The sequence below is a fragment of the Kytococcus sp. Marseille-QA3725 genome (assembly GCF_054950055.1).
Genome location: NZ_JBUCLA010000001.1, coordinates 1534778 through 1589564 on the forward strand (window position 1 = coordinate 1534778; position 54787 = coordinate 1589564).

Consider the following 54787-nt stretch of genomic DNA (forward strand, 5'->3'; position numbering starts at 1 on the left):
GCAGTCCGCCGACCAGCGGACGGCCGTCACCGCTGCCCGCACCGGTGAGGACGCACTGGGGCAGGCCAGCGACCTGCTCGACCAGGTGGACGACGCCCGGGTGACCCTGGAGAACTCGCAGCAGGAGCTCGCCACCGCCATCGGATCCATCTCCCAGGACATCTCCGACGCCCACCGGCTGCGCCCCGGCGACGCCGCCCTGGCCCCGCTCGTGCAGCGGGCCGAGCAGGCCGTCGCACACGCCGAGGCCAGCCGCCGGGGCGGGGACCCGCTGGCGGCCCTGTCCGAGCTGGCGGCGGCGGAGGACGCCATCGACGCCGCGCTCGAGCCGGCCCGCAGCGCCGACGAGCACCGGCAGAAGGTGGCCGGGAGCGTCGCCCAGCGCCTCACCCGGGTGAGGGCCGCGCACGCGAGCGTGGACGAGTTCATCCGCACCCGCCGCGGCAGCATGGGCAGCCGCGCGCGCACGGAGATCTCGGAGGCCGGGCGCCTCCTGGACGCCGCGGAGGCCCAGCTGTCCACGGACCCGCAGGGAGCGGCCCAGCTGCTCGACCAGGCCGAGCGACTCGTCGAGTCGGCCCGGGCGGAGGCGGAGAACGATCTCGGCCAGGGGCCCTTCGGCGGTCCCGGTGGCTTCGGTGGCGGGTACGGACCGCGTGGCGGTCACGGCGGGATCGACGTCGGGTCGCTGGTCCTCGGCGGCATCCTGTCAGGAGGCTTCGGGGGTGGTGGCATCGGCGGCAGCTCCGGTGGCGGATTCGGGGGCGGCGGGCGCTTCTGACCGGTCCCGGCCACGAGGTGGCGGTACCGACTCCCGCGGTCCAGACTGGCCGGGACGGAACGAACGCCGCACCCGCGGCAGGAGAGGACAGGGACCATGGCCCAGAAGCAGACGATCATCAGCCGCATCAGCACCCTCGCCCGCGCCAACATCAACGCCCTCCTCGACCGCGCCGAGGACCCCGAGAAGATGCTGGACCAGATGGTCCGGGACTACACCAACGCCATCGCCGACGCCGAGGAGGCCGTGGCCCAGACCATCGCCAGCCTGCGCATGGCCGAGCAGGACCTGGAGCAGGACCAGCAGGTGGCGCAGGACTGGGGCCGCAAGGCCGCTGCCGCCTCCACCGAGGCCGATCGCCTGCGCGAAACCGGTCAGTCCGCCGAGGCCGACAAGTTCGACAACCTGGCCAAGGCCGCGCTGGAGAAGCAGATCGGCTTCGAGAACGACGTGCAGGCCGCCGAGCCGATGGTCACCCAGCAGCGTCAGACCGTCGAGACGCTGAAGCAGGGTCTGGTGGAGATGCGTTCCAAGCTGGACGAGCTGAAGTCCCGCCGCGACTCCCTGGTGGCCCGGGCCCGCACCGCCGAGGCACAGCAGCAGGTGTCCGACGCGATGGGCTCCATCTCCATCCTCGACCCCTCCTCCGAGCTCGGTCGCTTCGACGAGAAGATCCGCCGTCAGGAGGCCATGGTGCAGGGCCGCCAGGAGGCCCAGGCCGCCACGCTCGAGGGCCAGTTCGAGCAGCTCGAGGACTCCTCGAAGTCCGCCGAGGTCGAGGCCCGGCTGGCCGCGCTGAAGAACCAGCAGGGCTGACCCACCGCAGACACGAGGAGGGCCCCACCGCAGGTGAACTGTCCCCCTGAAGTTGGACTGGTTTGAGCGTACGGGGTCTCACGCGGCAGCGAGGGTCTGGTTCCGGTACTGCACCGGGGCCAGGCCCTCGTTGCTGCTGTGGGGGCGGTCGTGGTTGAACCAGGCCAGGTAGTCCCGCAGGGCCGTCGTGAGCTGGGTGGGTGTGGTGAAGGACGTGTCGCAGTACAACTCGTCCTTGAGGTGACCGAAGAAGCTCTCGATGACGGCGTTGTCCAGGCAGTTGCCCTTGCGGGACATCGACGCGGTCGCACCGACCCGTGCGAGTAATTCCTGCCAGGTGGCGTGCTGGTACTGGAATCCCTGGTCGGAGTGCACGATCGGGTGCTGGCCCGGTTCCAAGGTGGTCAGGGCCTGCTGCAGGGAGGAGTTCGTCAGCGTCAGGGTCGGGGAAGGGCCGATGGTGGCGCCGATGACCTGTCGGTCGAACAGGTCCATCACCGCTGAGAGGAACACCTTGTCCGGGCCGATGTGGAACTCGGTGACGTCGGTGACCCACTTCTGGTTCGGCCCGGTGACGGTGAAGTCACGGTCCAGCACGTTGGGCGCGGTGCGACTGGTGGTACCCCGGTAGGACCGGAACCGGCGCCTGCGGATCGGGCAGCGCAGATCGAGCTCGCGCATCAGCTTCCACACCGTCTTGCGGGAAACGACCCACCCGTCGGCGCGTAGTTGCGCCCAGACCCGGCGGTGCCCGAAACGCTTGCGACTGGCCGTGAACACCTCGGTGATCGCGGTCTTCAGCTCGGCCTGCGGGTCCGGCTCCAAGAGGCGTGCCTGGTGGTAGAAGAACGTCGAGCGCGCCAGACCGGCCGCGGCCAGCAGGTCACCCAGACGGTGCTGCGCCTTGAGGGAAACGACGGCCTTCACCTTGGCCGACGTTGCTGCTCCATCAAGGCCTGCAATTTTCCCAGGTAGGCGTTCTGCGCCCGCAAGCGCTGGTTCTCCCGGCGCAACGCCTCGAGCTCCGAGACCGGCTCCGAAGGCCTGGCCGGGCGGCCCCTGGGTCTGGGGCGCAGCCCGTCAGGCCCCTCGGCTTTCAGGACTCTGGCCCAGGTCGCGATCAGGGGCGGTGAGGGCACCCCGAACTCGCCGGCCAGTGCCACCTTGGATTCACCGGCCAGGTAGCGCTGGGCGGCCTCAAGCTTGACCTCGAACGGGTAGGACTTCTTCGGTGGCTCCACCAACGCTCCTCGGCCTGACAGTTTCCAGCGTCGGTAGAGACTTCGCACCGCCCAGCGGCTCTTGCCCAGCCGCGTGGCCACGGCGCGAGAGCCCCAACCAGACTCGAAGAACTCTACGGCCGTCAACCGCTCCTGCGATGACAACGAACTCTTGGCCTCCATCACGAACTCCCCGGGAGTCGGAACTGATTTCTCAGTCCAACTCCCGGGGAGCAGTTCAAGGTGCGGTGGGGCCCTCCTCGTGTCTGCCGGCCGGAGCCGGCCGACACCGATCAGCCGAAGCGACCGGACACGTAGTCCTCGGTCTCCTGGTGGGTCGGGTTTTCGAAGATCTGCTTGGTCTCGCCGTACTCGATGAGGTGGCCGGGCTTGCCGGTGCCCTCGATGTTGAAGAAGGCGGTCTTGTCGGACACACGCGTGGCCTGCTGCATGTTGTGCGTCACGATGACGACCGTGTACTTCTCCTTGAGCTCGTGGATCAGGTCCTCCACGGCCAGGGTCGAGATCGGGTCGAGCGCCGAGCAGGGCTCGTCCATGAGGAGCACATCCGGCTGGACGGCGACCGCACGGGCGATGCACAGACGCTGCTGCTGACCACCGGACAGGCCGGCACCCGGCTTGTCCAGACGGTCCTTGACCTCGTTCCAGAGGTTGGCGCCGCGCAGGGAGGCCTCGACCAGGTCGTCGGAGGCCTTCTTACCGAGGCGCTTGGCGTTCAGCGTCACACCCGCGAGGACGTTCTCGCGGATGGACATCGTCGGGAACGGGTTGGGCTTCTGGAAGACCATGCCCACCTGACGGCGGACCTCGACCGGGTCGATGCTCTTGCCGTAGAGCGGCTGGTCGTCCATGAGGACGTTGCCCTCGACGCGGGCGCCGGGGATGACCTCGTGCATGCGGTTCAGGCACCGCAGCACGGTGGACTTGCCACAGCCGGACGAGCCGATGAAAGCCGTCACGGTCCGGGGCTCGATGACCATGTTGACGTCCTCGACGGCCTTGAAGTCACCGTAGAAGATGTTCAGGTCAGTCAGTTCGATGCGCTTGGACACTCGGGGAGCTCCTTACTCAGCTCTTCTTCGGCGCCAGTGCGGCGGCGACGGCTCGGGCAATCAGGTTCAGGGCAAGCACCAGGACGATCAGCAGGAACACTGCGATCCACGATCGCTCGAGGCTGGGGTCAGGGTACCCGCCGTTCAGAGGCTGGGAGAACAGCTGGTACGCGTAGAAGGCCAGCGAGTTCATCTCGCTCTCGATCGGGTTCCAGTTGGTGGCTGTGTTGGCACCGGCGGCCACCAGCAGCGGCGCCGTCTCACCGATGACACGGGCCACACCGAGGAACACGCTCGACGCCAGACCGGCGGCCGCGGTGGGCAGCACGATCTTGGTGATGACGCGCCACTTCGGCACGCCCAGGGCCAGCGCCGACTCGCGCAGGTCACGCGAGATGACGCGCAGCATCTCCTCCGAGTTGCGCACGACGATGGGGATCATCAGGACACACAGCGCGATGGCACCGGCGAGGCCCAGCTTGGTACCGGGCTCGAAGAGGATACCGAACAGCGCGAAGGCGAACAGACCGGCGACGATCGACGGGACACCGGTCATGACGTCCACCAGGAAGCGCAGCGACTTGCTGAGCCAGCCGTTGGTGCCGTATTCGACCAGGTAGATGGCGGCCAGGAAGCCGATTGGGATCGAGATGAGGGAGGCGATCAGCGTGATGATCAGGGTGCCGACGATGGCGTGCTTCATGCCACCGACGAGACCCGCCCCGCTCTCCACGCGCTCCTCGTCCACGCCGCCGGACACGGCGTACATGTCCGTCCACAGGACGTGCAGGTTGCCGGCCAAGGAGGGCACCGCGTTGCTGATCACGGACCACAGCAACCAGAGCAGCGGGATGACTGCCAGCGCGAAGGCGATGTAGACTAGGGCACGGACGACCTGGTCGAAGCCCTGGCGGTGCCCCGCGGTCACGCGGTACCCGACGTACAGGGCGACCAGGGCGAACACACCCGTGAGAACCACCCAGAGGGCGATGTTCCACCCGATGAGGGCCGTCACGGCAGCGGCGACGACGGCACCGACGGCCAGCATGGCCACCCACAGCACCGGCGAGGCCGGACGGATCGTGTTGTAGTCCAGAGCGGGCATGGCGGGGCCACGGTCGGCCTCGTGCTTCGGCTCCGGCTTCAGGTCGACAGGGGATGTGGTCATGTCAGTTCCTCCGCTCGACGATGGCGCGAGCAGCCAGGTTGACGACCAGGGTCAGTGCGAAGAGCACCAGACCCAGGGCGATGAGGGCGTTCACCTTGAGGTCCGTCGCGTCGGGGAAGTTCAGGGCGATGTACGCCGGGATGGGCTGGTTGCCGCTGCCGATGATGTTCCACTGGAACTCGTCACTCGGCGAGAGGATCATGGCAACGGCCATGGTCTCGCCGAGGGCACGGCCCAGCCCCAGCATGGCGCCACCGACGACGCCGGGCCAGCCGAAGGGCAGCACGGCCTGCTTGATCATCTCCCACTTCGTGGCCCCGAGGGCCAGCGAGGCCTCCTCGTTGCCACGGGGGGTCTGCTGGAAGACGTCGCGCGACACCGAGGTGATGATCGGCAGGATCATGATCGCCAGGACGATGGAGGCGGTCAGGAGCACACGCCCCGTGGACGAGGCATCCTCGAACAGCGGGATCCAGCCGAAGGTCTCCTCGAGCCACTTGAAGAGCGGCACCAGCAGCGGGGCGAAGGTGAGGAAGCCCCAGAGACCGAAGATGACCGACGGGATGGCCGCCAGCAGGTCGATGACGAAGCCCAGCGCCTTGGAGAGCTTGGGCGAGGCGTAGTGCGTGATGAACAGGGCGATGCCGACCGACACAGGGACGGCGATGAGCATGGCGATGAACGCGGCCAGCAGCGTGCCGCCGAGCAGGTTCATGGCCAGGCTCCAGAAGCCGTCGTCACCCACCTCGTCGGCCTTCTCGATGGCGGGCCACGCCTCCTTCAGGAGGAAGGCGGCGACGAGGGCGAGGACGAGGGCGATGAAGATGCCGGACCCGAGGGCCAGGCCGTAGAAAACCTTGTCGCCCATGCGTCCGGTGCTCACCCCACGCGTGGGGTCGGGCGTCGACCGCTCGTCATCGGTGTTCACCGAGAACTTGGTCGAACCGCCCTGGGAGGGGCTGTGCGGTTCAGCCACAGGAACTCCTTCAGATGAGAGGGATCACGAGACGGGGCCGCACCCGAGAGCGCGGCCCCGTCGTCGTGGAGGTGTGAGGCTCGATCAGCCCTTGGCCTTGATGGTCTCGACGGACTTGGCGAGCTCCGAGGCGGTCTTCGGCGAGATCGGTGCGGAACCGGCCTCGTCGGCGGCCTTCTGCTGGCCCTCCTCGGAGATGACGTAGGACAGGAAGTCCTTGACCTTGTCGGCGTCCTCGCCCTTCTCGTACTCCTTGCAGGCGACCTCGTAGGTCACCAGCACGATCGGGTAACCGCCCTCGACCTCACGGTTGAGCTCCAGGGCCATGTCGCCCTCCTCGCGGCCCTCGGCCGGCTTGGAGCCCTCGACGACCTTGGCGGCGGCCTCCGGGGTGTACTCGACGAACTCCTCGCCGACCTTCACCTTGGCGGCCTTCAGCTGGCCGATGGCCGAGGCGTCGGCGTAGCCGATGGTGCCCTCGGTCTTCTGGATGACGCCCACGACGCCCTGGGTACCCTTGGCGCCCTCGCCCTCGGCCGGCCACTCCTTGCCCGGCTCGTGCGGCCACGCGTCGCCGGCGGCCTCCTTCAGGTACTCCTGGAAGTTGGCGGTGGTGCCGGACTCGTCGGAGCGGGAGACGACGGTGATCTCGGTGTCGGGCAGGTCGGCGTCCGGGTTGTCGGCCTTGATGGCCTCGTCGTCCCACTTCTCGATGTCGCCGTTGAAGATCTTGGCCATGGTCTCCGGCGAGAGGTTCAGCTCGTCGACGCCCGGCAGGTTGTAGGCGATGGCGACCGGGGAGATGTAGGCCGGCAGGTTGATCGCACCCGCGTCACCGCAGGCGTCCTTGGCCTTGTCCATCTCCTCGTCGCTCAGGGCGACGTCGGAGCCGGCCCACGGGGTGTTGCCCGCGACGAACTGCTCGACACCGGCGCCCGAACCGTCCGGGGAGTAGTTCACCTTGACGCCGGGCTGCTTCTCGGAGTACCCGGAGATCCACGCCTTGACGGCGGACTCCTGGGCGGAGGAGCCGACGCCCTTGAGGTCGCCGGAGACACCGTCGGCCGGCTTGTACTCGGGGTAGGAACCTCCGGCAGCACCCTCGTCACCACCACCGGACTCGGCGGGGGACTCGCCGCCCTCGGACTCCTCGCCACCGGACTCGGCGGGGGACTCGCCACCCTCGGACTCCTCGCCGCCGGACTCCTCGCCACCACCGGACTCGGCGGGGGACTCCTCACCACCCTCGGCGGAGGACTCGGTGTTCTCGGAGGACTTGTCCTCGCCGGAGTCGTCGCCACCACAGGCGGCCAGGGTCAGGGAGGAGGCGGCCGCAAGGGCAACCACGGAACCAAAGCGGTTGAGCTTCACGAGAGGGACCTTTCACGAGGTGCTCGGGGTGATGATCCGCCGCGTCAGTAGTGCTGCAGACCACGGCGTGTTGCCGCATCCACAACGGTAGGGCTCGAAGGGGGCCACTCTGGCCAAAACGAGTTAACTCCCGGTGAACAGTTGTAGACCATCTCGTGCCCTGTGTGAGCCGCCTGACAAACCGCGCCGTTCCAGGCCTGAGCACCACTCGGGAGAACGTCCTTCCCCCGCTCCCTCTGCTCCCCTGCCCCCCCAAGGTGAACGCACCGACCCGTGGAGCGCCTCTCGGCGTGCGGCCGCTCGTGGCGGCGAAGGGTGGAGCCCGGGGCTACCGACGGGTCGGTGCGCTCGGTCGTCAACGGTACGCCCCCACCGAGCATTCCCGCAGCCTCGGAACGATCCCCTCGGGACGTCAGACGAGCGAGCCGCGGCGCCACAGGGAGGCACCCGCCGCCAGGTCCGCCGCGGTGTCCAGGAGGGCCAGACCCCGACGGTCGGCGCGGACGTCCGCCTCCCCCACCGGCTGCTGGCCGGCGACGGCCCCTCGCCCTGCACTCACGACGCGACAGAAGGCTGCCGCCCGCTCCAGGGCCGTGGCCAGGTCGCCCGTGTACACCCCGTGGAGCACCGCGTCCACGAGGTCGTGGACCTCGCGCGGACCGGGCGGGTCCACGACGCCTGCGACGGCGTGGGAGACCTCCGCCGACCGCATGCCCTCGGCGTACTCGCGCGCGGCGGCCTCGGGACTGGTCGCCACCCACTGCCGCAGCGCGTAGAGCCGCCAGAGGGCACCGGGAAGCGAGCGGGCCGGACGGTCGGCCCACAGCAGGGCCAGCGCGTCGAGCCCCAGGTCGTCCACGAGCTCGACCAGCCGGCGCGTCACCGTGGGGTCGGCGGCGGCCCGCCCACGGTGCACCAGCACCTGCGCGGTGCTGTGGCTGAGCTCGACGGCGTCCGCCGGGTCGTCGCCCCCGACCTGCTGATCCAGCTGCCAGCTGGTGCGGAAGGCCGGGCGGCGCAGACGCTCGCTCACCGGGCCGGCCCCATCGACACCGCGCGCACGACGGCCTCGCCCAGCTCGTCGCTCGCGTCGAGGTCCACCACCGCGGTGATGCGCCAGTCGTAGTCCCCCGCGGCGTCCTCGATGACCTGCTCGACGATCCAGGCCCGCTCGCCGTGCAGGACGCCCTCGGGGAGCTCGTCGATCCGGGAGGGGGCAGGATCGGCGTCCACCAGGAAGAAGTCACCCGAGCGCGCCGACGGACCGATGCCGACGTCCTCGTACTCGTCGTAGTACTCCCCCAGGGCGTCGTCCCAGGCGTCCGCGTCCATGACCACCCGCGCAGGCGGCTCCGAGAGCCGGGCCACCGCCTCCTCGAGCTCGCCGAGCTGCTGATAGCGGTCGTGGGCCACCAGCTCCACCCGGCGGAACATCGCGGTGCGCACCATCACGCGGAAGGCGCGCTCGTTGGCCGTCACGCCCTGGGCCCCGTGCGCCGGGCGCACCTCCTGCGCCTCGCGGTCCGGCACCTCCCCACCGGCCAGCAGGGTCCACTCGTCCACCAGCGAGGAGTCGGTCTGCCGGATGACCTCACCGAGCCACTCGATGATCTCTTCGACCGCCTCGGTGCGGGCGTGCTCGGGCACCGTGTGGCGCAGCGTCCGCCAGGCGTCCGAGAGGTAGCGCAGGAGCACCCCCTCGGCCCGGGCGAGGTCGTAGAAGCGGACGTACTCGCCGAAGGAGGCGCCCTTCTCGAACATGTCGCGGACGACGGACTTGGGCGACAGCGCCTCGAAGGTCACCCACGGGTGGGACTGGCGGTAGATCTCGAGCGTGCCGTCCAGCAGCTCCTCGAGCGGCTTCGGCCAGGTGATCTCCTCAAGCCGGTTCATGCGCTCGGTGTACTCGATGCCGTCGGCCTTCATCTCGGCGACCGCCTCGCCCCGGGCCTTGTACTGCTGCTGCACCAGCACGGGGCGGGGGTCGTCGAGCACCGCCTCGATGACGCTCACCACGTCCAGCGCGTGGGTGGGCGCCCCGGGGTCGAGCACCTCCGTGGCCGCCACGGCGAAGGGCGCCAGCGGCTGGTTGAGGGCGAAGTCGTCACTCACGCCCTCGGCCAGTCGGATGGACGTGGCACCGGTGTGCTCGTCGACCTGCTGGGAGACCACGCCCGCGTCACGGAGACCGCGGTAGAGCTCGATGGTGCGGCGGGCGAGCCGTCGGCGGCCGGCGGGCGTCTCGTGGTTCTCCTCCACCAGACGGCGCATGGTGCGCCACGCCTCACCGGGCTCCCCCGGGCGCTGGATGACGTTGAGCAGCGTGCCGTGGGTGACCCGCATGCGACTGGCCAGCGGCTCGGGGTCGGAGCCGACGAGCTTGGTGAACGTCTCCTCGGTCCAGCTCACGAAGCCCTCCGGGGGCTTCTTGCGGACCAGCTTGCGCCGCTTCTTCGGGTCGTCGCCCGCCTTCTCCTCGGCCCGGAGGTTCTCGATGACGTGCGGCGGCGCCTGGGCCACGACGTGCCCGGAGGTGTCGAACCCGGCCCGCCCGGCGCGCCCGGCGATCTGGTGGAACTCGCGGGCCTTGAGCACCCGCATGCGGGTCCCGTCGAACTTGGCCAGGCCCGTGAACAGCACCGTGCGGATGGGCACGTTGATGCCCACGCCCAGCGTGTCCGTACCGGCGATCACCTGCAGCAGGCCCGCCTGTGCCAGCTGCTCGACCAGGCGGCGGTAGCGCGGCAACATGCCGGCGTGGTGCACGCCGATGCCCTGGCGCAGCAGGCTCCGCAGCGTCTTGCCGAAGCCGGCCGAGAAGCGGACGTCGGCGAGGCGCTCGGCCAGGCGGTCCTTCTGATCGCGGGAGAGCTTCACCGTGCCGCTCAGGGCGAGCGCCCCCTCGACGGCCTGCTTCTGCGAGAAGTACACGACGTAGACGGGCGACTGGTGGGTGGAGAGCAGTTCCTCGAGCGTCTCCTCCAGCGGGGTGGTCCTCCACTCGAAGCTCAGCGGCACCGGTCGCTCGGCGTTGGCGACCACCGCGGTGGGACGGCCCGTGCGCCGGGTGAGGTCCTCCTCGAAGGTGCTGACGTCGCCCAGCGTGGCGCTCATGAGCAGGAACTGGGCCTGCGGCAGCTCCAGCAGCGGCACCTGCCAGGCCCAGCCGCGGTCCGGCTCGGAGTAGAAGTGGAACTCGTCCATGACCACGAGCCCGACGTCCGCGTCCTCGCCCTCCCGCAGGGCGAGATTGGCCAGGATCTCCGCCGTGCAGGCGATGATCGGGGCGTCCGGGTTGACCGAGGCGTCACCGGTCATCATGCCGACGTTCTCGGCCCCGAAGACGTCCACCAGGGCGAAGAACTTCTCGCTCACCAGCGCCTTGAGCGGGGCGGTGTAGAAGGACACCTTGTCCTGCGCGAGCGCCACGAAGTGCCCGGCCACACCCACCAGGGACTTCCCGGAGCCCGTCGGCGTGGCGAGGATGACATTGCTGCCGGCCGCCAGCTCCAGCGCCGCCTCGTCCTGGTGCGGGTAGAGCTCGATGCCCTGGTCGACGGCCCACCCGGCGAAGGCCTCGTGCACCTCGGACCCGTCCGGGCTGGTGCTGGCCGGCAGCCGGTCCACCAGGCGACGCGCCGCGGACCCGGCGGGAGGAGCGGACGAGGGCTGTGCGGCATCGGAAGTCATCCCGCCCATCATCGCACCGAGCGCCGACGCCCCGCACCGGATTAAGAACCGCTCGCAAACCGGCTAGGGTCCGCGCCCATGAGTTCACGTTGTCAGGTCACGGGGGCCACGGTCTCCTACGGCCACTCCGGCAGTCACTCACACCGCCGCTGGAGCCGCCGCTGGAGCCCCAACGTGCAGCGTCGCCGCTTCCACGTCCCGTCCCTGGGCGCACCAGCCGCATCGACGTGAGCGCCCGCGGGCTCAAGGTGATCGACCGCCGCGGCATCGACGCCGTGGTCGCCGACATGAAGGCACGGGGCGAGGTGATCCGATGGAGGTCCGCGCCTCCCTGCGCTCCCTCGCCCGCCAGCCGGGTGCCCAGGTCGTGAAGCGCCGCGGACGCCTGTACGTGGTGAACAAGAAGAACCCGCGCATGAAGGGTCACGCCGGCTGATCCGGCGGCACCGGTGAGGACCTGAGGAGGGGGGCGGCAAGCGCCGCCCCCCTCCTCAGACGTCGAGGAGCTCGGCGCTGGTCACCTGCGTGATCTGCGGGGCGAAGAGCGCCATCTGCCGCAGGGCGAGGTCGTGGTTCTCCGGCGAGGAGCCGGCACAGGCGTCGGTGACCACCTCGACGAAGGCCCCGTCGTCCGCCGCGGGCAGGGCGGTGGCCACGACGCAGCAGTCCGTCGCCACGCCGACCAGGCGCAGGTGCGGCTGCTCCCCCACCACGATCTGCAGCATGTCGTGCCACTTGCCGAAGGTCGGCTCGGTGACGACCAGGGCCTCCACGTCGGCGAGCTCCGGCACGATCTCGTAGAGCGGGTCGGAGTCCGGCACCTGCGCGAAGGGCCATTCCTCGTAGTAGGGCACCCAGGAGCCCGTCGGCTCCTCGTCGGCCACGAAGCGCGTGATGACGACCCGCCCCGGGTGGGCGGCGACGAGCTGCCGGACGGTGGGCAGCACGTCGGCGAACATCGGTGAGCCCCACGGGCTGGTGGCCGGGTCGGCGAAGATGCGCTGGGGATCGACGACCACCAGCCACGGGCTGGCGCCTGTCCCCTCCTCCGCCGGGGCCGGGGCGGTCCGCGGCACGGCACCCATCAGCGACCCTCCTGTCGACGGACCCGGCCGGAGCCGATGGCGAGGTACCCCAGGAGGCCCAGCAGCAGGGCCACGACGACCCCGAGGTTCGACCAGGCCCAGTCCCCCTCCCGACCGCCGAGGCCCAGTGGGCCGAGCAGGTAGCCCTGCCAGCCGAGCCAGTCCGCGTACGAGTTGGTGACCAGCCCCCAGCCGACGACGGCCGCGACCAGCATCAGCAGCACCGGGCCCCAGGCGACGGACCCGTAGCGTCCCCGCGGGTCGAAGAGCGCCGCCTCGTCGTAGTCGCGCCGGCGCAGCAGGATGTCGGCGATGAGGATGCCCGCCCAGGCGGCGATGGGCACGCCGAGGGTGATGAGGAAGCCCTGGAAGGGACCGAAGAAGTCCTCGGCGACGAGGACGACGTAGAGCGTGCCGGCCGTGAGGATGAGCCCGTCGATGCCGGCCGCGGCCGGGCGCGGGAGCCTCACACCCAGGCTGAGCAGGGTGAGACCCGAGGAGTAGATGCCCAGCACGGCGCCACTGACCAGGCTGATCACGGCGGCGACCAGGAAGGGCACGAGGAACCACGTGGGCAGGGCCGCCGCGAGCGCCCCGATGGGATCGGCCGCGATGGCCGCGCGCAGCCCCTCGTCCGAACCGGCGAGCAGCAGCCCGAACACGACGAGGACGGCCGGGGCGAGGGCACCACCGAGAGTGTTCCAGAAGACCACCTGCCCGCCGGGGGTGGAGCGCGGCAGGTAGCGGGACCAGTCGCTGGCGATGTTGATCCACCCCAGGCCGAAGCCGGTCATCGTCATGATGAACGCGCCGAGCATGGCCTGCGCCGAGCCGTCCGGGATGCCCTGCACGGCGGTCAGGTCGACCTCGTCGAGGGTGAGCAGCACGTAGAGCACGGTGATGGTGGCGGTGAGCCAGGTGAAGATCGCCTGCAACCGCATGATGACGCGGTAGCCCAGCACGGCCGCGACGATGATGAGCCCGGCGACCACGACGGCGGCCACGACCTTGGTGAGCGTGCCACCACCCCAGCCGAGGCGCTCGGCGACGGTGGCCGTCGCGAGCGTCGCGAGGATGGCCAGCACGGTCTCCCACCCGATCGAGAGCAGCCACGAGACCACCCCGGGCAGCTTGTTGCCCTGCACCCCGAAGGGAGCGCGGGAGAGCGCCATGGTCGGCGCGGAGCCCCGCTTGCCGGCGAGCGCCACCACACCGCAGAGCAGGAAGCTGACGACCACACCGAGGACGCCCACCACCAGCGCCTGCCGGAAGCTGATGCCGAAGTCGAGGATCCAGGTGCCGTAGGAGAGGCCGAAGACCGAGATGTTGGCCGCGAACCAGGGCCAGAACAGGTCCGAGGGGCGCCCGGTCCGCTCGGACTCGGCCACCACCTCGAAGCCGGTCGTCTCGATGAGGGAGGAGCTGGTGCCCGCGGTGGCCGGACCCGCGAGGACGTCCTCCGAGGTGGCTCCCGACACCTCGGAGGACGGTGTGATGTGGCTCATGCGGCGAAGAGTGTCACGAACCCTTCGCGAGGCGCATCCTCGACAGCGCCCACCAGGCGAGCAGTAATCCGCCCAGGGCGGCGACGCCCAGCACCATCACGCCACCGGTGGCGCTGAGGTCGGTGAGCTCGACGAGGGCGTCCCGGTCGCGGAAGTGCTGCGCGACCGCCAGCGCGCCGTGGTGCAGGCTGAGGAAGCGCGCGCGGGGGGCCAGGCCGATGAGCATGCCCTCCCACAGCACCAGATAGAGCGCACCGATGATCACCGCGTGTTTCACCCAAGTGCTCAGGGCCGTGAAGACCGCGCCGTAGGCCAGACCGGCCACGGCGCCGGCCACCAGCCAGGAGGTCAGCTCGTGGCTGCCCATGACGGCCGCCATGCCTCCGGCGGTCACGAGCCCCAGCAGCGCGCTGACGGCGCAGATGACCAGGACCTTCTGCAGCAGGATCTGCCAGCGCGGGGTGGGGGTGGCCAGCACGTGCAGCACCGAGGAGTCGTCCACCTCGTTGCCGATCCCGTTGACCGCCACCAGTAGCGCCGCCAGCGGGATGATGACGCTCGTGGCGAGGTCGCGGACGACCTGGTCGGCCACCACCTCGTCGGCCTCCCCGACGGCGAAGCGCAGCAGGACGGACAGGCCCAGCCCTGCCAGCGGCAGGAGGAGCAGCAGGAGCGGGCGCCAGCCCCGGGAGAGGGAGCGCCAGGTCATCGTCGCGATGGTCACCGCCATCACCGTCCTTCCACGAGGTAGCCGAAGACGCTCTCGAGCGACTCGTCGGTGGGGCGCACGCTCTCCAGCGCGATGCCGTGGCGTCGTGCCACCACCGGGAGCAGCCGGGAGAAGGCCTCGAAGTCGACCACCTGCACCTGCACGTGGTCCTGCAGCCCCTGCACCAGGCCCACCGAGGAGGCACCGTGCTCGGCGATGAGCGCCGAGGCCAGGGCACGGTCGTCGGAGGAGACGATCTCGTACTGGTGCGGCCGGTTGGTCATGAGCCGGCGCAGCGTCCGGAAGTCACCGGAGGCGAGGTGGCGGCCGGCCAGCATCACCTGGATGGTGCCGGCCATCTGCTGCACCTCCTCCAGGATGTGGCTGCTCACCAGCACGGTGGCCCCGCGGTCCGCGTACTCGTGCAGGGTGCTCATGAGCCGCACGCGCTGCCCCGGGTCCATGCCGTTGAACGGCTCGTCCAGCAGCAGCACCTCCGGCTCGTGCACGAGGGCCGAGGCCATCTTGATGCGCTGCTTCATGCCCTTGGAATACTTGCCGACGCGGCGGTCCGCGGCGTCCTCGAGGTCGACCAGGCGGATCGCGTGCTCCGCGGCCCCCCGGGCGTCCCGCAGCCGGTGCAGGCGGGCGATGGCGGTGACGAACTCACGGCCCGTCAGCTCGTCGTACATCGCCTCGGTCTCCGGCATCATGCCGAGCCGCTCGTAGATGGCGGGGTTGCCCCGCACCGGCTGCCCGTCGAGGGTGATGCTGCCGGCCGAGGTGGTCTCGAAGCCGGCGATCATCGCCATGAGGGTGGACTTGCCGGCCCCGTTGGGGCCCAGCAGGCCCGTGATTCCGGGCCCGAGGTCGAAGGAGACGTCATTGACGGCGACCACGTCGCCGAACCAGCGGGACGCCCCGTCGATGGAGACGACAGCCATCAGTTCACCCTCCGGTAGCGGCGGACCAGGGCCAGCAGCCCCAGCCCGCATCCGACGACGAGCAGCACGAGCATGAGGACGGCGCTCGCGTCGTCCTGCGGCGCCGTGAGCTCGGAGTTCCCGGTGGTCCACTCGACCACGCGCTCGACGGCGGAGTTGGGGCTGATCACCGGGGCCCAGCGGGCCAGGACGCCCTCCTGCGATCCCGTGGCCCGGGCGGATTCCATGACCACCGAGACGACGGAGCTGAGCACCAGGAGCACACCCAGGATCACGGCGGTGGCGACGCCCCGCTTGGGGGTCAGGGCCGCGGTGAGGGCGGCGACCACACCCACCGCGATGCTCAGCAGGAGAGCCCCGAGGGCCCCCACCCCGGCCGCACCCCAGACCGTCCGGAACGCGCCGCCGGCGAGCCACCACCCGAGGGTGCCGAGGAGGATGCCGACCGCCTGCAGCGTGAACAGCGCCAGCACGAGGGCACCCAAGCGGGACAGCACGTAGTCCGTCCGACTCAGCGGGCGCGAGAGGTAGTGGACGATCGCCCGCGAGCGCAGGTCCGCAGAGAAGAGCACGGGGGCCGAGACCGCGGCGAAGAGCGCCACCAGCGTGTAGAAGGCGTACGGGACGCGGGCCGGGTGGAACACGGGCCCCATCCCCTCGAACGGGACGAGGATCATGATGGCGCCGGAGATGAGCATCGGCGCCGCCATGAGCGCCAGGCAGACCCAGGGCATGACCTTGCCCTTCCAGGTGCGGCCGAACCCGAAGGCCGAGCCGTAGCCCTGGCGCACCAGGTAGCCGAGGATGCCGCCGCGACCGGCCCGCGGGCCGTCGTAGCCGCGGTACCCGAGGTCGTGGATGACGGACTGCGTGCCGGTGGGCGTTCCACCGGTCGGGATCCGCGTGCTCATGCCGCATCCTCCTCGTCCTCGCCCAGGAACAGCTCCGAGAGCTGGTGCCGGGCACCCGTCATGCGTGCCAGTCCCCAGCCGTGCTCGGCGCAGAGCTCCACCACGGTGGCCCGCACCTCGTCCGACGCGTCGGGGACGACCACGAGCCCGCCGCTGCGCCCGGCCTCGACGCCCCGGTGGTGCAGGGCCGCGATGAGGTGGGCGGGAGCCTCCTGGTCGCCGATGACCTCGATCTCGAGCGCACCGGTCCCGGCGGTCAGCTCCGCCACCGACGAGGACGTGGCCAGTCGGCCGGCGTCCAGCACGACGATGTGGTCGCAGATGCGCTCCAGCTCCCCGAGCAGGTGCGAGGTGACCAGGACGGAGATGCCGAACTCGTGACCGATCCGTCCGATGAGGTCGAGCATCTCGTCGCGCCCCGCCGGGTCCAGACCGTTGGTCGGCTCGTCGAGCATGACCAGGTCCGGGTCGTGGATGAGCGCCTGGGCCAGCTTGGCCCGCTGCTTCATGCCGGTGGAGTAGGTGCCGACCGGACGGTGGCGCGCCTCGTCGAGACCGACGTGCCGCAGGATGTCCGCGGCCCGCTCGCGGGCAACGTCTCGGGGCAGGCCCGAGACCCGGCCGAAGTGCATGATCGACTGCGCAGCGCTGACGTCCGGGGGCATGCAGTCGTACTCCGGCATGAAGCCGATGCGCGAACGCGCCTCCTGCGGGTTCTCGACGGCGTCGATGCCGAAGATGCTCGCGCTCCCCGAGGTGGGGGGCTCCAGCCCCAGCAGCATGCGGATCAGCGTGGACTTGCCGGCACCGTTGTGGCCGACCACCCCCGTGATCCCTTCTCCCACCGAGAGAGTCAGATCGCTGACCGCGGTGAAGTTGCCGAATCGCTTGGTCAGCGATTCCGTGCTCCAGACGTCCATGGAGCAACCGTAGAGCTCGCGGCGGCAACGGATCTCATCCCGTGGACCGAATCCCGGACTCCGCCCCCGACCAGCGTCCAATGCGGCACCGCACCGGCTCCGGTCGCCTCAGCCCTGCACGGCCAGTGCCAGCGGGAGCACCCCCGGTGCTCCCGCCCGACGCAGGGCACGACCGGCCACGGTGAGGGTCCAGCGCGAGTCGACAAGGTCGTCCACCAGCAGGACCGGGCCCGGGGCGGTGGAGAGCCTCTCCGCCAGCGCCGGGCCCACCGCGAGACGTTCCCACACGCCCGCCAGGCGGAAGGCACTGTTCCCGCCGGGCTCGCCGACAGGTCCACCGTCCACGGGGTCGAGCGTCCCCAGCAGGGGAAGGCGCCCGATGGCAGCGAGCTGCTCGGCGAGGGAGGACACGACCTGCGGGTGCCCACGGGAGGGCACGGCCACGACACCCACGGGGCGCTCGGCCCAGTCCCACTCAGCGAGCAGCAGGACGACCGCCCGAACCACCTCGGCCGGAACGGGCTGGTCCTCCGCCAGCAGCGACCGCAACCGCTGCCCCCACCCCAGGTCGCTCAGCCTCGCGAGGGCCCGTCCCGGCAGCAGCTGCTCCTCGGCCGGGATGCGCCCCTTGGCCGCGACGCCGAGCCGGTCCATCCCGGTCGGCCACTGCGCCCGCGGCTCGAGCACCACCCCGTGGGACCCCAGACGTTCCCGGGCCCCGGCCACCGCGGTCTCGGGGACCTCGGTGGGGAACCAGGGTCCGGCGCAGTTGTCGCACCGCCCGCAGGGCTCGGCGGTGGGGTCGTCCAGGGTGCGCTGCAGGAACTGCATGCGGCACCCGCCGGTGGTGCGGTACTCCCGCATCAGGTCCGCCTCGCGCTCCCGTGCCGCCGCGACCCGCTCGTAGCGCTCGGCGTCATAGGCCCACGGCCGCCCGGTGGTGGTCCACCCGCCGGGGACCTTCTGCACGGCTCCGTCCACGTCGAGCACCTTGAGCAGGAGCTCGAGCCGGGTGCGCCGGACGTCCACCCGGGTCTCCAGCACCGCCGTGGACAATGGCCTGCCGGCCTCCGCGAGCGCGGTGAGCACGGCATCCGCCTGGTCCTGCCTCGGCATGGAGACGGTGGCGAAGTAGCGCCAGATGTCCGGGTCCTCCGGACCCGGCAGCAGCAGCACGTCCGCTCGCTCGGTGGCACGCCCCGCACGGCCGACCTGCTGGTAGTAGGCCACCGGGGAGCTCGGGGCGCCCAGGTGGACGACGAATCCCAGGTCCGGCTTGTCGAAGCCCATGCCGAGGGCCGAGGTGGCCACCAGTGCCTTGACCTCGTTCCCCCGGAGCGCCTCCTCGAGCCGCTGTCGTTCCTCGGCGTCCGTCCGGCCCGTGTAGGCAGCCACCGGGTGGCCGGCCGCCGCCAGCGCCGCCGTGACGTCCTCGGCGGCGGAGACGGTCAGGCAGTAGACGATGCCGGAGCCGGGCAGCTCCTCCAGGTGGGAGGCCAGCCAGCCGAGCCGCTGCTCGGGCGCCAGGGGCACGCCACCCTCCCCCAGCAGCACCCCCAGCCTCAGGGAGTCCCGCGCGAGCCCCCCGCGCACCGTCCGGACGGAGTGCTGCTCGCCACCTGGCCCGACAGCGAGCTGCTCGACCACGTCGTCGACCACCCGGGCGTTGGCCGTGGCCGTCGTGGCGAGGACGGGCGTGTCCCCGGGCAGGTCACCCAGCAGGCTGCGGATGCGCCGGTAGTCCGGCCGGAAGTCGTGCCCCCAGTCGCTGATGCAGTGCGCCTCGTCCACCACCAGCAGCCCGCAGCGGCCGGCGAGGTCGGGCAGCTGCTCCTCCCGGAAGCGCGGGTTGTTGAGGCGCTCCGGGCTCACGAGGAGGACGTCGACCTCGTCGGCCTCCAGGGCGGCACGCACCTCGTCCCACTCGGTCGCGTTGGCCGAGTTCATGGTGACGGCCCGCACAGCCGCCCGGGCGGCGGCCCCGACCTGGTCGCGCATCAGGGCCAGCAGCGGCGAGACGATCACCGTCGGACCGGCGCCCTGCTCCCGACGCAGCGCGGTGGCCACGAAGTAGACGGCCGACTTGCCCCACCCGGTGCGCTGCACCACGAGCACCCGTGCCCGGTCCTCCACCAGGGCGCGCACGGCCTCGAGCTGCCCGTCGCGGAAGGCGACGTCCTCGCGTCCGACGAGCCGGCGGAGGGCCCCGAGGGCACGGTCCTCGAACGAGTTCGTCATGGCCTCCACCCTGTCACCCACCCCCGACGACCTCCGCCCGCCGTCCACAGGCACCGGGGTGCTCCTCGGTAGACTCCGGCCTCCCGGGCCGAGTCCCGAGGGCCTCTAGCTCAGCTGGCAGAGCAGCGGACTTTTAATCCGTAGGTCGTGGGTTCGATCCCCACGGGGCCCACCCACGACAGGACGCCCCCGCACCGGTCCGGTGCGGGGGCGTCCTGCGTGCCGTGGGCGCGGGGCCCGTGGCTCAGTGCTGCTCGTTGGGGTCGTTGTCCGCGTCGTCCTTGGTCGGGTGCAGCGTGCCCTTGACGTGGTCCGGCGGGCCGTACAGCGAGTACAGCTTCAGCGGCTCGTCACCGGTGTTGGTGAAGTTGTGCCACTGGCCGGCCGGGACGATCGCCACCCAGTCGTCGCCGATGGTCTCGTCGAAGGTCAGGTCGTCCTCCGCCGGCCCCATCTGGGCCCGGGCCTGACCCTGCTCGACGCGGATGAACTGGTCGTGGTCATCGTGCATCTCCAGGCCGACCTCACCCCCCCGGCGGGATGGTCATCACCGTCATCTGCAGGAACTCACCGGTCCACAGGGTGGCGCGGAAGTTCTCATTGGCGAGGGTGGCCTCCTCGATGTTCACCGTGTACGGCTTCGGGCCGTGGTCGCTCAGGTCAGCCATGGCTGTCTCCTCACTGCTCGGCGACGGGTCGTCCCACCCATCATGCCGACCCCTGTCCCTCCCGCGCCATCGGGGTGTGCTCGATGCCGTCCCAGTCGAAGTCGGGGCCGGTCCGCTCGAACCCGAAGCGGGAGTACCACCCCGCCAGGTGGGACTGCGCCTCGAGCTCGAGCCGTCGGTGGCCGTGCTCGGCCAGGACCCACTCCATGAGCCGGGCCGCCAGCCCCTCCCCGCGGTGCTCCGGTGCGGTCACCACGCGGCCGACGACCAGCGGACCGTGGGGACCCTCGGCATCCAGCAGGCGCAGGGTCGAGGCGACCTCCTGCCCACCCGACCAGACGTGCGTGGTGGTGGGCAGCAGGTCCAGCCCGTCCACCTCGGGGTAGGGACACTCCTGCTCCACGACGAAGACATCGACGCGCAGGCGCAGCAACCTGTGCAGCTGCTCCGTCGTGAGCTCGGGACCACGGACGCTGACGATCTGCTCCATGCCTCCATGATGACCCCGGGGCACCCCGGTGGCGCGCGTACACTGTGCGGCGTCCTGCGGCCGGCAGCCCCGGCGAGACAGGGCGGGTCCCCATCGTCTAGCGGCCTAGGACCCCGGCCTTTCACGCCGGTAACGCGGGTTCGAATCCCGTTGGGGATGCCACGAGCACGCCTTCTCCCACGTCGGGGTCAGCATCCACCCCGCATTCCCCCAAGGAGCCCGTTCTCCGCGGCACGACGCAGCACACTGGCAGGCGTCCCTCCCCCCCCCCCCCCCGTCGCCCCGAGGCGACACGCCCTCCAGGAGAACCTCGTGCACGCACGTCGCAGATCCGTGCTGGCCGGCGCGGGTGCGGCCCTGGCCGCCGCTGCCGTCCATCCCCTCACCCCGGCAACCGCCAGCGGGAGCCGCCGCATCGCCGTCGTCGGATCCGGTTACGGCGGGGCCGTGGCCGCGCTGGCCCTGACCTCACGGGGCATCCCCGTCGACCTCATCGAGATGGGGTGCGACTGGGACGCGCTCGGTCCGGGGCCCAAGGATCGCGTCTTCGACCCCATGACCGATCCCACCGCCCGGTCCATGTGGTTCGAGGAGCGCACGGACATGCCCATCTCACGGCTCTTCGGCATGGACGTGGTCAACCGCGACATCGAGCCCGGTGCCGGGGTCCTGGCCCTGGAGCGCTTCGCAGACATGAAGGTCTACGTGGGGCGCGGCGTCGGCGGTGGATCGCTGGCCAACGGGGGCATGGCCGTCACCCCGGACCGCAGCTTCTTCGAGCAGGTGCTGCCGCAGGTGGACGCCGAGGAGATGTACTCGACCTACTTCCCGCGCGCCAACGACCGGCTGGGGGTCACCGAGCCGGCGGCCGACATGGTCGCCTACTCCCCCTGGTACCAGTTCACCCGGGCCGGTGTGACCCTCGCCCGCAACGCGGGGCTCGAGGCGGTGCGCGTGCCGAACGTCTACGACTGGGAGCACATGCGGCGCGAGTCCTACCGGGAGGCCGAGCGCTCCGCCCTGGCCCAGGAGGTGATCTTCGGCAACAACCACGGCAAGAAGGCCCTGACCCGCACCTACCTCGAGAAGGCGCTGGCGACCGGCCTGGTGAACCTGACCCCGCTCACCGAGGTCACCCGCATCCGGCAGGAGACCGACGGGAGCTGGGGCCTGGACCTGCGGACCATCGACTTCGACGGCGTCGTGCAGTCCGAGCGGCAGGCGACCTACGACCGGGTGGTCCTCGCGGCCGGCTCCGTCGGCACCTCGAAGCTGCTGGTGCAGGCGCGCTCCCGTGGTGACGTGCCCGGGCTCAACGAGCACGTGGGCCGCTCCTGGGGGCCGAACGGCAACACGATGCTGGCCCTGCGGACCGAGGGAGCCGGCGCCCACCAGTCGGGCATCCCCACCATGGGCATCAAGCACTGGGACGACGGCCCCTCCTCGGTCTTCGCCGAGATCGCCCCGCTGCCGGCCGGCATCGAGATCGCACGGGCCCTCTTCCTGGCCATCACGAACAACCCGAACACCGCCTCCTTCACCGCGGGTGACGACGGGACGGTGGACCTGGACTGGACCCCCGCCAAGCACGAGCCGAGCGTGGCGGCCGCGCGGGCCGTGTTCGACCGCATCAACGAAGCCAACGGCACCAGCTACGCCACCGACATGTTCCTGGACGACAAGGCGTTCACCGACTACTTCACGTACCACCCGCTCGGCGGGATGGTCCTGGGCGAAGCCACCGACCTCAACGGCGAGGTCAAGGGCGCTCCGGGGCTGTTCGCGCTGGACGGCTCGCTGATCCCGGCCCGGATCGGCGTCAACCCCTTCGTCACGATCACCGCGCTGGCCGAGCGCTGCATGGACCGCCTGCTGGCGGCCGGGAGGTTCGCCTGATGACCGACTCCGCACGCCGACTCGCCACCCGCGCCCTGCTCTGGGGCGCACCGGCCGCCCTCCTCGGCGCAGCCACCCCGGTGCGGGCCAGCCGCCCCTACCCCGAGTGCCACGCGACCGGGGGTGCGACCGGCACCTCGGCTGCCGGAGGACTGACGGTCGAGCTCACCGGGCCCGACATGGACTGGGCGACCCTGGAGCCGCGACTGGACGAGACCATCTGGAAGAACACCCGCTTCACCGACCAGATGCGCCAGCCCGCCCCCGAGGACCTCAAGACCCCGGCGACCACCCGGGCCGCCCTGCCGACGGCGGCGACCGTGACCAACAACGGCGACGCCCCGGTCGACGCTCCCTCGGGGACCGCCGAGTTCGAGATGCGCGATGCCGGGACGGACCACTCCCCGCTCGGCTCCGACCAGGTGGGGGCGGTCACCTCGAACCCCCGGGTGATCTGGGAGCGCGCCAGCACCGGGCGCAACGGCAGGGAGGTGGGCCAGCGGTACTCCTGGCGCCTCGACGGCTCGCTGGAACCCGGTGAGAGCCTGGAGATGCCGCTGCTGCACTACTCGCCCTGGACCTTCGCGAACGTCGACTTCACGCTGCTCGTCCGCGTGACGGCCGGGGAGGCGGTGGCCGAGCGGGTCGGTCACGTGCCGGGGTACAGCACCGGCTGAGACCACCGCCAGCCGTTCGTGGCCCCGGCCGAACCGGGGCCACGAACGGCGCGATCCAGCCGATTTTGCACTGCCGCCGGATTCACGTATGGTTCTCCAGTCGCACGGCATAGCCGTGTGAGCGCAAGGCCTCGTGGCGCAGTTGGTTAGCGCGCCGCCCTGTCACGGCGGAGGTCGCGGGTTCGAGTCCCGTCGAGGTCGCTGGAACGATGATTTCGGTCATCGCCCTGGCCAGATAGCTCAGTTGGTAGAGCGTTCGACTGAAAATCGAAAGGTCGGCGGTTCGACCCCGCCTCTGGCCACTCCGAGAGCTCCTGGAACGCCATCCGATCATCGATCGGGTGGCGTTCCGTCGTTCCGGATCGATGACCACCCGCCACTCCTGCCCGAGGTCCGGCGGCCGCACAGGCCCCGCGTCTACCCTGACCGCATGCCTGACCTGAATGAGTGGATCACCCGTGTCATCGACGCCCTCGGTGGCCCCGGCCTCGCCCTGATGATGCTGCTGGAGACGGTGTTTCCCCCCATTCCCAGCGAGCTCGTGCTGCCGCTGGCCGGCTTCACCATCGGCCAGGGGCAGATGGGCTGGGTCGAGGTCATGCTCTGGACGACCGGTGGCGCCGTGCTGGGCGCCGTGATCCTCTACGGCGTCGCCCGCGCCTTCGGTCGGCAGCGGACGATCCGCTGGATGGCCAAGCTGCCGCTGGTCGACGAGGACGATGCTGACGCGGCCCACCGCTGGTTCGACCGCTACGGCAAGGTCGCGGTGCTGACCGGCCGCTGCGTGCCGGGGGTCCGCTCGCTCATCTCCATCCCGGCCGGGACCTCGCAGATGCCCTTCGGCACCTTCTTCGTCTACACGCTGCTCGGCACGATCGTCTGGAACGCGATGCTGGTGGGTCTGGGCTACGCGCTGGGCGCCAACTGGCACGCCGTCGAGGGCGTGGTGAGCATCATCAGCAAGGTGGTGCTGGTGCTGCTCGTGCTGGGCGTCATGTGGTTCCTGTGGAAGAAGGCCCAGAAGCGTCGCGCTGTCCGCTCGTGAGGGCGTGACGCACCATCTCCTGCAGCACCCACAGCCCGTCGGCCGAGAGCACGGACTCGGCGTGCCCCTGGATGCTGGCCACGCCCGGGCCGCACAGGCCCCGCACGGCGCCGGTGTCCGCGTCCGCCGAGACCTCCAGCGGTCGACCGGCCAACGTGGTGGCCCCCGCCTCGGGCACCCGTGCCACGAAGGTGTTGTAGAAGCCGACCCGGGCCGGGGTGCCGAACCAGTCGACCTCGAGCTGGACACCCTGCTGCGGTGAGTCGAGCCGTTCGATCGGCAGGCCCGCCCGGTGTGCGAGGACCTGGTGGCTCAGGCACACCGCCACCAGCGGCAGACCGGCCTCCAGCCGGGCACCGACGAGCTCGTGCAGGCGCGCGATGCGCGGCGAGGAGAGGTCCGTCGGGTCACCGGGCCCGGGGCCGCTCAGGAGCAGGTCGGGCGCGTCCGGTCCGGTGACGTCGGCCGGGCGGACGTCGTCCCAGCGCCGCACCTCGCCCCGCAACCCGAGGTGGCGCAGCTGGTGGACCAGCATCTGCGTCCAGGCGTCCTCGGCGTCGACGACCAGGGCGCTCGCCCCGCTGAGCTCCTCCAGGTGCGGGGGCTCCTGCGGCGCCAGCCAGAAGGGCGAGAGACGCTCGTTGCGCCCGGCCAGGGCGTCCGACACACCCGGGAGCCGGGCGAGGTCCGGGGCCGTGGCGACGGGCCGGCGCGGCCGCAGTCCCATGGCCGCGAGCATCCCGGTGGCCTTCACCGTCGTCTCGGCCACCTCCGCCTCCGGATCGCTGTGGCGCACCAGGGTGGCACCGGCGGAGACGCTCACCGTGCCGTCGTGGGGCAGCTGCGCGGTGCGGATGACGATGGGGGCGTCGAGCCGCTCCCGCCCACCGGCGTCACGCTCCAGCAGGGCCAGCACGCCCGAGTAGTACCCGCGGCCGGTCGGCTCGTGCCGGTGGATCACCCGGCAGGCGTTCTCCATCGGCGAGCCCGTCACCGTCGGGGCGAACATGGTCTCCCGCAGCACCTCGCGCGGGTCCATCGACGTCCGGCCGTCGAGCAGGTACTCGGTGTGGGTCAGGTGGGACATCTGCTTGAGGTGCGGCCCCGTCATGCGGCCGCCGTCGGAGCAGACGCGGGCCATCATCTTCATCTCCTCGTCCACCACCATGAAGAGCTCCTCGGTCTCCTTGGTGTCGGACAGGAAGCGCTCGAAGGCCCCCACCAGCTCCTGGGTCGAGGCGTGCCCCCCGTGCCGGAAGGTGCCGGAGATCGGGTTCATGATCGCGCGCCCGTCCCCCACCCCGACGTGCCGCTCCGGGGAGGCGCCGACCAGCGTGTGCCCGGGCGTGTGGACGACGAAGGTCCAGTGCGCCCCCGCCTCGGAGGCCATCAGCCGCTCGAACCACCCCAGCGCGGCACTGGCCGGGTCGCCGTCCACGTCCGCGACGACGTCGCGCCGCAGCACGAAGTTGGCCCCCTCCCCCCGACCGATCTCGTCCTCGATGACCCGGCGCACCATCGCGGCGTAGTCCTCGTCGGACACGCTCATGCGCTCGCCGTGCACCGCGGACGGCTCTGGCACGAGCTCCCGGACGGCCGCGGCCACCTCCTCCACCGGCAGCCGGGTGGAGGAGGTGGCCCGGAGGACCCTGAGCGGCGCGCCGTCGTCGTGCGCGACGAAACCGCGCTCGACCACCTGCCGGTAGGGCACCATCGCCAGCACCGGGTGCTCCCCGGCTGCCGGGACGTCCCCGAGCCCTGCCAGGTCCTCGACCGTGCCGCGCAGCAGCAGCACGTGGTCCGGGTCCACCGCGCGCCGCAGCAGCGCGAAGGGCGGGGCCGAGGGCCCGACGAGGTCGGCCAGGTGGTCGAGCGCGGCCCTCACCTCAGAAGGCGCGCTGCTGGAGGCTGCCGACGGTGCGCGGCGCGTGCTCGTCCATCGCCTGCAGGTCGGCGACGACGGCGTCCACGTCCTCGAGCACCTCGACCGCGGTCACGTGCTGCACCTTGTGGGCGTGGTCGACGAGGTCCTCGACATCCAGGTGCTCGGCCGCGCGCACCACGATGGTCATGTGCGAGAGACCGCGCTGGGTGGTGGGGCCAGCGGCCAGGTACTGGATGTTGGCCTCCCGGGTGGAGAAGAGGCCGCAGATCTTGGCCAGGACGCCCGGGTGGTTCTCGGCGGTGATGGACAGTGCGTGACGTTCCATGTCAACTCCCGTGGCTCGTGGGTGCCCGTGCGGGCCGGAGTCCCATCCAATCACCTCCTCGTGCGGACGTGGTGTGAGGAGGCTTGCAATACTGGGCCCATGGCCGATCACTTTGACGTCGTTGTCCTTGGCGCGGGCCCCGGTGGCTACGTCGCCGCCATCCGTGCATCCCAGCTCGGCAAGAAGGTCGCCGTGGTGGAGAAGAAGTACTGGGGTGGTGTCTGCCTGAACGTCGGCTGCATCCCCTCCAAGGCCCTGCTCCGCAACGCCGAGCTGGCCCACACACTGAACCACGAGAAGAAGACCTTCGGCATCGAGGGCGACGCCACGATGTCCTACGGACCCACCCACGCGCGCAGCCGCAAGGTGTCCGAGGGCATCGTCAAGGGCGTCCACTTCCTCATGAAGAAGAACAAGGTCACCGAGGTCGACGGCTGGGGCACCCTCACCGGCCCGAACTCGCTGTCCGTGGAGCTGAACGACGGCGGCACCCAGGAGATCACCTGCGACGACCTCATCGTCGCCACCGGTGCGACCACCCGCATGCTGCCGGGCGTGGAGCTGAGCGACAACGTCGTGACCTACGAGGAGCAGATCCTCAACTCCGAGCTGCCGGACTCCGTGATCATCGCCGGCTCCGGCGCCATCGGCGTCGAGTTCGCCTACGTCATGAGCAACTTCGGCGTGGACGTGACCATCGTCGAGTTCGCCGACCGCATGGTGCCCACCGAGGACGAGGAGATCTGCAAGGAGCTCGCCAAGCACTACAAGAAGCTGGGCGTCAAGGTCCTCACCAGCACCAAGGTGGAGGGTGTCGAGGACACCGGCTCCGGCGTGAAGGTGACCGTCTCCAAGGACGGCAAGGAGGACGTGCTCGAGGCCGACAAGATGCTCTCGGCCATCGGCTTCGCCCCGCGCCTGGAGGGCTACGGCCTCGAGGCCACCGGCGTGGAGACGACCGAGCGCGGCGCCATCAAGGTGGACGAGTACGGCCGCACCAACGTCGAGCACGTCTACGCCATCGGTGACGTCACCGGCAAGATGATGCTCGCCCACGTGGCCGAGGCCATGGGCGTCGTCGCCGCCGAGACCATCGCCGGCGCCGAGACCCAGACGATCGACTTCCAGAACATCCCCCGCGCCACCTACTGCCACCCGCAGATCGGCTCCATGGGCCTGTCGGAGGCGCAGGCGAAGGAGGCCGGCCACGAGGTGAAGACGGCGAAGTTCCCCTTCACCGCCAACGGCAAGGCGATGGGCATGGGCGACGCCACCGGCTTCGTGAAGGTCGTGGCCGACGCCGAGCACGACGAGATCATCGGCGTGCACATGATCGGCCCGCACGTCACCGAGCTGCTCCCGGCCGCCGTGACCGCCGCGACCTGGGACCTGACCGCCGCGGAGATGTCCCGCGTGGTCTGGGCCCACCCGACGCTGAGCGAGGCCCTCAAGGAGGCCATGCACGGCATCGAGGGGCACATGATCAACCTCTGACGAGGCCGCGTCCCCACGCCCCGTCCGGCGGTTCGCCGGGCGGGGCGTCGCCGTGCCCGGCCCCCGCCCCACCCACCGGACGGGCACCGAACGCATAGGATCGACCCGCCCCCGAGCCACAGGAGACCACGTGTCCGAGCACTCCCCCCAGCAGACCACCCCCGGGAGCACCCCGGCCTTCGACCTGGTGATGGTCGGCGGCGACATCGGCGTCTACGCCCTGGCCCGGGCGTTCCACGACCGCTACGGGACGGTCCCCACGGTGGTCTCCCGGGTCGAGACCGGCCCGGTGATGCGCTCGGACATCATCGACCACCACCTGATCGGCGAGGACAAGACCTCGCAGGACACGATCGACGAGCTCGTGCGCATCGGCCAGCAGCACCACGGCCGCCACCCGCTGCTGCTGCTCACCAACCAGGACACGATCGTCCGGATGGTGATGGAGCGTGTCGACGAGCTGGCGCCGTACTACACGATCCCGATGCCGGGTGTGGACCTGCTGGACCGCATCAGCGACAAGGTCGAGTTCGCCCAGGCCTGCAGCGAGCTCGGGATCCCCCACCCGGCCACCCAGGTGGTCGACTTCGCCGGCTCCGGCGCCGCCGACTGGCGAGCCCCGGCCGTGGAGCAGGCCTTCCCGGTGGTGGCCAAGCCCGCGACGACCAGCCAGTACGAGACGCTGAAGTTCGCCGGCAAGAAGAAGGTCTACTTCCTGGACGACCAGGCCGACTACGACGAGATGGTCCGCGTGCTGCGGGCCGCGGGCTTCACCGGCCAGTTCCTGGTGCAGCAGCTCGTCGGCGGCGACGACACCTACATGCGCTCGGTGACCGCCTACCGCGACCAGTTCGGCGAGACCACCCTGCTGTGCAGCGCCCACGTGCTGCTGGAGGAGCACTCCCCCACCGCGCTGGGCAACCCGGCCGCGATGTTCACCACGGCGCTGCCGGACCTGTGGGACTCCGCGGTGCGCTTCCTGGACCACATGGACTACCGCGGCTTCGCGAACTTCGACGTCAAGGTGGACCCGAAGGACGGCACCGGCTACTTCCTGGAGATGAACTCCCGCATCGGCCGCAACAACTACTACGTGACCGCCGCCGGCGCGAACGTGGCCGAGTTCGTGGTGGCCGACGCCGTGGAGAACCAGCACCACGCCCCGGTCCGGGTGGAGAACGAGATCCTCTACACCGTGCTGTTCAAGCCCTTCCTCATGCGCTACGTGCTGGACCCGGAGCTGCGCCGCCGCGTCAACCGCGCCGCCCGCAACGGCATCCACCACCCTCTGTGGAACAGCAAGGACTCGCTGTGGCGCCGCGGCTACACGCTGGTGGCGATGGCCAACCACATCCGCAAGTTCCTGAAGTTCTACCCGAAGCCGAGCTCGCACGGCTTCTGATCCGACGCGGTGGGCGGTCCGCCCCTCCGGGGATCAGGACCCGTCCACCCACTCCTCGCGACCCGGGACCAGGACGCCCTCGCCCGCGGTGGCCGACGCCACCAGCGTGGTGAGGGCGTCCGTCTGGTCCGGGGGCGTGGCCACGTGCAGGGTGGCCCGCGCCGCGTAGTCGGTGCCCGTCACCACGAAGCCGCCGGCGCGAAGGTCGTTCTCGACGCGGCCGGCCTGGGCGTGGTCCACCTCGAGCGAGTGGATGCGCACGAGGTGGCGGTCCCGCGGTCGGGCGTCCTCGAGCGCCGCCCGCACCGCGTCGCCGTAGGCCCGCACCAGGCCACCGGCCCCGAGCAGGGTCCCCCCGAACCACCGGGTGACGACCGCGGTCACGTCGCGGTAGCCCGAGCCACGGAGCACGTCCAGCATCGGCGTCCCCGCGGTCCCGGCCGGCTCCCCGTCGTCGTTCGAGCGCTCCACCCGCCCCTCGGGGCCGAGGATGAAGGCGCTGCAGTGGTGCCGCGCGTCGTGGTGGGCCCTCCGCTCGGCCTCGATGACGGCACGGGCGGCCGCCTCGTCGGAGGTGGGGGCGAGGCGGCAGAGGAAGCGGGAGTGCTTCTCCTCGATCTCACCGGTCGCCTCGGCGGCCAGCGTGCGGTAGGACGTCACGGACATGCGCACAGGCTAGATGCCCCCTCGAACTACTACGACGCATAGCAATTACGATGTCGCCCATGTTGAAGCGTGTGTCCGGCCTGCCGCGCAGCCTCGCCGCGGGCGCCGCAGTCCTGAGCCTGTCCCTGTCCGCCGCCTCCCCCGCCCTGGCGCACGACGTGCTGGAGGAGTCCGACCCCGCGGCCGGCGCCACGCTGGACGAGGCCCCGGAGAGCCTGACGTTCACCTACAGCGACAACATCCAGCGGGTCGGCAACAAGATCTCCGTGAGTGACGCCTCCGGCGAGGTGGTGGCCGAGGGCGAGCCCGAGGTGGACGGCCCCGAGGTCTCCCTGCCGCTGCCCGAGGACCTGCCCGACGGCACCTACACGACCACCTGGCGGGTGACCTCCTCCGACGGCCACCCGATCTCCGGCACCAGCGACTTCACCGTCGGCAGCGGCGGGGAGGGCTCCGAGGACGCCTCGGCCGGCGGCTCCCCCTCGGCAGGTGACGAGGGTTCGGCGCCGGCATCGCCGTCGGATTCGGCCGACTCGTCGGACGGGGCGTCGCCTTCTTCGGTGGAAGACACCGCATCGCCCGAGGAGGGTGACGAGGAGTCCTCGTCGGGCGGCGGTCTCGGTACGGGCGGTTGGCTGGGCCTGGGTGCCCTCGCGCTGGTCCTGGTCGGTGGCGGCGCCCTGCTCCTGCGGCGCTGAACGCGCGACGCACCTGCTCCACGTGGCGCAGGGCACCCGCCGCCGGGAAAAGGTCTGTTGTAAACTCGGCGGCACGACATACACGAATCCCGGGGCCGCTACGCCTCGCACGTGATCGCGTGACGCCACAGCTTCCAGGCCATGACGCCACGCGATCGCGTGTTGGTGGCGATGCCGCTCCGCCAGACCGGTTAGGGGGTCTCGCCATGGGGCGCGGCCGAGCCAAGGCAAAGCAGACCAAGGTTGCTCGGGAGCTGAAGTACTACTCCCCCGACACCGACCTGAGCGCGCTCGAGAGGGAGCTGCGCGCCGCGTCGGATCGCGAGTCGGCGGGAGACGGGTACTCCGCCGTCTCCGACGACGAGGACGACGAGGACAGCTGGTCGGACACCGACCGCTGAACCACCCTTTCCCAGATGTGCGAACGCCCCCGGTCACCGGGGGCGTTCGCACATCCAGGGCCCGTCCGGGCCGCGGCGTCAGGCGTGGTCACCCACGAGCGCCGCGGCACCACCCGTGACGCCCTTGGCCTCGGTGACCCACTCCCCGGCGGGCACCTCGGCTCCCAGACCCTCCACGGCGGAGCCGTGCACCTGCCCGGCCACCCAGGCGTCGATGCCGTGACCGGCCAGGACGCGCACGGCCTCATCGACGGACTCCTGCGGCAGCACGGCCACGAAGCCGACCCCCTGGTTCAGGGTCTTCTCCACGTCCGCGCGCTCCACACCACCCCAGGCGCGCACGGCCTCGAAGACCGGCGCCGGGGCCCAGGTGGAGCGGTCCAGCGCCACGAAGACCTCCGGCGGCAGCACGCGCGCCAGATTGGCGGCCAGACCGCCGCCGGTGATGTGGCTGAGCGCGTGCACCTCGGTGGAACGGAGGACCTCCAGCAGCGGGCGCGTGTAGATGCGGGTGGGCTCGAGCAGCTCCTCCCCCAGCGTGCGGCCGAACTGCGGCACCTCCGCCTCCAAGGACAGACCGGCGTGCTCGACCACCCGACGCACCAGCGAGAAGCCGTTGGAGTGCAGCCCCGAGGAGGCCAGGCAGAGCACGGCGTCGCCGACGCGCACCCGCTCCGGGCCCAGCACGTCAGGGGCGTCCACCACACCGGTGGCCGCGCCGGCCAGGTCGTACTCGTCCGGGTCCATGAGGCCCGGGTGCTCGGCGGTCTCGCCGCCCACGAGGGCGACCCCGGCCAGCTCGCAGCCGTGCGCGATGCCGGCCACGATGGCCGCGATGCGCTCGGGCTCGACCGACCCGGTCGCGACGTAGTCGGTCATGAACAGCGGCTCGGCGCCGCAGACGACGATGTCGTCCACCACCATCGCGACCAGGTCCTGGCCGATCGTGTCGTGGACGTCGAGCGCCCGGGCGATGGCGATCTTGGTGCCCACGCCGTCGGTGGAGGTGGTGAGCAGCGGGCGCTCCATGCCCTGCAGGGCGGAGGCGTCGAAGAGCCCGGCGAAGCCACCGAGGCCACCCACGACCTCGGGGCGGGTGGCGCGGGCGACGGACGCCTTCATCAGCTCGACGGCACGGTCGCCGGCCTCGGTGTCCACACCTGCGGAGGCGTAGGTGATGCCGGTGGACGGCTGCGGGGTGACGGGCTGGTCGGTCATCAGGGCCTCCCGGGGTTCTGGGCGAAGTCGCGCACCTGCTGCGTGCCGACATCGGTGGGGTCGGTGGCGCGGGCGGCCCGCTCGAGCTCGAGCCACTGCTTGCCGGTGCGGCCGTCCGTGGGCAGCGGGATCGGGTAGTCACCGGTGAAGCACGCGGTGCACAGACGGTCGGCCGGCTGCTCGGAGGCCGCGACGATGTCCTCGGTCTCCACGTAGCCGAGCGAGTCGGCACCGATGGAGCCGCAGATCTCCTCCACGGTCATGTTCGCCGCGGCCAGCTCCGCCCGGGTCGCGAAGTCGATGCCGTAGAAGCACGGCCACTCCACCGGCGGGGAGCTGATGCGCACGTGCACCTCTGCCGCACCGGCCTCGCGGAGCATCTTCACCAGCGCGCGCTGGGTGTTGCCGCGGACGATCGAGTCGTCGACGACCACGAGCCGCTTGCCGGCGATGACGTGCTTGAGCGGGTTGAGCTTGAGCCGGATGCCCAGCTGGCGGATGGTCTGGGTGGGGGCGATGAAGGTGCGCCCCACGTAGGAGTTCTTCACCAGGCCCATGCCGTAGGGGATGCCGGACTCCTCGGCGTAGCCGATGGCCGAGGGCACGCCGGACTCCGGCACGGGCATGACCATGTCCGCCTCGACCTGGTGGCGGCGCGCGAGGGCGCGCCCCATCTCGAAGCGGGCGTCGTAGACCTCGCGGCCGGCGATGCGGGTGTCCGGGCGGGCCAGGTAGACGTACTCGAAGACGCACCCTTTGGGCGCCGGCTCGGCGAAGGAACGGCTCTCGATGCCGTCCTCGTCGATGGCGATGAGTTCGCCGGGGGCGACCTCGCGGACGAAGCTCGCGCCCACGATGTCCAGGGCCGCCGTCTCCGAGGCGACCACCCAGCCGCGGCTCAGGCGCCCGATCACCAGCGGGCGGACGCCCTGCGGGTCGCGGGCGGCATAGAGGCGGTTCTCGTCGAGGAAGACCAGCGAGAAGGCGCCGCGGACCTCCGGCAGCACGCGCATCGCCCGGTCGGTGACCGACCCCTCCCCGGTGGCGAGCATGGCCGAGACGATCGCGGTGTCGGTGGTGCTGCCACGGCCGAGCTCGCCGGCGGCGCGGCGCACGTCGCCGTCCAGCATCTCGGTCAGCCGGTCCAGCAGCTCGGCGGAGTTGATGATGTTGCCGTTGTGGGCCAGCGCCAGGGTGCGGTCGTCGGTGCCGGCGAGCGTGGGCTGCGCGTTCTCCCAGACCGAGGCGCCGGTGGTGGAGTAGCGCGTGTGGCCGATGGCCATGTGCCCGCGCATGGGGCCCAGCACCTTGTCGTCGAACACCTGCGAGACCAGGCCCATGTCCTTGTAGACCAGCAGCGAGTCGCCGTTGGAGACGGCGATGCCCGCCGACTCCTGACCGCGGTGCTGGAGCGCGTAGAGCCCGTAGTAGGTCAGGGTCGCGACGTCCTCGTCGGGGGCCCAGACGGCGAACACCCCGCACTCGTCCTGGGGCAGCGCCTCGTCGGGCAGCAGATCGTGGGAGAGACGGCCATCACCATGCATCACGTCGGGCATTTTCCCACAGCGCGGCGACGGCCGGTCCGGGCGTCGTCCGTCGCGCCGGTTCACGTACGGTGGCGCCGTGCAGCAGGACATCCACGAGAACCACGACCAGCCCGCGGACGACACCACCGGGAACCGCCGGACGACGGAGGGGACGGCCGACTCCGGGCGCCCGGCGCGGGTCCACAGCGCGCCGCGCCTCCTGCCCTTCGTGCTCATCGGCTGCCTGCTCGGGGTCGTCGCCGCCGGCCTCGCGACGGCACTCGGCCCGTCCAGCGAGATGTACTCCCCCGGCCGCTCGTTCGGTTTCCTCGCAGTGATGTTCGGCTTCACCGGGCTGGTGCTCGGCGGCCTCGTGTTCGTCCTGGTGGACGGCCTGCACCAGCGCCGCCGCCGCTGACCTGCCCGTCGGCCTCTTCGCCGCGCCCCGTCCCTCTTCCCCTCGGCCTCCGCAATTTGGTCACCTGATGTGCGCCTCTTGACGCGACACGCCGGGGATTCGCGCAATTCGCAGTTGTCAGGTGCCCAAATTGCGGAAGGGCAGGGTCAGGGGTGCAGGGGCAGGTGGGGCGAGAGGTCGGCCCGCTGACCCGAGGCCTGGACGGAGCCGGAGGACACCGCGTCGGACCAGGCGCGGCGCCCCGTGGCGAGCGCCATCCAGGTGCCGGCGTCCATCTCGACCACGGCCGGCGGCGTGCCGCGCCGGTGCGTGGCCCCCTCGATGCACTGGACCACGCCCAGCGGCGGCACCCTCACCTCGACCGAGCGGCCCGGAACCCGTGCCCCGAGCTCCTCGAGCGTGTACCGCACGGCCGTCGCGAGTGTCGGTCGCTCCACCGAGGAGCCCTGCTCCTGCGCGTCGAGCCACTGCCCCACCGCCGCCTGTCCCGCAGCGGGGTCGATGCGACGGCGGGGCGGCACGTCAGATCGCCTCGCGCTCGATCGGGCAGCTCATGCAGCGGGGGCCACCGCGGCCGCGGCCGAGCTCGCCACCGGCGATCTCGAGCACCTCGACGCCCTGGGAGCGCAGGTACTCGTTGGTGGTGGTGTTGCGCTCGTAGGCGACGACCACGTTCGGCTCCAGGGCCAGCACGTTGCAGCCGTCGTCCCACTGCTCGCGCTCCGCGGAGCGGTCGTCCTGGTCGGCCGCCAGCACGCTGATCTCGTCGACCCCGAGCGCGGAGGCGATGGCCGCGTCCAGCTGCTCCGGCGCGTTGTGCTGCACCTTGATGTGGGCGTCGGGGCCCGAGCCGTCCGAGGTCAGCGTCCAGCTCTGCATGGGCGGCAGACCGGTGTAGCGGGTGAAGGTGGTGGGGTTCAGCATCGTCATGACCGTGTCCAGGTGCATGAGCGCACGGGCCTTGGGCATGTCGAGAGCCAGCACCGTGTGCGCCTGTCCGGAGCGCAGCAACCGGCGGGCCACCCGCTCCACGCCCTGCGGGTTGGTGCGCTCGGACATGCCGACCATCACCGCGCCGTTCCCGAGCACGAGCATGTCGCCGCCCTCGGTGGTGGCCGGGCCGGACTCCAGGCCGTCGTTCCAGTGCTCGAAGTCCGCGTCGGCGAACAGCGGGTGCCAGCGGTAGATCGCCTCGAAGTGGGCGGTCTCGCGACGGCGGGCCTTCTTGTGCATGGAGTTCACCGACACACCGCCGTACAGCCAGGCGGAGGTGTCGCGGGTGAACAGGTGGTTGGGCAGCGGCGACAGAACGAGGTCGCGCTCGGCCATGGCGGCCAGGAACAGGCTGCTGGAACCGGGCAGGCGCTCGAGCAGCTCGCCCTTGGTGATGCCGCCGACCAGGTAGGTGGCCAGCTCGGTGTCGCTCATCTCCTCGAAGGCGCCCCGCAGCTCCTCGGCGGCCCGCGGGCCGACCATCAGCTCGTCCAGCGAGCGGTCGAGGATGTGCGCCCGCGCCTCGGGGATGCCGACGGTGGTGGTCAGCAGTTCGGAGAACTCGTGCACGAGGACGCCGCGGTCCTCCATCACGGACCGGAACTGGTCGTGCTCCTCCTGCGCCCGCTCCAGCCAGAGCACCTCGTCGAACAGGTAGCGCTCGGCGTTGGAGGGGGTCAGCCGGCTCATCTCGAGACCGGGGCGGTGGACGATGACCTGCTTGAGACGGCCCACCTCGGAGCCCACGTGGAATGCCATGGAGAGATCCTTCCTCACCCGGGCGGGACGGCGGGCTCGGCCCGCCTCACGGGACGCCGATCCCCTTCGGACCAGCGGGTCCCGGATGCTCCGGGGATGCGTGTCGCGTGCAAGGATCACACACATGCGCGCCACAGTGATCCACGCAGCCGGGGACGTCCGCCTCGAGGAGGTGCCGGAGCCGCGGGTGGTCCTGCCCACCGATGCCGTCGTGCGGGTGGTGGCCTCCTGCGTCTGCGGCTCCGACCTCTGGCCCTACCGGGGCGCCAACCCGGTCGAGGAGCCGCGCCGCATCGGGCACGAGTTCGTCGGCGTGGTCGAGCAGGCCGGCAGCGAGGTCGCGCTGCGCGAGGGCCAGTTCGTCATCGCCCCGTTCGTGTGGTCGTGCGACGACTGCGCCGCGTGCACCAGCGGCTTCCCGACCTCCTGCCTGAACGGCGGTGGCTGGGGCGGCGAGGACCGCGACGGCCACCTCGTGGACGGCGGGCAGGGCGAGGCCGTCCGGGTGCCCCGGGCCGACGGGACGCTGGTGCCCGTCGACGGCGTGGACGAGCGTGCCGTCGACGAGCGCCTCCTGGCCTCGCTCCTGACCGTCTCGGACGTCATGGGTACCGGCTGGCACGCCGCGCACCAGGCCGGGGTGCGCGAGGGGCACACCGTGGTGGTCGTCGGGGACGGCGCAGTCGGGCTGTGCGGCGTCCTCGCGGCCCGGATGCAGGGAGCCAGCCGCATCATCGCGATGTCGCGCTACCCCGAGCGGCAGGCCGTCGCCCGCGAGTTCGGTGCCACCGACGTGGTCGAGGCCCGTGGTGACGAGGGTGTGCAGGCCGTGCGCGAGCTGACCGACGGACTGGGCGCCGACCGCGTGCTGGAGTGCGTGGGCACGCACGACTCGATGCTGCAGGCCATCCGCTCCACCCGCCCCGGCGGCACGGTCGGCTACGTCGGCGTCCCCCACGGCATCGAGCTGCCGGTGGAGCTGATGTTCCGCCGCAACGTGAACCTGGCCGGTGGCGTGGCCCCCGCCCGCCGCTACGCCCCGATGCTGCGCGACGCCGTGGTGGCCGGTGAGATCGAGCCCGGCCGGGTGTTCGACACCGTGGTACCGCTGGACGACGTGGCCGCGGCCTACACCGCCATGGACGAGCGCACCGCGATCAAGGTGATGCTGCGCCCGTGATCGAGGTCTGATGGGACGACGTGGCCGGGCGGGGCGCCCCGACGCCGGTGCGCACCGCCGCCGGGGTCAGCGGACCCCGCACGCCGGCGACGAACTGCCGGAGCGCCTCGGCTTCGAGGTGGCCGAAGACGGCGGCGTGCTCGTGTTCCGCGACGGCCGGCCCCAGTCGCACGTGGACCCCGCCGACCCGGCCCGGTTGGAGTTCCCCTACGTGGCCCACCTGGCGATGGTGCTGGACCTCGTGCCCGGCTCCCCGGCGCCGGAGCGCCTCGGCGTCACGCACGTCGGCGGCGCCGGGCTGACGCTGGCCCGCTGGGTGCAGCACGCCCGGCCGGGGTCACCGCAGATCGTGCTCGAGCCCGACGCCGCCCTGACCGAGGCGGTGCGCGCCCGGTTGCCGCTTCCGACCGGTCACCGCATCCGGGTGCGGCCCCAGGACGGCGCCAGCGGGATGGCGGCCCTGCGGGACGACAGCGCCGACGCCGTCGTGGTGGACGCCTTCGACGAGGGCGAGGTGCCGGCCGAGCTCCTCACCCCTGCCTTCGCCGCCGACTGCATGCGGGTGCTCGGCCCGGGCGGGGTGCTGGCGATGAACCTCTCGGACTCCCCCGGCCTGCCCACCACGCGGGCCACGGCCGCGGCCTGGCGCGAGGGCGGTTGGAGCGGGACGCTCGCGACGGTCGCCACCCGGGAGGTGGCGCGGGGCAAGCAGCCGGGCAACGTCGTGCTCGTCGCCCAGCGCGGCGCCGGCCCTGCCCCGAGCTGGCTGGGTGCCCTGAGGCAGCGAGCGACCTCAGCGGCCTTCCCCACCGAGATGGGGACCGCCTAGCCGGCAGACGAGGCGTCCGCGCGCAGCTGGCGAACGAGCCCGTCGCGGCCCCTCGCCCACACTCCACCCGTCGGAAGGAACGGCGCGGTCCCCGTGGCACCATGGGGCGATGACGGCCCAGCGCGACGACCAGCCCTCCCCCCGCGCCCTGCACCAGAGCCACAAACTCGCGGACGTGCTCTACGAGATCCGGGGGCCGGTCAACGCCGAGGCCCAGCGCATGGAGGCCGCCGGCGAGCGCATCCTGAAGCTCAACATCGGCAACCCCGCGCCGTTCGACTTCCCGCCGCCCAGCGACATCGTGCGGGACATGATCTCCACCCTGCCGACCTCGCACGGGTACTCGGACTCGAAGGGAATCCTCCCGGCCCGGCGGGCGGTGGTGGACCGCTACGAGAACACCCCGGACTTCCCGGAGCTGGACGTCGACGACGTCTACCTGGGCAACGGCGTCTCCGAGCTGATCACCCTGCTGCTCAACGCGCTGCTGGACGACGGTGACGAGGTGCTGATCCCGGCCCCCGACTACCCGCTGTGGACCGCGGCGACCTCGCTGTCCGGCGGGCGCCCCGTGCACTACCGGTGCGCCGAGGAGGACGGGTGGAACCCCGACGTGGAGGACCTCGAGTCGAAGGTCACCGAGCGCACCAAGGCGATCGTCGTCATCAACCCGAACAACCCGACCGGCGCGGTCTACAGCGACGAGACGCTGCGCGCGATCACGGACGTGGCGCGCCGGCACGGGCTGCTGCTGTTCGCCGACGAGATCTACGACCGCATCACCTACGACGACGTGGAGGCCACCAACCTGGCGACCTTCGCGCCGGACCTGCTGTGCATCACCCTCAACGGACTGAGCAAGACCTACCGGGTGGCGGGCTTCCGCTCGGCGTGGATGGTGATCACCGGTCCGCGCGAGCACGCCGCCGGCTTCCTGGAGGGCGTGGAGCTGCTCGCCTCGACCCGGCTGTGCGCGAACGTGCCCGGCCAGCAGGCGGTGCAGGCCGCGCTGGGCGGCAGGCAGTCCATCGAGGAGCTGCTCCTGCCCAAGGGACGCCTCACGCGCAGCCGCGACGTGGCCTGGGAGGGGCTGAACGCAATCGACGGAGTGAGCTGCGTGAAGCCGACCGGTGCGCTGTACGCCTTCCCCCGGCTGGACCCCGAGGTGCACGAGATCCGCGACGACCAGCAGTTCGCGCTCGACCTGCTGCGCAGCGAGAAGATCCTGGTGACGCACGGGTCGGGCTTCAACATCCCCACCACGGACCACTTCCGCGTGGTGACCCTGCCGCACCCGGACGACCTGGCGGTCGCCGTGGAGCGGATGGGGAACTTCCTGGGGAGCTACCGCCAGGGGTGAGGGCGGCTGAACCGGCCCCTCAGAACCCCACGTCCAGGGCGTAGCGGATCACAGCGGCCACCGCGAGGCTGAGCACGAGGGCGCCGCCCCCGTGGGCGAGTCGGCCCGTCCTCGCCATGCGGATCCACACCCAGGCCGCAGCACAGCCCGTCGGCACCGCGGGCCACAGGAGCAGGTGGGCCACCAGCCCGGCGCCGGGCTGGTCCCCACCCGCGTCGTCGGCCCCCATGACGACCATCGCCAGGGTGGCACACACCAGCAGGAGGGCCGAGGAGTACCCGACCCACCGGACCCAGGAGCGAGGACGGGGCGCGTCACCCGCGTTCGCGATCGCCTCGGTGAGCACCACCACGACCGCAGGAATCGCGATCGCCGGCCCGTAGATGGACAGCACGGCCATGCTCACAACCATGGCCACACGCTAGACAGGGGGCCGGGCGGGGCGGCCTCCGTCAGGAGGACCATCCTCCGTGCGGCGTGTTCACCCTCAGCGCGAGGAGCCGCCCGGCTCAGCGCAGCCAGTCGGTGAAGAAGGGCAGCTGCAGCCAGGCGACCGTGCCGGCGGCGACGATGGTCGCCGCCAGGGCGAGCCAGCGCTCCCGCTGCCGCCACAGCGCGCTGATGAACAGGGCCGGGAAGATGAGCACGGCGCGCATGCCCGCCTCCTGCACCGTGTCCCACGGCTCGGTGCCGCCCTGCGTGGTGTCGATGGCCGGACCGTCCGTCACGCTCTGCACCAGCGCCCAGCCGGCCCAGACGATGCAGGCCACGAAGGCGATCGTGATGAGCATGCTCACGAAGCTGCCGAGCGACTTCATCGCCTTGCCGCCGCTGGGGCTGGGCAGGGCGGACACCATGAAGCAGATCACCCAGATGATGAGGGCTGCGGTGATGTCGCCGCTGTCGATGCCGGCGGGGAGTGCGAGGAGGTCGACGTCGGAATCCATGGGGACAGTGTGCTGGGTCCGGGGCCCCACGGGCACACCGACACCCTGAGTGACGGTGACGGGACGCACGGGGTCAGCCACCGGTGGCCCTCGCGCGCCCCTACCACCCGGTCACGCGGGAACCGCACCCCCGGTGGCCCGGCCCATCCCCGGTCGCTGCTCGGCGGGACGGAGGACCGCCTCCACTCCCTGGGCTTCACGCTCGACCCGGCCCACCTGGCCCTGTCGGGGCGCTGCACCGGGTGCACCGTACGAGACGAGTGACCGACCGGGCGCGCGGATTCAGCCACGGACGGCCGCGGCGAGCCAGGAGAGTTCGGGCAGGGCCATCAGCAGCGTCACCACCAGGGCCACCATCAGGGCCTGCCGCGTGCGACGCCACCAGAAGGCGAGCAGCAGCAGGGCGGAGGCACCGAAGCGCAGCAGCATGACCTCCAGGTACCCGGCGGCGCCCGGCCCTTCCAGGACGAGCGGCGCGACGGCCATCCACCCCACCACGGCCACCGACACCCCGGCGGCGACGAACCGGCCCCACCCGGGGGCCGGTTCGCTGCGTCGCATCGCCACCAGCAGCGCCAGCAGCACCACCAGGCCGACCGCCAGGGTCGGCAGCACGAGGTGACCGCCACCGGCGGTGCCGGGCTCGGGCTGGGCGACGGGAGCCTTGAGGAGGGAATGCATCATGACTGCGCGAGGACCTCCGGCAGCAGACCGACCGCGCACCACACACCGAGGGCCAGTGCCGCGAGGGCGATGGGGAGCCAGCCCCGGGGAACAGCGACGGGGCCAGTGGTCCTGCGGTCACCGGACGAGTTCACGGTCATGGCCTGAGCATGCACGGAGTGTCCACCAGCAGATGTCGCCCCCGGACCCGTCGGGGCCCGGGGGACGACACCGTGGCGGGACGAGGCACCGATTCAGTGGCCGTGGGCCTCGGCGACCGCTGCCTCGGCCACGCTCTGACCGCCACCGGACATCAGCTCGGCGAAGGTCATGGCCCGGGCCTCCTGGATCTGCGCCGCGGTGAGCGAGAGCTCCCCGGCCGGCGTCACGACGCGCAAGGAGTCACCCCCGGTGGTGCCCAGGTGCACCGACGGCACCTCGGCCTCGGCGAGCAGCGCCTCGAGCTGCTCGCGCTTCTGCGGATCCACGGCGACCAGCACGCGGGCACCGGACTCGGAGAACAGGGCCGCGGCCGGGTCCAGCTCGGTGCCCGCCCCGGCGGCGGCGTCGAGCACGGCGGACAGCTCCACCTGGGCACCGGTGCCGTACCGCGCCACGCCCTCGGCCAGCGCGACCGCGAGGCCGCCCTCGGCGAGGTCGTGCGAACCGGCCACCAGACCGGCCTCGGCCGCGCGACCCAGTGCGGCACCCAGCCGGCGCTCGGCGGCCAGGTCCACCTGCGGCGGCACGCCACCGAGGTGACCGTGGAGGCCCGCCCAGGCCGAGCCGTCGAGCTCGTCGCGGGTGGCGCCCAGCAGCAGCAGGTCCAGCCCGGCGGCGCGCCAGGCGGTCGGGATGCGGCGGGCCACGTCGTCCAGCACACCGAGCACCGCGACCAGCGGGGTCGGATGGATGGCGGTGTCACCGGTGGAGTTGTAGAGCGAGACGTTGCCACCGGTCACCGGGACGCCGAGCTCCAGGCACCCGTCGGCCAGGCCACGGATCGCCTCGGCGAACTGCCACATGGTGCCCGGCTCCTCCGGGGAGCCGAAGTTGAGGCAGTCCGAGACCGCGCGGGGGGCCGCGCCGGCAGCGGCGACGTTGCGGTAGGCCTCGGCCAGGCTGAGCTGGGCCCCGGCGTACGGGTCCAGGTAGCTGAACCGGTTGCTGCAGTCGGTGCTCAGCGCCACACCGCGGCCGGTCTCCTCGTCCACGCGCACCACGCCGGCGTCGTCCGGCATGGCCGAGGCCGTGTTGCCCTGCACGTAGCGGTCGTACTGGTCGGTGACCCAGGAGGCGTCGGCCAGGTTCGGGCTCGAGAGCAGGTCCACCACGGTCTGCCGCAGGTCGGCGTCGGTAGTCGGCCGGGCCAGCCCGGCGGCGGCCACGGTGTCCGCGTTCACGGCATCGAGCCACTCAGGGCGCGTGTAGGGGCGCTCGTAGACCGGGCCGTCGTGCGCCACGGTGCGCGGGTCGACGTCCACGATCGTGGTGCTGTCCCAGTCGATCACCAGGCGGCCGGTGTCGGTCACCTCGCCCAGCCAGGAGTACTCGACCTCCCAGCGGGCCATGACCTGCTCGAAGGCCTCGGCGTTCTCGGGGGTGACCACGGCCATCATGCGCTCCTGCGACTCCGACATGAGGATCTCGCCGGCGTTCAGGGTGTGGTCGCGCAGCAGCACGCTGGTCAGCTCGATGTGCATGCCGCCCTCGCCGTTGGAGGCGAGCTCGGAGGTGGCGCAGGAGATGCCCGCGGCACCGAGGTCCTGGATGCCCTCCACGAGGCCCTCGCGGTAGAGCTCCAGGCAGCACTCGATGAGGACCTTCTCGCTGAAGGGGTCACCCACCTGCACGCTCGGGCGCTTGGACGGGCCACCGTCCTCGAACGAGCCGGAGGCCAGCACGGAGGCACCACCGATGCCGTCGCCACCGGTGCGGGCCCCGAACAGGACGACCTTGTTGCCGACGCCCGAGGCGTTGGCCAGGTGGATGCCCTGCTTCTTCAACGCGCCGACGCACAGGGCGTTGACCAGCGGGTTGCCCTGGTAGACCGCGTCGAAGCGGGTCTCGCCGCCGATGTTCGGCAGGCCCAGGGAGTTGCCGTAGCCGCTGATGCCGGCCACCACGCCGGGCAGCACGCGCAGGGTGTCCGGGTGCGACGGGTCACCGAAGCGCAGGGCGTCCATGACGGCGATCGGGCGCGCCCCCATCGAGATGATGTCGCGGACGATGCCGCCGACACCGGTCGCGGCGCCCTGGTAGGGCTCCACGAAAGACGGGTGGTTGTGCGACTCGACCTTGAAGGTGACCGCCCAGTCGTCCCCGATGTCGACCACGCCGGCGTTCTCGCCGATGCCGACCAGCAGGTGCTCGCGCATCTCCTCGGACTGCTTGTCGCCGAACTGGCGCAGGTGCACCTTGGAGGACTTGTAGGAGCAGTGCTCCGACCACATCACCGAGTACATGGCCAGCTCGGCGTTGGTCGGGCGGCGGCCGAGGATCTCGCGGATGCGGTCGTACTCGTCCGCGGCCAGACCGAGCTCGGCCCAGGGCTGCTCGGTGTCCGGGTTGGCGGCGGCGTGCTCGACCGTGTCGAGCTCGGCGTTCACGTCGGGCTGGGTGCTCATCGGACCATCTCCCGCAGGACGGAGGTGAAGAAGGGCAGGCCGTCGGTGGAAGGGCCGTAGCCCTCCTCGACGCAGTGCTCGGGGTGCGGCATGAGGCCGACCACGTTGCCGCGCTCGTTGCTGATGCCGGCGATGTCGCGCAGCGAGCCGTTCGGGTTGTGCTCCAGGTAGCGGGCCACGACGCGGCCCTCCCCCTCGAGCAGGTCGAGGGTCGCCTCGTCGGCCACGTAACCGCCCTCGCCGTTCTTCAGGACGATGGTGATCTCCTGGTTCTCGGCGTAGCCGGAGGTCCAGGCGGTGGCGGTGGACTCGATGCGCAGGCGCTGGTCGCGGCAGACGAAGGTCTGGTGGTCGTTGCGGATCAGGGCGCCGGGCAGCAGGTGGCTCTCGCAGAGCACCTGGAAGCCGTTGCAGATACCCAGCACGGGCATGCCGCCCTTCGCGGCGTCGATGACGCGCGTCATCATCGGAGCGAAGCGGGCGATGGCGCCGCAGCGCAGGTAGTCGCCGTAGGAGAACCCACCGGGCAGCACCACGGCGTCCACGTCGGAGAGGTCCTCGTCGCCGTGCCAGAGGGCGACGGACTCGCCGCCGGCCAGGTCGATGGCGCGGGCGGCGTCACGGTCGTCCAGGGAACCGGGGAAGGTGACGACGCCGATCCTCACGCGGTGGCTCCCTGCTGCTCGGCATCCAGGTCGGCGGCGGTGGCCTCGCGGACGCCCACGACGTCCTCGATGACGGGGTTGCTCAGCAGGGTGGTGGCGGCCTCGCGGGCGGAGGCGAGGACGGCGTCGGTGACCTCGCCCTCGACGGCCAGCAGGAAGCGCTTGCCCTGCCGCACCTCGGTGAATCCGTCGATGCCGAGCTTCGGCAGGGCGCCGGCGATGGCCTTGCCCTGGGGGTCGAGGATCTCCGGCTTCGGCATGACGTCGACGATGACGTGGCCCATGGGCACTCCTGGGGGTGACGTGGCTGCCGGGCGGCGTGCGTGCGCGCCCGCGTGCAGGGCGGAGTTTACTGCGCCCTCCGGTCAGATCACGCCCAGTCCGTACCCCAGCGCCCACAGCACGATCACGCTGAGTAGCACGGCCCCGATCGCGAGCACCCAACGGCGACGGAGACCGAGCCTCGCCCACAGCCAGCTGGCGCCCAGCGCGATGGGCACCGCGGGCCAGAGGACGAAGGTGGCCATCAGGCCGTCCCAGGAGCTGGGCCCGGTGTCCAGGAACCCGGCGACCAGCAGCACGAAGGCGGCGAGGCCGCAGAGCACGGACAGACTCAGGCCGAGCGGGGCGATCCAGCGGTTCGTCGGCGGAGCAGGGGTCTGCACCAGGGAGACCAGCTCGCTGACCAGGACGACGGTCCCCGGCACCACCAGGAGCAGGCCGCCCATGACCAGGAGCTCGATCACCATGGCCACAGGCTAGGCACGGGGCGGCTCCTGTGGAGTGCGCCCGTGGGCGGGGAAACTCGGGAGGGCAGGGCCGGCTCGGCGTGGCGCGGGTCGGCTCCGCAGGGCCGGAGGCGCCGGGAGGGGACGCCACAGGGGGCCGGACGCGAGGGACACAACGCCGGGAGGAAGCACGCAGGGACACGACGCAAGGGGGCAGGCCGCAGGGTGCCGTCCACCTCCGCGGGGGTGGGTCCACCTGACCCCGGGGCGCTCCTGAAGCACGCGGACCTCACCCGGGCCAAACGGACCAACCCCCGGAGAACCGGGTCGCCCCCCGGAGAACGCCCCCGGGGGAACGTGCTCCGCCCCGGGCCGGCCCTGCCGTGGGCCACACGCCACCCGCCGGCGCCTCCCGTCAGCGGAAGGACTCCCCCGTCAGCCGCTCGTAGGCCTCCACGTACTTGGCGCGCGTGCCCTCGACGACCTCGTCCGGCAGCGCCGGCGGCGGGGTGTCCGACGCCTTGTCCCAGCCCGATGCCTCGGAGGTCAGCCAGTCGCGCACGAACTGCTTGTCGAAGCTCGGCTGCTGCCGTCCGGGCTCGAAGCCCTCGGCCGGCCAGAAGCGCGAGGAGTCCGGCGTGAGCACCTCGTCGGCCAGCACGATCCGCACCCGTCCGGACGACAGGTCCTCCTCGGTGACGGTCCGTAGGTCGGTGTCGGCGTCCACGCCCCCCAGGCCGAACTCGACCTTCGTGTCGGCCACGATGATGCCGCGCCCGGCGGCGATCTCGTGCCCGCGGCGCAGGATGTCGACGGTCAGGTTCCGCGCGGCCCGGGCCAGCGGGTGACCGATGGTCTCGCGCACCTCGTCGAAGCTGATCGGCTCGTCGTGCTCGCCGGCCGGCGCCTTGGTCGACGGGGTGAAGATCGGGTCGGGCAGCTCGCTGCCGTCCACGAGGCCCTCGGCCAGCCGCACCCCGGACACCGCGCCGGAGCGCTCGTACTCCTTCAGCCCACCCCCGGTGAGGTGGGCGCGGGCAACGCACTCCACCGGCAGCATCCGCAGCTTCTTGACCAGCACCGCGCGGCCCACGACCGCCTCGGGCACCAGCGGGGCGGCGGTGGCGAGCACGTGGTGCGGCACCAGCTCGGCCAACTGGTCGAACCACCACAGGCTCATGCGCGTGAGCACCTCGCCTTTGTCGGCGATCGGCGTGGAGAGGACGTGGTCGTAGGCGCTGATTCGGTCGCTGGCCACCATGAGCAGCACGTCGTCGGCCGCGTACCCCTCGGGCAGCGGTGCATCGGGGCCCGGCGCGTAGAGCTCGCGCACCTTGCCGGCGTGGACGAGCTCGTACCCGGGCAGCTCGTGGGCGAAGAGGGGCTCGGTGCTCACAGCGTGATCCTTCCGGCCGCGGCCTCGGCGGCGATGTCGGTGCGGGCCCACCCTCCGGGCAGGTCGATGAGGGACAGCCCGGCGTACGCGTTCTCCCGGGCGTGGGTCAAGTCGGCCCCGCGGGCCACCACGTTGAGCACGCGGCCGCCGTTGGCCACCAGCTCCGGCGTTCGCTGACCGCTGCCGGCCGGGTCACCGGAGGCGTCCTCGGTGCGGGTGCCCGCGTGCAGCACGGTCGCGCCGCGGGCCTCGGCCTCGGCGATGCCGGTGATCGCCCCACCCTTGACCGGGGACGCCGGGTAGCCGTCGGCCGCCAGGACGACCACGCAGGCGGACTCGTCAGCAAAGGTCGGGGCAGCCGCATCGGCCAGGGTGCCGGTGGCGGTGGCGTGCAGCAGGTCTGCCAGCGGGGACTCCAGGCGGGCGAGGACCGCTTGGGAGTCCGGGTCGCCGAAGCGGACGTTGAACTCGACCACACGCGGCCCGTCGGCGGTCAGCGCGAGGCCCACGTAGAGGACCCCCACGAACGGCGTGCCCTGGCGGTTCATCTCCTCGGCCACCGGCTGGGCGATGGTGCGCACCACCTCGCCCTCCAGGCCCTCCGGCGCCCACGGCAACGGGCTGTAGGCACCCATGCCGCCGGTGTTCGGGCCGAGGTCGCCGTCGCCGGCGCGCTTGAAGTCCTGCGCCGCCGGCAGCGCGACGGCCGTGGCGCCGTCCACCAGGCAGAAGACGCTCGCCTCCGGGCCGTCGAGGTACTCCTCGACGACGACGTGGCCCTCCTTGGCGATGCAGTCCGCGGCGTGCCGCTCGGCCTCGTCGCGGTCGGTGGTGACGATGACGCCCTTGCCGCCGGCCAGTCCGTCGGCCTTGACCACGAACGGGACCGGCTCGCCGGCGGCCGAGTGGGAGAACGCGTCGAGCGCGGCCGGGACGGAGGCGGTATCGGTGCAGATGCGGGCCTGCGCGGTGGGCACGCCCGCCTCGGTCATGACCTCCTTGGCGAAGGACTTCGAGCCCTCCAGCCCGGCGGCCGCGGCGTTCGGGCCGACGGTGGCGATGCCGGCCCGGCGCAGGGCGTCGGCGACGCCGGCCACGAGCGGGGCCTCCGGACCGACGACGACCAGGTCGACGCCGAGCTCCCGGGCGAGTGCCACGACGGCGTCCGGGTCCTCGGCATCGACCGCGCGGCACTCGGCGATCCGGGCCATGCCGGGGTTGCCGGGGGCGGCGAACAGCTCGAGCGGGTGCTGCGGGTCCTGGGTGCGGCGCAGGGCGTCGAGCAGGCCGTGCTCGCGTCCGCCGGTGCCGATGACGAGGATCTTCACGGGCGCGACCCTATCGGCCGCGGCACCACGCCCCCTCCCCCTCGGCAATTTGGTCCCCTGACGACTGCGCTTCGCGCGGGATCCCGGTGTGTCGCGACGAGACGGACCACATCAGGGGACTAAACCGGGGAAGGGAAGGGGCGGGCCGAGGCGAAGCGAGGCGGGGGTAGGGCCTCAACCCGCGGGGGTGGTCACGAGACCGCGGGACCAGTCGTCGCCCTCGCGCCGGTACTCCAGCCGGGTGTGGTTGCGGTCCTCGCGGGCCTGCATGAACTCGATCTCCTCGGCGTGCAGCGCGTACAGCTGCCAGTCCGGGTTGGGCTCGCCGTCGTAGCTCGGACGCCCCTCCCAGTCGCGCTGGGACGCCTCCTCGCTCAGCTCCCTCACGGCGCCCGTCACGCGCACCGTGCGCCCGGCCTCCTTGAACCAGAACACCATCGAGGCCCGCGGGCGCTCGGCCACCTGCTCCCCCTTGCGAGACGACCGGTGGGTGGAGAAGTGGTACCCGTCCTCGTCCAGGTCCTTGAGGATGAGGATGCGCCCCACCGCGGTGTCGTCGGCGTTCAGCGTCGTCAGCGTCATCCCGTGCGGCTGACGCTCGCCCGCCTCGATGGCGTCTTCCAGCCAGGCCAGGAACAGGTCGTCCGGACTGTCGGGTGCCTGGTCGGGGTCGAGCAGGGGCAGGTCCGCGGGGAAGGCCGGCAGGGCACGGAGGCGGTCACGGAGAGTGGTCATGCCTCGACGCTATCGAGGCGGTTGGCGCGCTGCATTTCGCTCGCCCAGCGAACGCAACGCAACACGTCGAGTCAGATCGCGCGAGGTCCTCCGCAACGACCATGCTGGGGGCATGACTGACATCCGCATCGAGTGCGTGCAAGGCGACATCACCACCCAGGAGGTGGACGCCCTCGTGAACGCGGCCAACTCCTCCCTGCTCGGCGGTGGCGGGGTGGACGGGGCCATCCACCGCGCCGCCGGGCCGAGCCTGCTGGCCGAGTGCCGCGAGCTCCGGGACACGGCGCTGCCGGACGGGCTGCCCGTCAGCGAGGCCGTGGCCACCGGTGCCGGGGACCTCCCCGCCCGCTGGGTGGTGCACACCGTGGGCCCGAACCGCCGCGCGGGCCAGACGGACCCGGCGCTGCTGCGCGCGGCCTTCGCGAGCTCGCTGCGCGTGGCCGACGAGCAGGGCGCACAGTCCGTGGCGCTGCCGGCAGTCGGCGCAGGCGTCTATGGCTGGTCCCCCACCGATGCGGCCCGGGAGGCGCTGGCCGCCGCCCGGGAGTTCGGGGCGTGGGGCCCGGCATCGGTGCGCCTGGTGCGTTTCGTGCTGTTCTCCCCCGAGCTGCTGCAGGCCTTCGAGACCGCCCGGCAGGAGTGAGGCCCGGGGCTTGGATCGCTGCCGACCCCCGATCAAGGACACCTCATGGACCCCATCCAGGCCTTCGGCCGCTGCATCGCCCGGTACGCCGACTTCCGGGACCGCGCCCGCCGGTCCGAGCTGTGGGGCTTCCTCCTCGTCGCCTGGCTCCTGACCTGGGCGGCCGAGATGCTGGACGGCCTCTACTTCGAGGGCACCGAGCTCACCCTCGGCCTCGAGTCGGTCGATCCCCGGGGCCCGGTGACGCTGGCCCTGCACGCCCTGCTCCTGCTGCCGACCCTGGCTGTGGGCACCCGACGGCTGCACGACACGGGCCGGACGGGGTGGTGGATGCTCAGCCTGCTCACCCTCCTGCTCGTGCCCCTGGGCGAGCCGGGGGTCGTGGTGGCGCTGTGGGGGCTCTTCCTGCTCGCCTTCTGGTGGGTGGGCCGCAGCCAGGCGGGGACAAACCGCTTCGGCCCCCACCCCAGGGACACCGCCCGGCACGACCTCCTCAGCCCGCCGCGGCGTCCGCGAGCGCCGGCAGCGCCGCCGATGCGGTGACCTCCAGCACGTGGTCCGCCCCCTCCGGGAGCGCCGTGCCGGACGGGTTCACCTCGACCACGGGCACGCCGGTGTCCCGCGCGATGCCGGGAACGGCCGCCGCGGGGTACACGAGCCCGGAGGTGCCCACGACCACCGCGAGGTCGGCCGCCTCAACCGCGGCGATCGTGTCCGTGAGCGCCTGCTCGGGCAGCATCTCCCCGAACCAGACCACTCCCGGCCGCACCCGGCCGCCGCAGACCTCGCAGCGGGGCGGCTCCAGCGAGGCGACGGGCTCGTCCACCTCCGGGTAGTCCGCGACCGACGGCGCCCCGCAGTCCGCGCAGCGCAGCGCGAAGAGGTCGCCGTGCACGTGCGCCATCACCCGGGTGCCGGCCCGCTCGTGCAGGTCGTCCACGTTCTGCGTGCTCACCCGCAGGTCCACCCCCGGCAGCTGCTGCCAGCGCGTCACCGCCCGGTGCCCGGCGTTCGGCTGCGCCCGGCGCACCAGGTGCGCCCGCCACGCGTACCAGGCCCAGCTCAGCGCCGGGTCGGCCTCCCACGCCGCGGGAGTCGCCAGCACCATCGGGTCGAAGCGCTCCCACAGCCCGGTCCGGGCATCGCGGAAGGTCGGCACCCCGGACTCCGCCGAGGCCCCGGCGCCGGTGAGCACCACCACCCGGCCGGCGTCGCGGGCGAGGTGGGCCACCTCGGTGGGCAGGGTGAAAGCCTCCTCAGCCACGGGCCGATCCCTCCCCCGTCACCGCGGCACCGCCCGGGGGCACGCTCCGCGGCCGGTCGATGACGAACAGGCGCACCTCCTCGTCGTAGTACTCCCGCGTGGTGCCACGGCCCACCATGCCCAGGCGGCCGCAGACCCGCATCGAGGCCTCGTTCCGCGGGTCCGTCACGGCCACCACCCGGTCGACCCCCGCCGCCCAGGCGTGCTCCAGCACCCGCTCTGCGGCCTCGGTCGCGTAGCCGCGGCCCTCGTGGTCGAGGTGGACACGCCACCCGACCTCCAGGTCCGGCTCCCCGCCGGCTCGCGGTGACTCGGCCGAGAAGGGGATCGGCTTGAGCATCACGAGGGCCACCGGTGTCCCGTCGTCGAGGGTCACGCACCACATGCCGTGCACCGGGTGGTCGGCGTAGGCCGCGAAGCGCTCCAGCTGCTCGGTGGTGCGCTCCGGCGTGGTGGTGGCCTGGGAGGGGATGAACCGCGCGATGCCGGGGTGGCGGTGCAGGTCCGCGACGAAGGCGTGGTCGGCGGCCGTGAACGGCCGCAGCACGAGCCGGTCGGCGCGCAGGGTCTCCATGCCTCGAGGCTAGACGCGATGCGCCCGGCCCATCCCCCTGGCACCCGTAGACTTGAAGGCCGTTTGCCAACGGCCCCATCGAGCAGGAGAACGCGTTGAGCACACCCCGTGAGCAGGACCCTCTCGCCGAGCAGCAGATCGCCCTGGAGCAGGCGCACGTCGACCGGGTCCACGCCGAGCTGCGCAAGGCCGCCGAGCGTGCCGGCCTGGTCGAGGCCGAGGGCCTCTCGCGCGGCCGCACCATGCGCACCGGTGACGTCCGCGACGAGGAGATGTCCGGCCTGTTCGAGCGCGACGCCCTGGTGTTCTCCAGCCACAAGCGCCGCACCTCCCTGGAGATGGAGCACGAGGGCCTGGTCTTCGGGCGGCTCGACCTGGACCACTCGATGCCGGAGGCCGGCCCCGTCGAGGGGGAGACGCCCACCGTCGAGGAGATCCGTTACATCGGGCGCCTGGGCGTGCGGGACGACGAGCACGAGCCACTGGTGGTCGACTGGCGCGCCCCGGCCGCGAGCGCCTTCTACCGCGCCACCCCGGTGCAGCCGCACAAGGTGGTCCGCCGCCGGGTGCTGCGCTCCCGCGCCGAGCAGGTGATCGGCATCGAGGACGACCTGATGGTGGCCGAGCCGCCGGAGGACCTGCCCGTCGTCGGCGACGGCGCCCTGATGGCCGCGCTCACCCGGTCCCGTGGTGGGCGGATGCGCGACATCGTCGCCACCATCCAGCAGCACCAGGACGAGGCGATCCGCGCCGAGGCCCGCGGCATCACGACCATCACCGGTGGCCCGGGCACCGGCAAGACCGTGGTCGCCCTGCACCGCGCGGCCTACCTGCTGTACACCGACCGTCGCCGCTACGAGCACGGTGGCGTGCTGGTGATCGGCCCCAGCGCCGCGTACACCGCCTACATCGAGCGCGTGCTGCCCACCCTGGGCGAGGACTCGGTGGCCCTGCGCGCGGCCGGCGACGTGGTCGACGGCCTGACCGGCACCCGTCTGGACGCCCCGGCGGCCGCGGCGGTCAAGGGCGCCCTACGCATCCGCAAGGTGCTGGCGCGGGCCGCGAAGGCCCCGGCCCCCGATGCCCCGACCGAGCTGCGCTGCTTCGTGGGCGGCCACGCCCTGCGCATCGAGGAGAAGGCCCTGCGCCGCATCCGCAACACCGTGCTGCGCGGGGCCAAGCGCAACGACGCGGCCGCCGCGGCCCGGGAGCAGCTCTCCCGCGAGGCGTGGACGCAGGCGCGCACGCAGATGTCCGGCGAGGTACTGCGCGAGGACCGGGAGCGCTTCTTCGGCCGCTTCGAGGACTCCCGCGACGTGGACGCCTTCATGGAGGCCTGGTGGCGCCCGGTGGACCCCCGCGAGGTGGTCCTCTGGCTCGCCGACGCCGAGCGCCTGGCCGGCTGGGCCCGCGACGTGCTGGAGCCCGACGAGCAGGCCGCCCTCGCGGCCTCGATGCAGGTGGCCCTGGACACCGGCACCTGGTCGGTGGCCGACGCGGCACTGGTGGACGAGGTGGCCTCCCGCATCGGGCAGCCGCAGGTGGAGGCCGACACCGAGCGCGGCTTCTACGAGATCGAGGAGCTGGACGACGCCAGCCAGTACGGCGTGGCGGCGCTGCGTGGCGGTGAGGGCCGCGCCGAGACCGAGTACCACCAGGTCTCCCCGACCACCGCCTGGGAGAAGCTGCTGCACGGCACCGTGGAGCCGCCGGAGGCCTACGCGCACCTGCTGGTGGACGAGGCGCAGGACCTCTCCCCGATGCAGTGGCGCATGCTGGGCCGTCGGGGCCGCACCGCCTCGTGGACCGTGGTCGGTGACGCCGCCCAGGCCTCCTGGCCCGATGCCGCCGAGGCCGCCGAGGCGCGCGAGGAGGCCTTCGGGATCAAGCCGCGGCGCTCGTTCCACATGGACACCAACTACCGCAACGCCTCGGAGATCTTCGCCTACGCCGCGGACTACATCCGCCGCCACGAGGCCGACGCGGACATCCCGAACGCGGTGCGGGAGACCGGCATCGAGCCCACCGAGCGGGCGGTGGCCGCCACCGGCGCCGACTCCGGGGCGTGGACGACCGCGGCCGTCGAGGCGGCCCGCGAGCTGACCGAGGCCGTGGAGGGCGCGATCGCGGTCATCACCCCGGCGGTGCACCACGTGGACGTGGAGGCGGCCTTCGAGCCGCTGCGCGCCGATCACCCGCAGGTGGTCATCATCGACCCGATGAGCACCAAGGGCCTGGAGTACGACGCCACGGTGGTGGTGGACCCCGAGGAGATCGTGCGTGAGTCCCCCGGCGGGGCGCGGGTGCTCTACGTCGTGTTCACCCGCGCCGCGCACCGGATGGTGGTGCTCACCGAGGGGTGAGGGCGCCCGGGGAGGATCCTTGGCAGCACCCAAGACCGTGAGCAGGGGCTGCCGGAAAGGTCGTTTGTGATGACCCTCCAGCCGACAGGAGCGCGCCCGCCCTTCGACTGGACGCAGGTGGCGCCGCTGGGGGGACGACGAGCGCGCCTGGTTCCCGCCGAGCAACGGCTTCTTCCAGCTGGCGCTGATGACCCTCTCCGAGCGCGACGTGCGGTGGGTGGTGCGGGACTGGTCCCGCGGCGGGAGGTACCTCGGCGACCGGTGGGGAGCGACGGTCACCCCCGAGGAGCGCCGGCACCTCATCGAGGACGAGGCCGACTACCTGCGACGCGAGGGGGTCACCGCCCCGCCTGTCGACCGTGCCTACGGGGTCGTCGACCCCGACGGACAGGCCAAGGCACGTGTCGGCCGCGTCCTCGCCAAGGCAGGGCGGCTGCAGCGTGACCACTCCGACCGGGAGGCGGTCTGGCTGGCCGCCGCCGAGGTCCTCGGGAACCCGCCGCGTGCCCTGTAACGGGCCGGGCTCTCCGGCCCCACCGTCAGGAGAAGAGACGTGTGCCTCGTGCCGCCGTGACGGCGGCACGAGGCACACGCGGCCCGGCCGAGGTCAGGCGGCGTCGCGCTCCGGGGCCAGCTCGTGGCGCACGACGGACTGCTCCCGGCCCGGGCCCACGCCGATGACGCTGATGCGGGTGCCCACCAGCTCCTCCAGACGCAGCACGTAGTCCTGCGCGGCCTGCGGCAGCTCGGAGAACTCACGGCACCCCGAGATGTCCTCGGCCCAACCCGGGTGGTCCTCGTAGACCGGCTCGGCGTGGTGGAAGTCGCTCTGCGACATGGGCATCTCGTCGAAGTACACCCACTCGCCCTCGACGCGGCCGTCGCCCAGCCCGGAGGCGATCGAGGTCGGCACGCGGTACCCCGTGGCGATGCGCAGGGTCTCGAAGCCGGTGAGCGTGTCCAGCTTGGTGAGCACCATGTCGGTCAGACCGTTCACGCGCGTGGCGTAGCGGCCCACCAAGGCGTCGGCCCAGCCGCAGCGGCGTGGGCGGCCCGTGGTGGTGCCGAACTCGCCACCGGCCTGGCGCAGGGCCTCACCGGTCTCGTCGAGCAGCTCGGTGGGGAACGGCCCCTCACCCACGCGGGTCGTGTACGCCTTGAAGATGCCCACCACGCGGTCGATGCGGCCCGGCGCCATGCCCGACCCGGTGGACGCACCGGCGGCCACGCAGGACGACGAGGTCACGAACGGGTAGGTGCCGTGGTCCACGTCCAGCATGGTGGCTTGCCCGGCCTCGAACAGCACGGTCTGCCCGGCGTCCAGGGCGCGGCTGATCTCCAGGCCGGAGTCGACCACCATCGGACGCAGGCGGTCCACGTAGGAGCGCAGCTCGGTGACGGTCTCCTCGACCTCGATGGAGCGGCGGTTGTAGGTCTTGACCAGCAGCTCGTTCTTGAGCACCAGGGCGGCCTCAACCTTCTGCCGCAGGATCGACTCGTCGAACAGGTCCTGCACC

The 54787-nt window shown here is 71.9% G+C and carries 55 protein-coding genes, 4 tRNA genes and 2 pseudogenes (2 of these 61 cut by a window edge); 23 read left to right on the forward strand and 38 right to left on the reverse strand.

Annotation, left to right across the window (positions count from 1 at the left end):
* Together ACY8FT_RS07005 and ACY8FT_RS07010 are read left to right on the forward strand one after the other, a co-directional pair.
* Nucleotides 1-781, forward strand: partial view of a TPM domain-containing protein gene (locus tag ACY8FT_RS07005; protein ID WP_462418176.1) — the 3' portion only. Its footprint begins 1271 nt before the window's first position; 781 of the gene's 2052 nt are visible here — the last part of the coding sequence; its start codon lies off the left edge, out of view; it ends in the stop codon at nt 779-781.
* Between the two features lie 96 nt (nt 782-877).
* Complete coding sequence (locus tag ACY8FT_RS07010; protein WP_462418177.1) at nt 878-1597, forward strand: PspA/IM30 family protein; 720 nt, start codon at nt 878-880, stop codon at nt 1595-1597.
* 78 nt (nt 1598-1675) lie between these two features.
* On the opposite strand, the pseudogene ACY8FT_RS07015 reads toward ACY8FT_RS07010, so the two are convergent.
* The 7 genes and pseudogenes from ACY8FT_RS07015 to ACY8FT_RS07045 form a co-directional block, all read right to left on the reverse strand.
* Nucleotides 1676-2939 (reverse strand): annotated as a pseudogene (locus ACY8FT_RS07015) (IS3 family transposase).
* Between the two features lie 171 nt (nt 2940-3110).
* The gene (gene pstB / locus ACY8FT_RS07020) at nt 3111-3890 is read right to left on the reverse strand and encodes a phosphate ABC transporter ATP-binding protein PstB (RefSeq protein WP_462418178.1); all 780 of its coding nucleotides are present in this window, start codon (nt 3888-3890) and stop codon (nt 3111-3113) included.
* Between the two features lie 16 nt (nt 3891-3906).
* Complete coding sequence (gene pstA / locus ACY8FT_RS07025) at nt 3907-5058, reverse strand: phosphate ABC transporter permease PstA (protein ID WP_462418179.1); 1152 nt, start codon at nt 5056-5058, stop codon at nt 3907-3909.
* A 1-nt stretch (nt 5059) separates the two neighbouring features.
* Nucleotides 5060-6034, reverse strand: a complete 975-nt coding sequence (pstC, locus tag ACY8FT_RS07030; protein ID WP_462418180.1) for a phosphate ABC transporter permease subunit PstC — start codon at nt 6032-6034, stop codon at nt 5060-5062.
* 84 nt (nt 6035-6118) lie between these two features.
* Nucleotides 6119-7405, reverse strand: coding sequence for a phosphate ABC transporter substrate-binding protein PstS (gene pstS / locus ACY8FT_RS07035; RefSeq protein ID WP_462418181.1), 1287 nt, complete (start codon nt 7403-7405; stop codon nt 6119-6121).
* Nucleotides 7406-7817: 412 nt separating this feature from the next.
* Nucleotides 7818-8438, reverse strand: a complete 621-nt coding sequence (locus ACY8FT_RS07040; protein ID WP_462418182.1) for a hypothetical protein — start codon at nt 8436-8438, stop codon at nt 7818-7820.
* Entirely contained in the window at nt 8435-11095 is a 2661-nt protein-coding gene (locus tag ACY8FT_RS07045) for a DEAD/DEAH box helicase (protein WP_462418183.1), read from the reverse strand. Before ACY8FT_RS07045 ends, ACY8FT_RS07040 begins: the two co-directional genes overlap by 4 nt.
* A 78-nt stretch (nt 11096-11173) precedes the next feature.
* Between ACY8FT_RS07045 and rpmB the strand changes: the two are divergent.
* Together rpmB and ACY8FT_RS07055 are read left to right on the forward strand one after the other, a co-directional pair.
* Nucleotides 11174-11406: pseudogene (rpmB, locus tag ACY8FT_RS07050) on the forward strand (50S ribosomal protein L28); the annotation flags it as partial.
* Between the two features lie 2 nt (nt 11407-11408).
* Nucleotides 11409-11531: a ribosomal protein bL36 gene (locus tag ACY8FT_RS07055; RefSeq protein ID WP_462418184.1), complete on the forward strand. Its 123-nt coding sequence runs from the start codon at nt 11409-11411 to the stop codon at nt 11529-11531.
* 55 nt (nt 11532-11586) lie between these two features.
* Here the strand turns inward: ACY8FT_RS07055 and ACY8FT_RS07060 are convergent, their stop codons facing one another.
* The 7 genes from ACY8FT_RS07060 to ACY8FT_RS07090 all read right to left on the reverse strand — a co-directional run bounded on the left by ACY8FT_RS07060 (nt 11587) and on the right by ACY8FT_RS07090 (nt 19407).
* On the reverse strand, nt 11587-12180 hold the full coding sequence (locus ACY8FT_RS07060) for a cysteine hydrolase family protein (RefSeq protein WP_462418185.1): 594 nt from the start codon (nt 12178-12180) through the stop codon (nt 11587-11589).
* A complete protein-coding gene (locus ACY8FT_RS07065) occupies nt 12180-13685 on the reverse strand; it encodes a purine-cytosine permease family protein (protein WP_462418186.1) in 1506 nt (501 codons plus the stop codon). Before ACY8FT_RS07065 ends, ACY8FT_RS07060 begins: the two co-directional genes overlap by 1 nt.
* A gap of 13 nt (nt 13686-13698) precedes the next feature.
* Entirely contained in the window at nt 13699-14409 is a 711-nt protein-coding gene (locus tag ACY8FT_RS07070) for an ABC transporter permease subunit (RefSeq protein WP_462418187.1), read from the reverse strand.
* 5 nt (nt 14410-14414) lie between these two features.
* Nucleotides 14415-15338: an ABC transporter ATP-binding protein gene (locus ACY8FT_RS07075; RefSeq protein WP_462418188.1), complete on the reverse strand. Its 924-nt coding sequence runs from the start codon at nt 15336-15338 to the stop codon at nt 14415-14417.
* Complete coding sequence (locus ACY8FT_RS07080) at nt 15338-16249, reverse strand: ABC transporter permease subunit (RefSeq protein WP_462418189.1); 912 nt, start codon at nt 16247-16249, stop codon at nt 15338-15340. The genes ACY8FT_RS07075 and ACY8FT_RS07080 overlap by 1 nt, the downstream gene beginning before the upstream one ends.
* Nucleotides 16246-17169, reverse strand: a complete 924-nt coding sequence (locus ACY8FT_RS07085; RefSeq protein WP_462418190.1) for an ABC transporter ATP-binding protein — start codon at nt 17167-17169, stop codon at nt 16246-16248. The genes ACY8FT_RS07080 and ACY8FT_RS07085 overlap by 4 nt, the downstream gene beginning before the upstream one ends.
* Before the next feature lie 108 nt (nt 17170-17277).
* The gene (locus tag ACY8FT_RS07090) at nt 17278-19407 is read right to left on the reverse strand and encodes a RecQ family ATP-dependent DNA helicase (RefSeq protein ID WP_462418191.1); all 2130 of its coding nucleotides are present in this window, start codon (nt 19405-19407) and stop codon (nt 17278-17280) included.
* A gap of 99 nt (nt 19408-19506) precedes the next feature.
* On the opposite strand from ACY8FT_RS07090, the gene ACY8FT_RS07095 reads away from it, so the two are divergent.
* Nucleotides 19507-19579, forward strand: a tRNA-Lys gene (locus ACY8FT_RS07095).
* 72 nt (nt 19580-19651) lie between these two features.
* On the opposite strand, the gene ACY8FT_RS07100 is transcribed toward ACY8FT_RS07095, so the two are convergent.
* Genes ACY8FT_RS07100 through ACY8FT_RS07110 form a run of 3 tightly spaced genes read right to left on the reverse strand, consistent with a single transcriptional unit; the run spans nt 19652 to nt 20565 of the window.
* Nucleotides 19652-19918, reverse strand: a complete 267-nt coding sequence (locus ACY8FT_RS07100; RefSeq protein WP_462418192.1) for a cupin domain-containing protein — start codon at nt 19916-19918, stop codon at nt 19652-19654.
* 13 nt (nt 19919-19931) lie between these two features.
* Nucleotides 19932-20075 (reverse strand): hypothetical protein, encoded by a 144-nt coding sequence (locus ACY8FT_RS07105; protein WP_462418193.1) that lies wholly within the window; start codon nt 20073-20075, stop codon nt 19932-19934.
* Nucleotides 20076-20115: 40 nt separating this feature from the next.
* Nucleotides 20116-20565, reverse strand: a complete 450-nt coding sequence (locus tag ACY8FT_RS07110; protein WP_462418194.1) for a GNAT family N-acetyltransferase — start codon at nt 20563-20565, stop codon at nt 20116-20118.
* Nucleotides 20566-20651: 86 nt separating this feature from the next.
* Here ACY8FT_RS07110 and ACY8FT_RS07115 point away from each other — a divergent pair.
* The 6 genes from ACY8FT_RS07115 to ACY8FT_RS07140 all read left to right on the forward strand — a co-directional run bounded on the left by ACY8FT_RS07115 (nt 20652) and on the right by ACY8FT_RS07140 (nt 24183).
* Nucleotides 20652-20727, forward strand: a tRNA-Glu gene (locus ACY8FT_RS07115).
* 150 nt (nt 20728-20877) lie between these two features.
* Complete coding sequence (locus ACY8FT_RS07120) at nt 20878-22461, forward strand: GMC oxidoreductase (RefSeq protein WP_462418195.1); 1584 nt, start codon at nt 20878-20880, stop codon at nt 22459-22461.
* Nucleotides 22461-23138: a hypothetical protein gene (locus tag ACY8FT_RS07125; RefSeq protein ID WP_462418196.1), complete on the forward strand. Its 678-nt coding sequence runs from the start codon at nt 22461-22463 to the stop codon at nt 23136-23138. The genes ACY8FT_RS07120 and ACY8FT_RS07125 overlap by 1 nt, the downstream gene beginning before the upstream one ends.
* Nucleotides 23139-23265: 127 nt before the next feature.
* Nucleotides 23266-23339 (forward strand) — tRNA-Asp (locus tag ACY8FT_RS07130).
* Nucleotides 23340-23367: 28 nt separating this feature from the next.
* Nucleotides 23368-23440 (forward strand) — tRNA-Phe (locus tag ACY8FT_RS07135).
* A 128-nt stretch (nt 23441-23568) separates the two neighbouring features.
* A complete protein-coding gene (locus ACY8FT_RS07140; RefSeq protein ID WP_462418197.1) occupies nt 23569-24183 on the forward strand; it encodes a DedA family protein in 615 nt (204 codons plus the stop codon).
* Here ACY8FT_RS07140 and ACY8FT_RS07145 read toward each other — a convergent pair.
* Nucleotides 24131-26068: a chorismate-binding protein gene (locus tag ACY8FT_RS07145; RefSeq protein ID WP_462418198.1), complete on the reverse strand. Its 1938-nt coding sequence runs from the start codon at nt 26066-26068 to the stop codon at nt 24131-24133. The genes ACY8FT_RS07140 and ACY8FT_RS07145 overlap by 53 nt on opposite strands.
* A 1-nt stretch (nt 26069) precedes the next feature.
* The gene (locus ACY8FT_RS07150; RefSeq protein WP_462418199.1) at nt 26070-26393 is read right to left on the reverse strand and encodes an ACT domain-containing protein; all 324 of its coding nucleotides are present in this window, start codon (nt 26391-26393) and stop codon (nt 26070-26072) included.
* Between the two features lie 99 nt (nt 26394-26492).
* Here ACY8FT_RS07150 and lpdA point away from each other — a divergent pair, with 99 nt between their 5' ends.
* The gene (gene lpdA, locus ACY8FT_RS07155) at nt 26493-27887 is read left to right on the forward strand and encodes a dihydrolipoyl dehydrogenase (protein WP_462418200.1); all 1395 of its coding nucleotides are present in this window, start codon (nt 26493-26495) and stop codon (nt 27885-27887) included.
* 130 nt (nt 27888-28017) lie between these two features.
* Entirely contained in the window at nt 28018-29289 is a 1272-nt protein-coding gene (locus tag ACY8FT_RS07160) for a carboxylate--amine ligase (RefSeq protein ID WP_462418201.1), read from the forward strand.
* 33 nt (nt 29290-29322) lie between these two features.
* On the opposite strand, the gene ACY8FT_RS07165 is transcribed toward ACY8FT_RS07160, so the two are convergent.
* Nucleotides 29323-29955 (reverse strand): IMPACT family protein, encoded by a 633-nt coding sequence (locus ACY8FT_RS07165; protein ID WP_462418202.1) that lies wholly within the window; start codon nt 29953-29955, stop codon nt 29323-29325.
* A gap of 59 nt (nt 29956-30014) precedes the next feature.
* On the opposite strand from ACY8FT_RS07165, the gene ACY8FT_RS07170 reads away from it, so the two are divergent.
* Together ACY8FT_RS07170 and ACY8FT_RS07175 are read left to right on the forward strand one after the other, a co-directional pair.
* Complete coding sequence (locus tag ACY8FT_RS07170; protein WP_462418203.1) at nt 30015-30653, forward strand: copper resistance CopC family protein; 639 nt, start codon at nt 30015-30017, stop codon at nt 30651-30653.
* A gap of 206 nt (nt 30654-30859) precedes the next feature.
* Nucleotides 30860-31054: a DUF3073 domain-containing protein gene (locus ACY8FT_RS07175; RefSeq protein ID WP_462418204.1), complete on the forward strand. Its 195-nt coding sequence runs from the start codon at nt 30860-30862 to the stop codon at nt 31052-31054.
* A 78-nt stretch (nt 31055-31132) separates the two neighbouring features.
* Here ACY8FT_RS07175 and purM read toward each other — a convergent pair whose 3' ends face one another.
* Both purM and purF read right to left on the reverse strand, forming a co-directional pair.
* On the reverse strand, nt 31133-32272 hold the full coding sequence (purM, locus tag ACY8FT_RS07180; protein ID WP_462418205.1) for a phosphoribosylformylglycinamidine cyclo-ligase: 1140 nt from the start codon (nt 32270-32272) through the stop codon (nt 31133-31135).
* Complete coding sequence (purF, locus tag ACY8FT_RS07185; RefSeq protein WP_462418206.1) at nt 32272-33819, reverse strand: amidophosphoribosyltransferase; 1548 nt, start codon at nt 33817-33819, stop codon at nt 32272-32274. The genes purM and purF overlap by 1 nt, the downstream gene beginning before the upstream one ends.
* Nucleotides 33820-33895: 76 nt before the next feature.
* On the opposite strand from purF, the gene ACY8FT_RS07190 reads away from it, so the two are divergent.
* The gene (locus ACY8FT_RS07190) at nt 33896-34216 is read left to right on the forward strand and encodes a hypothetical protein (protein WP_462418207.1); all 321 of its coding nucleotides are present in this window, start codon (nt 33896-33898) and stop codon (nt 34214-34216) included.
* A gap of 146 nt (nt 34217-34362) precedes the next feature.
* On the opposite strand, the gene ACY8FT_RS07195 is transcribed toward ACY8FT_RS07190, so the two are convergent.
* Both ACY8FT_RS07195 and ACY8FT_RS07200 read right to left on the reverse strand, forming a co-directional pair.
* Entirely contained in the window at nt 34363-34737 is a 375-nt protein-coding gene (locus tag ACY8FT_RS07195) for a sterol carrier family protein (protein WP_462418208.1), read from the reverse strand.
* Nucleotide 34738: 1 nt separating this feature from the next.
* On the reverse strand, nt 34739-35968 hold the full coding sequence (locus ACY8FT_RS07200) for an arginine deiminase (protein WP_462418209.1): 1230 nt from the start codon (nt 35966-35968) through the stop codon (nt 34739-34741).
* A gap of 124 nt (nt 35969-36092) precedes the next feature.
* On the opposite strand from ACY8FT_RS07200, the gene ACY8FT_RS07205 reads away from it, so the two are divergent.
* The 3 genes from ACY8FT_RS07205 to ACY8FT_RS07215 all read left to right on the forward strand — a co-directional run bounded on the left by ACY8FT_RS07205 (nt 36093) and on the right by ACY8FT_RS07215 (nt 39337).
* Complete coding sequence (locus tag ACY8FT_RS07205; protein ID WP_462418210.1) at nt 36093-37148, forward strand: zinc-dependent alcohol dehydrogenase family protein; 1056 nt, start codon at nt 36093-36095, stop codon at nt 37146-37148.
* 10 nt (nt 37149-37158) lie between these two features.
* Entirely contained in the window at nt 37159-37977 is an 819-nt protein-coding gene (locus tag ACY8FT_RS07210) for a spermidine synthase (protein ID WP_462418211.1), read from the forward strand.
* A 109-nt stretch (nt 37978-38086) separates the two neighbouring features.
* Nucleotides 38087-39337 carry a pyridoxal phosphate-dependent aminotransferase gene (locus tag ACY8FT_RS07215; protein ID WP_462418212.1) on the forward strand — a complete coding sequence of 417 codons (1251 nt, stop codon included), beginning with the start codon at nt 38087-38089 and terminating at the stop codon, nt 39335-39337.
* 19 nt (nt 39338-39356) lie between these two features.
* On the opposite strand, the gene ACY8FT_RS07220 is transcribed toward ACY8FT_RS07215, so the two are convergent.
* From ACY8FT_RS07220 to ACY8FT_RS07270, 11 genes are all read right to left on the reverse strand, one after another.
* Nucleotides 39357-39749, reverse strand: coding sequence for a hypothetical protein (locus ACY8FT_RS07220; protein ID WP_462418213.1), 393 nt, complete (start codon nt 39747-39749; stop codon nt 39357-39359).
* Between the two features lie 97 nt (nt 39750-39846).
* Nucleotides 39847-40284 carry a hypothetical protein gene (locus ACY8FT_RS07225; RefSeq protein ID WP_462418214.1) on the reverse strand — a complete coding sequence of 146 codons (438 nt, stop codon included), beginning with the start codon at nt 40282-40284 and terminating at the stop codon, nt 39847-39849.
* 282 nt (nt 40285-40566) lie between these two features.
* Entirely contained in the window at nt 40567-40968 is a 402-nt protein-coding gene (locus ACY8FT_RS07230; RefSeq protein ID WP_462418215.1) for a hypothetical protein, read from the reverse strand.
* Nucleotides 40965-41108, reverse strand: a complete 144-nt coding sequence (locus ACY8FT_RS07235; RefSeq protein ID WP_462418216.1) for a hypothetical protein — start codon at nt 41106-41108, stop codon at nt 40965-40967. The genes ACY8FT_RS07230 and ACY8FT_RS07235 overlap by 4 nt, the downstream gene beginning before the upstream one ends.
* Before the next feature lie 93 nt (nt 41109-41201).
* Nucleotides 41202-43574, reverse strand: coding sequence for a phosphoribosylformylglycinamidine synthase subunit PurL (gene purL / locus ACY8FT_RS07240; RefSeq protein WP_462418217.1), 2373 nt, complete (start codon nt 43572-43574; stop codon nt 41202-41204).
* Complete coding sequence (purQ, locus tag ACY8FT_RS07245; RefSeq protein WP_462418218.1) at nt 43571-44239, reverse strand: phosphoribosylformylglycinamidine synthase subunit PurQ; 669 nt, start codon at nt 44237-44239, stop codon at nt 43571-43573. Before purQ ends, purL begins: the two co-directional genes overlap by 4 nt.
* Nucleotides 44236-44523, reverse strand: coding sequence for a phosphoribosylformylglycinamidine synthase subunit PurS (gene purS, locus ACY8FT_RS07250; protein WP_462418219.1), 288 nt, complete (start codon nt 44521-44523; stop codon nt 44236-44238). Before purS ends, purQ begins: the two co-directional genes overlap by 4 nt.
* An 81-nt stretch (nt 44524-44604) precedes the next feature.
* Complete coding sequence (locus ACY8FT_RS07255) at nt 44605-44988, reverse strand: hypothetical protein (RefSeq protein ID WP_462418220.1); 384 nt, start codon at nt 44986-44988, stop codon at nt 44605-44607.
* Between the two features lie 394 nt (nt 44989-45382).
* Nucleotides 45383-46363 carry a phosphoribosylaminoimidazolesuccinocarboxamide synthase gene (locus tag ACY8FT_RS07260; RefSeq protein ID WP_462418221.1) on the reverse strand — a complete coding sequence of 327 codons (981 nt, stop codon included), beginning with the start codon at nt 46361-46363 and terminating at the stop codon, nt 45383-45385.
* The gene (purD, locus tag ACY8FT_RS07265; protein WP_462418222.1) at nt 46360-47691 is read right to left on the reverse strand and encodes a phosphoribosylamine--glycine ligase; all 1332 of its coding nucleotides are present in this window, start codon (nt 47689-47691) and stop codon (nt 46360-46362) included. The genes ACY8FT_RS07260 and purD overlap by 4 nt, the downstream gene beginning before the upstream one ends.
* 174 nt (nt 47692-47865) lie before the next feature.
* Nucleotides 47866-48426, reverse strand: a complete 561-nt coding sequence (locus ACY8FT_RS07270) for a pyridoxine/pyridoxamine 5'-phosphate oxidase (RefSeq protein WP_462418223.1) — start codon at nt 48424-48426, stop codon at nt 47866-47868.
* Between the two features lie 121 nt (nt 48427-48547).
* Between ACY8FT_RS07270 and ACY8FT_RS07275 the strand changes: the two genes are divergently transcribed.
* Both ACY8FT_RS07275 and ACY8FT_RS07280 read left to right on the forward strand, forming a co-directional pair.
* On the forward strand, nt 48548-49069 hold the full coding sequence (locus ACY8FT_RS07275) for an O-acetyl-ADP-ribose deacetylase (protein WP_462418413.1): 522 nt from the start codon (nt 48548-48550) through the stop codon (nt 49067-49069).
* A gap of 45 nt (nt 49070-49114) precedes the next feature.
* Nucleotides 49115-49612, forward strand: a complete 498-nt coding sequence (locus ACY8FT_RS07280; RefSeq protein ID WP_462418224.1) for a DUF805 domain-containing protein — start codon at nt 49115-49117, stop codon at nt 49610-49612.
* On the opposite strand, the gene ACY8FT_RS07285 is transcribed toward ACY8FT_RS07280, so the two are convergent.
* Both ACY8FT_RS07285 and ACY8FT_RS07290 read right to left on the reverse strand, forming a co-directional pair.
* On the reverse strand, nt 49563-50333 hold the full coding sequence (locus ACY8FT_RS07285) for an SIR2 family NAD-dependent protein deacylase (protein WP_462418225.1): 771 nt from the start codon (nt 50331-50333) through the stop codon (nt 49563-49565). The two genes, ACY8FT_RS07280 and ACY8FT_RS07285, sit on opposite strands and share 50 nt — an antisense overlap.
* Entirely contained in the window at nt 50326-50907 is a 582-nt protein-coding gene (locus ACY8FT_RS07290; RefSeq protein ID WP_462418226.1) for a GNAT family N-acetyltransferase, read from the reverse strand. The genes ACY8FT_RS07285 and ACY8FT_RS07290 overlap by 8 nt, the downstream gene beginning before the upstream one ends.
* Before the next feature lie 95 nt (nt 50908-51002).
* Between ACY8FT_RS07290 and ACY8FT_RS07295 the strand changes: the two genes are divergently transcribed.
* Together ACY8FT_RS07295 and ACY8FT_RS07300 are read left to right on the forward strand one after the other, a co-directional pair.
* Nucleotides 51003-53270: a HelD family protein gene (locus tag ACY8FT_RS07295; RefSeq protein ID WP_462418227.1), complete on the forward strand. Its 2268-nt coding sequence runs from the start codon at nt 51003-51005 to the stop codon at nt 53268-53270.
* A 187-nt stretch (nt 53271-53457) separates the two neighbouring features.
* Nucleotides 53458-53784 (forward strand): hypothetical protein, encoded by a 327-nt coding sequence (locus tag ACY8FT_RS07300; RefSeq protein ID WP_462418228.1) that lies wholly within the window; start codon nt 53458-53460, stop codon nt 53782-53784.
* Nucleotides 53785-53877: 93 nt separating this feature from the next.
* Here ACY8FT_RS07300 and ACY8FT_RS07305 read toward each other — a convergent pair whose 3' ends face one another.
* Nucleotides 53878-54787, reverse strand: the 3' portion of a protein-coding gene (locus ACY8FT_RS07305; protein WP_462418229.1) for an adenylosuccinate synthase. The gene runs 437 nt beyond the window's last position; only the last 910 of its 1347 coding nucleotides appear in the window; its start codon lies beyond the right edge, outside the window; it ends in the stop codon at nt 53878-53880.

Coding starts and splice junctions, on each gene's coding strand:
- ACY8FT_RS07010 (WP_462418177.1), top strand. CDS start 878: ATGGCCCAGAAGCAGACGATCATCAGCCGCATCAGCACCCTCGCCCGC.
- pstA (WP_462418179.1), bottom strand. CDS start 5,058: ATGACCACATCCCCTGTCGACCTGAAGCCGGAGCCGAAGCACGAGGCC.
- ACY8FT_RS07045 (WP_462418183.1), bottom strand. CDS start 11,095: ATGACTTCCGATGCCGCACAGCCCTCGTCCGCTCCTCCCGCCGGGTCC.
- ACY8FT_RS07055 (WP_462418184.1), top strand. CDS start 11,409: ATGGAGGTCCGCGCCTCCCTGCGCTCCCTCGCCCGCCAGCCGGGTGCC.
- ACY8FT_RS07060 (WP_462418185.1), bottom strand. CDS start 12,180: ATGGGTGCCGTGCCGCGGACCGCCCCGGCCCCGGCGGAGGAGGGGACA.
- ACY8FT_RS07065 (WP_462418186.1), bottom strand. CDS start 13,685: ATGAGCCACATCACACCGTCCTCCGAGGTGTCGGGAGCCACCTCGGAG.
- ACY8FT_RS07075 (WP_462418188.1), bottom strand. CDS start 15,338: ATGGCTGTCGTCTCCATCGACGGGGCGTCCCGCTGGTTCGGCGACGTG.
- ACY8FT_RS07080 (WP_462418189.1), bottom strand. CDS start 16,249: ATGAGCACGCGGATCCCGACCGGTGGAACGCCCACCGGCACGCAGTCC.
- ACY8FT_RS07085 (WP_462418190.1), bottom strand. CDS start 17,169: ATGGACGTCTGGAGCACGGAATCGCTGACCAAGCGATTCGGCAACTTC.
- ACY8FT_RS07090 (WP_462418191.1), bottom strand. CDS start 19,407: ATGACGAACTCGTTCGAGGACCGTGCCCTCGGGGCCCTCCGCCGGCTC.
- ACY8FT_RS07100 (WP_462418192.1), bottom strand. CDS start 19,918: ATGCACGATGACCACGACCAGTTCATCCGCGTCGAGCAGGGTCAGGCC.
- ACY8FT_RS07105 (WP_462418193.1), bottom strand. CDS start 20,075: ATGGCTGACCTGAGCGACCACGGCCCGAAGCCGTACACGGTGAACATC.
- ACY8FT_RS07110 (WP_462418194.1), bottom strand. CDS start 20,565: ATGGAGCAGATCGTCAGCGTCCGTGGTCCCGAGCTCACGACGGAGCAG.
- ACY8FT_RS07125 (WP_462418196.1), top strand. CDS start 22,461: ATGACCGACTCCGCACGCCGACTCGCCACCCGCGCCCTGCTCTGGGGC.
- ACY8FT_RS07140 (WP_462418197.1), top strand. CDS start 23,569: ATGCCTGACCTGAATGAGTGGATCACCCGTGTCATCGACGCCCTCGGT.
- ACY8FT_RS07150 (WP_462418199.1), bottom strand. CDS start 26,393: ATGGAACGTCACGCACTGTCCATCACCGCCGAGAACCACCCGGGCGTC.
- lpdA (WP_462418200.1), top strand. CDS start 26,493: ATGGCCGATCACTTTGACGTCGTTGTCCTTGGCGCGGGCCCCGGTGGC.
- ACY8FT_RS07165 (WP_462418202.1), bottom strand. CDS start 29,955: ATGTCCGTGACGTCCTACCGCACGCTGGCCGCCGAGGCGACCGGTGAG.
- ACY8FT_RS07170 (WP_462418203.1), top strand. CDS start 30,015: ATGTTGAAGCGTGTGTCCGGCCTGCCGCGCAGCCTCGCCGCGGGCGCC.
- ACY8FT_RS07175 (WP_462418204.1), top strand. CDS start 30,860: ATGGGGCGCGGCCGAGCCAAGGCAAAGCAGACCAAGGTTGCTCGGGAG.
- purM (WP_462418205.1), bottom strand. CDS start 32,272: ATGACCGACCAGCCCGTCACCCCGCAGCCGTCCACCGGCATCACCTAC.
- ACY8FT_RS07200 (WP_462418209.1), bottom strand. CDS start 35,968: ATGGCATTCCACGTGGGCTCCGAGGTGGGCCGTCTCAAGCAGGTCATC.
- ACY8FT_RS07205 (WP_462418210.1), top strand. CDS start 36,093: ATGCGCGCCACAGTGATCCACGCAGCCGGGGACGTCCGCCTCGAGGAG.
- ACY8FT_RS07210 (WP_462418211.1), top strand. CDS start 37,159: ATGGGACGACGTGGCCGGGCGGGGCGCCCCGACGCCGGTGCGCACCGC.
- ACY8FT_RS07215 (WP_462418212.1), top strand. CDS start 38,087: ATGACGGCCCAGCGCGACGACCAGCCCTCCCCCCGCGCCCTGCACCAG.
- ACY8FT_RS07220 (WP_462418213.1), bottom strand. CDS start 39,749: ATGGTTGTGAGCATGGCCGTGCTGTCCATCTACGGGCCGGCGATCGCG.
- ACY8FT_RS07225 (WP_462418214.1), bottom strand. CDS start 40,284: ATGGATTCCGACGTCGACCTCCTCGCACTCCCCGCCGGCATCGACAGC.
- ACY8FT_RS07230 (WP_462418215.1), bottom strand. CDS start 40,968: ATGATGCATTCCCTCCTCAAGGCTCCCGTCGCCCAGCCCGAGCCCGGC.
- ACY8FT_RS07235 (WP_462418216.1), bottom strand. CDS start 41,108: ATGACCGTGAACTCGTCCGGTGACCGCAGGACCACTGGCCCCGTCGCT.
- purL (WP_462418217.1), bottom strand. CDS start 43,574: ATGAGCACCCAGCCCGACGTGAACGCCGAGCTCGACACGGTCGAGCAC.
- purS (WP_462418219.1), bottom strand. CDS start 44,523: ATGGGCCACGTCATCGTCGACGTCATGCCGAAGCCGGAGATCCTCGAC.
- ACY8FT_RS07255 (WP_462418220.1), bottom strand. CDS start 44,988: ATGGTGATCGAGCTCCTGGTCATGGGCGGCCTGCTCCTGGTGGTGCCG.
- ACY8FT_RS07270 (WP_462418223.1), bottom strand. CDS start 48,426: ATGACCACTCTCCGTGACCGCCTCCGTGCCCTGCCGGCCTTCCCCGCG.
- ACY8FT_RS07280 (WP_462418224.1), top strand. CDS start 49,115: ATGGACCCCATCCAGGCCTTCGGCCGCTGCATCGCCCGGTACGCCGAC.
- ACY8FT_RS07290 (WP_462418226.1), bottom strand. CDS start 50,907: ATGGAGACCCTGCGCGCCGACCGGCTCGTGCTGCGGCCGTTCACGGCC.
- ACY8FT_RS07300 (WP_462418228.1), top strand. CDS start 53,458: ATGACCCTCTCCGAGCGCGACGTGCGGTGGGTGGTGCGGGACTGGTCC.